This window comes from uncultured Endozoicomonas sp., from assembly GCF_947495845.1.
Lineage (GTDB): Bacteria > Pseudomonadota > Gammaproteobacteria > Pseudomonadales > Endozoicomonadaceae > Endozoicomonas.
On sequence record NZ_CANMAO010000031.1, the window covers coordinates 1 to 45,315 of the forward strand.

At 47.3% G+C, this 45,315-nt stretch carries 41 protein-coding genes and 1 tRNA gene; 17 read left to right on the forward strand and 25 right to left on the reverse strand.

From position 1 onward, the window contains the following. Window positions 1-119: 119 nt before the first annotated feature. The 4 genes from Q1B11_RS16570 to Q1B11_RS16585 all read right to left on the reverse strand — a co-directional run bounded on the left by Q1B11_RS16570 (window position 120) and on the right by Q1B11_RS16585 (window position 1,517). A tRNA-Leu gene (locus tag Q1B11_RS16570) sits at window positions 120-206 on the reverse strand. 143 nt (window positions 207-349) lie between these two features. Further along, window positions 350-709 carry a helicase gene (locus Q1B11_RS16575; RefSeq protein ID WP_299734449.1) on the reverse strand — a complete coding sequence of 120 codons (360 nt, stop codon included), beginning with the start codon at window positions 707-709 and terminating at the stop codon, window positions 350-352. Window positions 710-870: 161 nt separating this feature from the next. Next, a complete protein-coding gene (locus Q1B11_RS16580; protein WP_299734451.1) occupies window positions 871-1,146 on the reverse strand; it encodes an HU family DNA-binding protein in 276 nt (91 codons plus the stop codon). Between the two features lie 200 nt (window positions 1,147-1,346). Further along, window positions 1,347-1,517 (reverse strand): rubredoxin, encoded by a 171-nt coding sequence (locus Q1B11_RS16585; protein ID WP_067518393.1) that lies wholly within the window; start codon window positions 1,515-1,517, stop codon window positions 1,347-1,349. A gap of 134 nt (window positions 1,518-1,651) precedes the next feature. Between Q1B11_RS16585 and Q1B11_RS16590 the strand changes: the two genes are divergently transcribed. From Q1B11_RS16590 to Q1B11_RS16610, 5 genes are all read left to right on the forward strand, one after another. Then, window positions 1,652-3,322, forward strand: coding sequence for an ABC transporter ATP-binding protein (locus tag Q1B11_RS16590; RefSeq protein WP_299734453.1), 1,671 nt, complete (start codon window positions 1,652-1,654; stop codon window positions 3,320-3,322). Beyond that, window positions 3,319-4,425, forward strand: coding sequence for an ABC transporter permease (locus tag Q1B11_RS16595; RefSeq protein ID WP_299734455.1), 1,107 nt, complete (start codon window positions 3,319-3,321; stop codon window positions 4,423-4,425). Before Q1B11_RS16590 ends, Q1B11_RS16595 begins: the two co-directional genes overlap by 4 nt. Then, window positions 4,425-5,351, forward strand: a complete 927-nt coding sequence (locus Q1B11_RS16600) for an ABC transporter permease (protein WP_299734457.1) — start codon at window positions 4,425-4,427, stop codon at window positions 5,349-5,351. Before Q1B11_RS16595 ends, Q1B11_RS16600 begins: the two co-directional genes overlap by 1 nt. Before the next feature lie 39 nt (window positions 5,352-5,390). Continuing rightward, on the forward strand, window positions 5,391-6,476 hold the full coding sequence (locus Q1B11_RS16605) for a BMP family ABC transporter substrate-binding protein (RefSeq protein ID WP_299734459.1): 1,086 nt from the start codon (window positions 5,391-5,393) through the stop codon (window positions 6,474-6,476). A gap of 66 nt (window positions 6,477-6,542) precedes the next feature. Further along, a complete protein-coding gene (locus Q1B11_RS16610; protein ID WP_299734460.1) occupies window positions 6,543-7,067 on the forward strand; it encodes a chorismate lyase in 525 nt (174 codons plus the stop codon). Here the strand turns inward: Q1B11_RS16610 and Q1B11_RS16615 are convergent. Further along, window positions 7,060-7,839 (reverse strand): DUF3050 domain-containing protein, encoded by a 780-nt coding sequence (locus Q1B11_RS16615; RefSeq protein ID WP_299734462.1) that lies wholly within the window; start codon window positions 7,837-7,839, stop codon window positions 7,060-7,062. The genes Q1B11_RS16610 and Q1B11_RS16615 overlap by 8 nt on opposite strands. Window positions 7,840-8,012: 173 nt before the next feature. Between Q1B11_RS16615 and ubiA the strand changes: the two genes are divergently transcribed. The 3 genes from ubiA (at window position 8,013) to phoR (ending at window position 11,330) form a co-directional block, all read left to right on the forward strand. Further along, a complete protein-coding gene (ubiA, locus tag Q1B11_RS16620) occupies window positions 8,013-8,921 on the forward strand; it encodes a 4-hydroxybenzoate octaprenyltransferase (RefSeq protein WP_299734464.1) in 909 nt (302 codons plus the stop codon). Window positions 8,922-9,275: 354 nt separating this feature from the next. Continuing rightward, the gene (gene phoB / locus Q1B11_RS16625; protein WP_067517363.1) at window positions 9,276-9,968 is read left to right on the forward strand and encodes a phosphate regulon transcriptional regulator PhoB; all 693 of its coding nucleotides are present in this window, start codon (window positions 9,276-9,278) and stop codon (window positions 9,966-9,968) included. A 33-nt stretch (window positions 9,969-10,001) separates the two neighbouring features. Next, complete coding sequence (gene phoR, locus Q1B11_RS16630) at window positions 10,002-11,330, forward strand: phosphate regulon sensor histidine kinase PhoR (RefSeq protein WP_299734468.1); 1,329 nt, start codon at window positions 10,002-10,004, stop codon at window positions 11,328-11,330. Between the two features lie 64 nt (window positions 11,331-11,394). Here the strand turns inward: phoR and Q1B11_RS16635 are convergent, their stop codons facing one another. From Q1B11_RS16635 to Q1B11_RS16670, 8 genes are all read right to left on the reverse strand, one after another. Further along, window positions 11,395-11,838: an H-NS family nucleoid-associated regulatory protein gene (locus Q1B11_RS16635; RefSeq protein WP_299734470.1), complete on the reverse strand. Its 444-nt coding sequence runs from the start codon at window positions 11,836-11,838 to the stop codon at window positions 11,395-11,397. Between the two features lie 434 nt (window positions 11,839-12,272). Continuing rightward, complete coding sequence (locus Q1B11_RS16640) at window positions 12,273-13,781, reverse strand: SpoVR family protein (RefSeq protein ID WP_067583773.1); 1,509 nt, start codon at window positions 13,779-13,781, stop codon at window positions 12,273-12,275. Beyond that, complete coding sequence (locus tag Q1B11_RS16645) at window positions 13,778-15,058, reverse strand: YeaH/YhbH family protein (protein WP_299734474.1); 1,281 nt, start codon at window positions 15,056-15,058, stop codon at window positions 13,778-13,780. The genes Q1B11_RS16640 and Q1B11_RS16645 overlap by 4 nt, the downstream gene beginning before the upstream one ends. Before the next feature lie 75 nt (window positions 15,059-15,133). Next, window positions 15,134-17,056 (reverse strand): PrkA family serine protein kinase, encoded by a 1,923-nt coding sequence (locus tag Q1B11_RS16650; RefSeq protein ID WP_299734476.1) that lies wholly within the window; start codon window positions 17,054-17,056, stop codon window positions 15,134-15,136. A 319-nt stretch (window positions 17,057-17,375) separates the two neighbouring features. Beyond that, on the reverse strand, window positions 17,376-18,464 hold the full coding sequence (locus Q1B11_RS16655; protein WP_299734478.1) for a dihydrolipoamide acetyltransferase family protein: 1,089 nt from the start codon (window positions 18,462-18,464) through the stop codon (window positions 17,376-17,378). Between the two features lie 22 nt (window positions 18,465-18,486). After that, entirely contained in the window at window positions 18,487-19,467 is a 981-nt protein-coding gene (locus tag Q1B11_RS16660; RefSeq protein WP_299734480.1) for an alpha-ketoacid dehydrogenase subunit beta, read from the reverse strand. Further along, window positions 19,460-20,569, reverse strand: coding sequence for a pyruvate dehydrogenase (acetyl-transferring) E1 component subunit alpha (gene pdhA / locus Q1B11_RS16665; protein ID WP_299734482.1), 1,110 nt, complete (start codon window positions 20,567-20,569; stop codon window positions 19,460-19,462). The genes Q1B11_RS16660 and pdhA overlap by 8 nt, the downstream gene beginning before the upstream one ends. 20 nt (window positions 20,570-20,589) lie before the next feature. After that, window positions 20,590-21,636 (reverse strand): Glu/Leu/Phe/Val dehydrogenase dimerization domain-containing protein, encoded by a 1,047-nt coding sequence (locus Q1B11_RS16670; protein WP_299734484.1) that lies wholly within the window; start codon window positions 21,634-21,636, stop codon window positions 20,590-20,592. A gap of 392 nt (window positions 21,637-22,028) precedes the next feature. Here Q1B11_RS16670 and Q1B11_RS16675 point away from each other — a divergent pair, with 392 nt between their 5' ends. Next, window positions 22,029-22,412 (forward strand): PilZ domain-containing protein, encoded by a 384-nt coding sequence (locus Q1B11_RS16675; RefSeq protein WP_299734486.1) that lies wholly within the window; start codon window positions 22,029-22,031, stop codon window positions 22,410-22,412. Window positions 22,413-22,431: 19 nt separating this feature from the next. Here Q1B11_RS16675 and lrp read toward each other — a convergent pair whose 3' ends face one another. After that, a complete protein-coding gene (gene lrp / locus Q1B11_RS16680) occupies window positions 22,432-22,920 on the reverse strand; it encodes a leucine-responsive transcriptional regulator Lrp (RefSeq protein ID WP_067517382.1) in 489 nt (162 codons plus the stop codon). 542 nt (window positions 22,921-23,462) lie between these two features. Here lrp and potA point away from each other — a divergent pair. From potA to Q1B11_RS16695, 3 genes are all read left to right on the forward strand, one after another. Then, the gene (potA, locus tag Q1B11_RS16685; RefSeq protein WP_216636513.1) at window positions 23,463-24,626 is read left to right on the forward strand and encodes a polyamine ABC transporter ATP-binding protein; all 1,164 of its coding nucleotides are present in this window, start codon (window positions 23,463-23,465) and stop codon (window positions 24,624-24,626) included. A gap of 219 nt (window positions 24,627-24,845) precedes the next feature. Further along, window positions 24,846-25,724 (forward strand): ABC transporter permease subunit, encoded by an 879-nt coding sequence (locus tag Q1B11_RS16690; protein WP_299734520.1) that lies wholly within the window; start codon window positions 24,846-24,848, stop codon window positions 25,722-25,724. Window positions 25,725-25,801: 77 nt separating this feature from the next. Beyond that, window positions 25,802-26,605, forward strand: coding sequence for an ABC transporter permease subunit (locus tag Q1B11_RS16695; RefSeq protein WP_299734522.1), 804 nt, complete (start codon window positions 25,802-25,804; stop codon window positions 26,603-26,605). Window positions 26,606-26,653: 48 nt separating this feature from the next. Here the strand turns inward: Q1B11_RS16695 and alr are convergent, their stop codons facing one another. The 7 genes from alr to Q1B11_RS16730 all read right to left on the reverse strand — a co-directional run bounded on the left by alr (window position 26,654) and on the right by Q1B11_RS16730 (window position 33,404). Then, window positions 26,654-27,805 carry an alanine racemase gene (gene alr / locus Q1B11_RS16700; RefSeq protein ID WP_299734491.1) on the reverse strand — a complete coding sequence of 384 codons (1,152 nt, stop codon included), beginning with the start codon at window positions 27,803-27,805 and terminating at the stop codon, window positions 26,654-26,656. Between the two features lie 208 nt (window positions 27,806-28,013). After that, on the reverse strand, window positions 28,014-29,000 hold the full coding sequence (locus tag Q1B11_RS16705) for a TIGR01620 family protein (RefSeq protein WP_299734493.1): 987 nt from the start codon (window positions 28,998-29,000) through the stop codon (window positions 28,014-28,016). Beyond that, window positions 29,000-30,445: a YcjX family protein gene (locus Q1B11_RS16710; protein WP_299734494.1), complete on the reverse strand. Its 1,446-nt coding sequence runs from the start codon at window positions 30,443-30,445 to the stop codon at window positions 29,000-29,002. Before Q1B11_RS16710 ends, Q1B11_RS16705 begins: the two co-directional genes overlap by 1 nt. Then, a complete protein-coding gene (locus Q1B11_RS16715) occupies window positions 30,442-31,233 on the reverse strand; it encodes a hypothetical protein (protein ID WP_299734496.1) in 792 nt (263 codons plus the stop codon). The genes Q1B11_RS16710 and Q1B11_RS16715 overlap by 4 nt, the downstream gene beginning before the upstream one ends. 186 nt (window positions 31,234-31,419) lie before the next feature. After that, complete coding sequence (locus Q1B11_RS16720; protein WP_299734498.1) at window positions 31,420-31,971, reverse strand: YSC84-related protein; 552 nt, start codon at window positions 31,969-31,971, stop codon at window positions 31,420-31,422. 82 nt (window positions 31,972-32,053) lie between these two features. Next, window positions 32,054-33,001 (reverse strand): SIS domain-containing protein, encoded by a 948-nt coding sequence (locus tag Q1B11_RS16725; protein ID WP_299734499.1) that lies wholly within the window; start codon window positions 32,999-33,001, stop codon window positions 32,054-32,056. A gap of 88 nt (window positions 33,002-33,089) precedes the next feature. Beyond that, window positions 33,090-33,404: a Rieske (2Fe-2S) protein gene (locus Q1B11_RS16730; RefSeq protein WP_299734501.1), complete on the reverse strand. Its 315-nt coding sequence runs from the start codon at window positions 33,402-33,404 to the stop codon at window positions 33,090-33,092. A 69-nt stretch (window positions 33,405-33,473) separates the two neighbouring features. Here Q1B11_RS16730 and Q1B11_RS16735 point away from each other — a divergent pair, with 69 nt between their 5' ends. Then, on the forward strand, window positions 33,474-34,181 hold the full coding sequence (locus Q1B11_RS16735; RefSeq protein WP_299734503.1) for a hypothetical protein: 708 nt from the start codon (window positions 33,474-33,476) through the stop codon (window positions 34,179-34,181). Between the two features lie 4 nt (window positions 34,182-34,185). Here the strand turns inward: Q1B11_RS16735 and Q1B11_RS16740 are convergent, their stop codons facing one another. Continuing rightward, entirely contained in the window at window positions 34,186-34,368 is a 183-nt protein-coding gene (locus Q1B11_RS16740) for a type II toxin-antitoxin system RelB/DinJ family antitoxin (RefSeq protein WP_067583802.1), read from the reverse strand. 265 nt (window positions 34,369-34,633) lie between these two features. On the opposite strand from Q1B11_RS16740, the gene Q1B11_RS16745 reads away from it, so the two are divergent. Both Q1B11_RS16745 and ispG read left to right on the forward strand, forming a co-directional pair. After that, on the forward strand, window positions 34,634-36,661 hold the full coding sequence (locus tag Q1B11_RS16745; RefSeq protein ID WP_299734507.1) for a transglycosylase SLT domain-containing protein: 2,028 nt from the start codon (window positions 34,634-34,636) through the stop codon (window positions 36,659-36,661). Between the two features lie 139 nt (window positions 36,662-36,800). Continuing rightward, a complete protein-coding gene (ispG, locus tag Q1B11_RS16750) occupies window positions 36,801-38,036 on the forward strand; it encodes a flavodoxin-dependent (E)-4-hydroxy-3-methylbut-2-enyl-diphosphate synthase (protein ID WP_299734509.1) in 1,236 nt (411 codons plus the stop codon). A gap of 75 nt (window positions 38,037-38,111) precedes the next feature. Here ispG and Q1B11_RS16755 read toward each other — a convergent pair whose 3' ends face one another. Further along, window positions 38,112-39,362, reverse strand: a complete 1,251-nt coding sequence (locus tag Q1B11_RS16755; protein ID WP_299734511.1) for a hypothetical protein — start codon at window positions 39,360-39,362, stop codon at window positions 38,112-38,114. Window positions 39,363-39,928: 566 nt separating this feature from the next. Between Q1B11_RS16755 and Q1B11_RS16760 the strand changes: the two genes are divergently transcribed. After that, entirely contained in the window at window positions 39,929-41,182 is a 1,254-nt protein-coding gene (locus Q1B11_RS16760) for an MFS transporter (RefSeq protein WP_299734513.1), read from the forward strand. On the opposite strand, the gene Q1B11_RS16765 is transcribed toward Q1B11_RS16760, so the two are convergent. Beyond that, window positions 41,179-43,500, reverse strand: a complete 2,322-nt coding sequence (locus tag Q1B11_RS16765) for a penicillin acylase family protein (protein WP_299734515.1) — start codon at window positions 43,498-43,500, stop codon at window positions 41,179-41,181. The genes Q1B11_RS16760 and Q1B11_RS16765 overlap by 4 nt on opposite strands. Window positions 43,501-43,777: 277 nt before the next feature. Here Q1B11_RS16765 and Q1B11_RS16770 point away from each other — a divergent pair, with 277 nt between their 5' ends. Then, window positions 43,778-44,437, forward strand: a complete 660-nt coding sequence (locus Q1B11_RS16770) for a 7-cyano-7-deazaguanine/7-aminomethyl-7-deazaguanine transporter (RefSeq protein ID WP_299734516.1) — start codon at window positions 43,778-43,780, stop codon at window positions 44,435-44,437. 119 nt (window positions 44,438-44,556) lie between these two features. Here Q1B11_RS16770 and aroQ read toward each other — a convergent pair whose 3' ends face one another. Then, on the reverse strand, window positions 44,557-45,159 hold the full coding sequence (aroQ, locus tag Q1B11_RS16775) for a gamma subclass chorismate mutase AroQ (protein WP_299734518.1): 603 nt from the start codon (window positions 45,157-45,159) through the stop codon (window positions 44,557-44,559). Between the last annotated feature and the right edge of the window lie 156 nt (window positions 45,160-45,315).

Consider the following 45,315-nt stretch of genomic DNA (forward strand, 5'->3'; position numbering starts at 1 on the left):
GAGAAGACTCGAACTTCCACGCCCTTTCGGACACTAGCACCTGAAGCTAGCGCGTCTACCAATTCCGCCACCTGGGCAAAGCGTTATGTTTTGGACAATGTGCAAGGTAATCATTGATTTGGTGCCCAGGAGAAGACTCGAACTTCCACGCCCTTTCGGACACTAGCACCTGAAGCTAGCGCGTCTACCAATTCCGCCACCTGGGCCTTGCCACCGCCGTCCAACATCTCAGCGATGCGGCGCATAATAGAGATCAGCCTTCAGGCTGTCAACCAATAAAATACGATGATTTCATAACCAGATGACAGACAGGCAATCTCTTTACCCAACAATAGGTTATTAGGATTTGTTAACGTTTCATTGCCGCGGTCATGGATTGGAACCACATGATCTTACTGAGGTCTCCAGAAGCAACAATGTCTTTATCCTGCACACCTTTCATAAAGGCAACCTGAGATTTCTTTGCAGTCAGAATTTCAAAGCCTTTTTTGGCAGAGGAAAAGGACAGTTCAAAGGTTGGTTCTGAGGTCGTGCCGGATTTCGAATAGACCTTTTCATCTTTAACAACAAAGTGTCGGGCAACACCGTCTTTACTGCTCAATTGAAAAGTCAGGTTCTGATCTTTCAGGGCTTTCTGAAAAGCGGCGCTTTTTTTGCTGGCGCGCTTCATCATCTGACCAAGAATCCATAACAACATTCGGAACTTCACAGGATTCTCCTGCCATCGATTTACTTAAGGAAATAAGCAGGAAAACACTCCCCTTCCATTCTGCTCTTTTCAGAGCAAAACAGTGGGAAAATGTTTTCTGAAGAGAAATTTTCGAGGAATAACACCGCGACTCAAGGCTCTACTGCTTTGCCACTGAATAATCAGGCATTCACAGCATCTTTCAGCGCCTTGCCTGGTTTGAAGGCAACGGTTTTGCTGGCTTTAATCTGGATGGTTTCACCGGTTTGCGGGTTTTTGCCGGTTCGGGCAGCACGGCTGCGCTGCTCAAAAGTACCAAAGCCAACAAGGCTTACAGCATCGCCGTTTTTAGCTGCGCCGGTAATGGCATCAAGAATAGCGTTCAGTGCCAGAGTGGCCTTTTCTTTGCTGATATCCGCTTCGTCAGCAATCACGTTGACCAGGTCAGGTTTACGCATGGTAATTACACTCCATTTTTGTTTTTCTTGTTTTTTCCCTTAGGGCAAGGGAGTTCCCCTTTTCTGAGCAAGGACTACTTGGCTCTTCCTGCAGACTATTGGCTCACAGACAGCAACAGACTAAAACACCGATGCCCGTAGGGCAATAGCTCAAGCCCACAGTTTCCCGGTTTTTCATGAAAAAGCCGTGTATTTGTCATTCAGTCGGTTATTTCAATCATTTCAAAATCGCTTTTACCAACACCACAATCCGGACACAGCCAGTCTTCAGGCACTGCTTCCCATGGTGTGCCGGCAGGAATCCCATCCTCCGGCCAACCGCTGGATTCATCATAGATAAATCCACAAACCAAGCATCGCCATTTTTTCATTCTGAACTCCATTGTCACAAAATAGTAAACATAGCGATCTTCTGGCAAAATGCTGGATTCCAGCCTGACTCTCTTTCAGGTTGCTACAGTGATGAACGGATTCGTCAGCAATAATAATTACATCAGAGATCACGATGCCTGCAAGCCACGCAGCTGCTCCCGGAGCTTCACAGCCTACAGAGACACAACGCCGTTCTTCTGAAAATACGATTAAAAGCAATACAGTGTCACCTGATTCTTTTCGTATTCGTTGCCAGAACATTACCAAGGCGTACCCCGGTGTTGTCGCCAATGATCAGATAAGCCTTGCCATTCGCCCGGGAGAAATACACGCCCTGCTAGGTGAAAACGGCGCCGGCAAAAGCACCCTGATGAAAATACTCTATGGCGTAACGGCTCCGGATGCAGGCAATATTTGGTTCGATGATCAACCTATCGCCTTAAAATCCCCAGCCCAAGCCAGACGACTGGGGATCGGTATGGTCTTCCAGCATTTCTCACTGTTCGAAACCCTGACCGTCGTTGAAAACATTGCACTCTCTCTGGATAAACAGCAGGCAGGTAATCTCAAGAATCTTGCCAAGCGCATAGAAACCATTTCATCTCATTACGGCATGCCCGTGGATCCTCATCGTCACGTTCATAGCCTATCCACCGGCGAACGACAGCGGGTTGAGATTATTCGTTGTCTGGTTCAGGACATTAGCCTGCTGATTCTTGATGAGCCCACCTCAGTTCTGACCCCACAAGAGGTCAGCAACCTGTTCAAAACTCTCAAAAAGCTTGCGACAGAAGGCTGCAGCCTTCTATTTATCAGCCATAAGCTTCAGGAAGTGAAAGCGCTCTGCGATCAGGCAACGGTGTTACGCCAAGGTAAGATTGCCGGCACCTGCGATCCAAGAACCACCAGCACTGAAGCCATGGCCAGTATGATGGTTGGCAATCAAACGACGCTTGGCAAACGTTACCGTTTTTCCACAGGTACGAAGAAAACTCACTGTCTGGAGATTTGCGACCTTACAGAACTTTCTTCCAGTGAGTTTGGCACCACGTTAAAAGAAATCAATTTATCCATTCAACCCGGGGAGATCCTTGGTATTGCCGGTGTCGCCGGTAACGGGCAAAAAGAGTTGCTGCGCTTCCTCAGTGGCGAGGATCTCACCTCTTCCGCTGAAAGCATCAAACTCAAAGGTAAGAACATTGGGCAACTGACACCGGGTAAACGACGCAAACTGGGCGTTGCTGTTGTTCCGGAAGAGCGCCTTGGTCGTGGTGCTGTGCCGGATATGTCGTTATCTGAGAACGGATTACTGACAGGGTTTCTGCAAAACCTGATAGCTCGCGGTTTTCTGCAACGGGGGCGAATTCACGGGTATGCGAACCGTGTTATTGATCAGTTCCGCGTTAAAGCCAATGGTCATGGCGCGGATGCCAAAAGTCTTTCCGGTGGTAATCTTCAAAAGTTCATTATTGGTCGGGAAATTATTCAGAACCCTGAGCTACTGATCTGCGCCAGCCCCACCTGGGGTGTGGATGTTGGAGCGGCCAATATTATTCATGAAGCGTTGATTGATCTTCGGGATAAAGGCGCTGCCATTATTGTCATCTCCGAAGATCTTGATGAGCTCTTTCAGATTTCTGACCGCATTGGTGCCTTGTGCCATGGCAACCTGTCTCCGATCAAACCGCTGCAACACACCTCTATCAACGAAGTAGGTCAATGGATGGCCGGTGTTTTTGACACTGAATTTCAGGATGAACAACTTCATTCAGAAACACCGGTTAAGGAGTACGAACTCTCATGAGAATAGCCATTGAGCGTCGTCCTTACGATTCCAACCTGATGAAATATCTGTCACCAGTGCTGGCCATTGTCCTGACCTTAATCAGCGGCGGACTGATTTTTATGATTCAGGGTCAAGATCCCTGGGCAGGTTTATATACGTTTTTTATTCTGCCAGTGTCGGACAGTTATGGCTGGTCTGAGCTTGGGGTAAAGGCGGCACCCGTCTTGTTATGCGCTATGGGGCTGTCGGTTTGTTATCGAGCCAACATCTGGAATATTGGCGCTGAAGGTCAGCTTTTGATGGGCGCCTTAATCGGCAGCTGGGCCGCACTCAGCTGGATGGACTCATCCAGTTCATGGGTTCTGCCCGCCGTTTTGGCTTGCGGTGCCATTGGTGGTTTGCTGTGGGCGCTGATTCCTGCCGTACTGAAAAATCATTTTAATACCAATGAAATCCTCACCAGCATCATGCTGAATTACATTGCCTTGAACCTTTTACTGTTAGCGGTTCACGGGCCTTTGAAAGATCCCCATGGTTTTAATTTCCCGGAATCAGCACTGTTCACTGATGCCGTCACACTGCCCATTATTATGGAAGGCACCCGGCTGCACCTTGGCCTGATATTAGGGCTGTTTGCGGTAGCAACGCTCTGGGTCGTCATGGCCAGAACGTTTCTTGGCTTTCAACTTAAGGTCATTGGATTAGACGCAAGCGCTGGCCATTTTGCCGGTTACCAACAACGGCGTCTGGTTTACTTCAGCCTTCTATTGTGCGGCGCTCTGGCAGGCCTGGCAGGTATTTCAGAAGTGACGGGGCCAATTGGACAACTCGTGCCGTCTGTTTCACCGGGATACGGTTATGCCGCCATTATTGTTGCCTTTCTTGGCCGGCTTCACCCTGTTGGTATTTTGCTGGCCAGCCTCTTGATGGCGCTTGTCTATATGGGCGGAGAAATGGGGCAAATTGACCTCGGCCTGCCACTGGCTCTTGGCAGCCTGTTTCAGGGCATGCTGCTGTTTTATTTGCTGGCCTGTGATTTCCTGATCAGTTATCGCCTGCGCATACAGCCTTCCGTTAAACCAATGGCCTTCCCAGACACCAGCACAGGAGTCAGCCAGTAATGGATATTGAACTGTTGACCAATATTCTCTTTGCCATGGTCCGCACCGGAACCCCTCTTTTATTGGTTGCCCTCGGGGAGTTAGTCTGCGAGAAAAGTGGCGTTCTGAATCTTGGGCAAGAAGGCATGATGCTCATGGGTGCCGTGGTTGGTTTTATTGCTGCATTGACCACAGGCAATTTGATGCTCGGTGTGATGATGGGGATTATGGCCGGTATGGCCATGGCCTGCCTGTTTGGCGTATTGGCAATCCAACTCCGTGCTAATCAAGTCGCCACCGGGCTGGCACTGACCATTTTTGGTGCAGGATTGAGCGCCTATATTGGTACCGATTATGTTGGCCAGGGGCTGAGTGGATTTCAGCCTTTTATTGTTCCGCTACTGTCGGATATTCCTGTTTTGGGGAAAGTCCTGTTTAGTCAGGATGCGCTGGTCTACCTGTCGTTTATTATTTGCATAGTACTTTGGTTGTTCTTCAAATTCAGCCGACCTGGCCTAATGATTAAAGCCATTGGCGAAAGCCCTTATTCAGCCACTGCCGTTGGTTTGCCCGTCATTCCGGCTCGATGGATAGCCCTGTTATTTGGCGGCGCCATGGCGGGCATGGGTGGTGCTTATCTTTCTCTGGCCTACACCCCTTTATGGGCAGAAGGCATGACTGCTGGCCGTGGCTGGATTGGCCTGGCTTTGGTGGTGTTTGCCAGCTGGAAAGTAGAACGAGTATTGCTGGGTGCCTGGCTGTTCGGACTGGCAAGCATTATGCATCTGGTTTTGCAGGGAATGGGCGCCTCCATCTCTTCAAATCTGTTGGCCACACTGCCTTATCTGGCCACTATTGTTGTACTGGTGTTGTTGTCCAGTAACCAGTCGCGGAGTCGTATGTTGGCTCCGATGTCGCTGGGAAAGCCGTATCATCCTGCGGGATAAAAAAGAATAAACACAATAAATAAAAAAGGAGCTGAACTGATGAAATCCTTTATCAAAAAAGCCATCGTCTCGGTGGCAACTGCTGGATTGGTGGCTTTATCCACCTTGTCTGCCGCTGTGGAAAAGCCACTGAAAATTGGCTTCGTTTACGTCGGCCCGGTAAGCGACGCTGGCTGGACTTTTGGCCACGACGAAGGTCGTCTGGAGATGTTAGAAAAGCTGGGCAACAACGTTGAAACCACTTATGTTGAAAGTGTTTCCGAAGGCGCCGATGCTGAGCGTGTTATCCGCAAACTGGCGCAACAGGGTCACGATCTGATCTTCACCACCTCTTTTGGTTACATGAACCCAACCCTGAAAGTGGCCAAACAGTTCCCTGACGTTAAGTTCCAACACGCGACGGGTTACAAGCGTGGCAAAAACGTGGGCACTTACTCTGCTCGTTTTTATGAAGGTCGTTACCTGACGGGTGTGATCGCCGGTCACATGACGGAATCTAATGTCATTGGTTATGTCGGTTCTTTCCCGATTCCCGAAGTAGTTCAGGGTATCAATGCCTTTACCCTTGGTCTGCGCAGTGTTAATCCTGATGCGACGGTGAAGGTTGTGTGGATCAACAGCTGGTACGACCCGGCCAAAGAGCGCGAAGCTGCTGAATCTCTGATCGCTCAGGGTGCTGATATCATCAACCAGCACACCGACTCTCCGGCACCGGTTCAGGCTGCACAGGATAAGGGCGTTTATGCTTTCGGTTATGACACTGATATGTCCAGCTTCGGCCCTGATGCGCACCTGACTGGCAGCATGGTTCACTGGGGTGGTTTCTACTCCGATACGGCCAAAGCGGTGCTGGAAAAGCAGTGGAAGGCGGAAGATGTATGGGGCGGTTTTGCTGCCGGCATGGTAGAGATGGCACCTTACAACAAAGCCATTCCTGAAGACGTGGTCGCCCAGGTTGAAGCGCTGAAACAACAAATCGCCGATGGAACCTTTGCCATTTTTGAAGGTCCGATCAAAGCACAGGATGCTTCGATCAAAGTCTCTGAGGGTACAAAACTCAATGATGGTGATATTCTGTCTATGAATTGGTATGTGGAGGGTGTTGAGGGAACATTGCCTAATTAATCTCCCCTCCTGCTTTTTGACAGAACCTGAAGCTGGGTTTCCAGCTTCAGGCAGGATGTACTGCTGATGCCCCTGAGACACATAAAAGAATGGCAACCTGCCCTGCAGGCTGAAGGAATTCCCGAAACTCTGCGGGAAATGATTCTGGATAACCACTCCCTTACCCAGCGGCTGAAGCAGTTACATCATCAGGAATTTTTTGTGCGGGTGCTCTGCCATGAATGGCAGGAACCGATCTCTGAAGAAAAAGCTTTTTTGCACTGCGATGACCAGCGCGCCAGCATTCGAGAAGTGCTGCTGTTTGGCTCAGGCAAACCTGTGGTATTTGCTCGAAGTGTATTACCGGAATCCAGCCTGATGGGAGACAATGCCGAGCTGCTCAACCTTGGTGATAAACCTCTCGGCGAATACATTTTCAGCCAACCTGATCTGCGCCGGGGTCCAATCGAAGTGGCGCCCTTGCCTGCCCGCCAGTTCAATCAACGAATAAATTTCACATTTGATAAAGAAACCGCCTGGGCCCGACGGTCTCTGTTTTATTTGAGAGAAAAACCCATTCTGGTATGCGAAGTGTTTTTGCCTGTTAAGTAGCTTCTTCTTGAATTTCGGTTGCAAGGACACTCAGCTCTTTCTCCAATCCGTCCCAGAATTTGATGCGCGATTGAATCGCCTGCTTTGCTTTGGATAATGCGGCCTGCTCCGCTTGATCATCACCATTAATACACTGCTTTAGCAGGCTTTCAGCGGCAGGGCCATGCTCATCACCATCCAGGGCAATATGTCGTTTCAGATAATAGGTCATGGCTGGTACGGCCTTTTCGTCCACATCCCATTGATCCAGTAACGCCGTAAACATTTCAGGAATGGCGTCCTCCCGGCCAAACAGAAAATAGCTGGCCACCTCCGGTAGCGATCCATGTTGTGCCACGTTCATGGTATCCGTTACAAAGGCCTGCACGTACTCCGGCACATTCGCCGCCCGCATTGCCAATTTGCATGAAGTACCTACCTTTACGGCATAGAGCACACTCTCTATTTTGCTGGTGTCTGCAGAGACTTCCCGCATGGCAGCAAGGTACATTTCCAGATGACTCATGGGGATTCCGTTCTGGTCTTTATCCGTTTCTTCATACAGAATGATCTCGTTGATAAAACGGGCTGAACGGGCGTCCGCTTGTGGTGTCCAGGGCAACTGCATTGCGGTGAATTCCAGCTGCAATCTTTTTGCCAACGACATAAAATCCCACACAGCAAACACATGAGCTTCCATAAACTTTGCCAGCGTTTCCATATTATGGATTTTCTGGTAAACAGCATGATTGAACAGTTGATGACGAAGCGGGCGTAACGGTTGATCAAACATGGTAGCCTCCTGCTTTGGCTTTACTGGTGCTGAGCTTGTTCGGGAGCATTGCTCAGAATTTAAGCTGTCAACTGAATGGAAGGGCAGCCATAAATATTATTCATCGGCTGAAAGATTGAGCCTATTATCAGAACTGGATTACGTTCTGATTCTAAGAATACAGATAAATACAGATGAAATTATTACAGCTCATAACAGGCTCCAATAAGAAAATTACAGAACTGCTTGATCAACACCTGCCACGCTGGAAAGACTTTGTTCAGCTGGCGCGCATTGATCGGCCCATTGGTGTTTTCCTGTTGATGTGGCCAACTCTCTGGGCACTGTGGTTGGCTGCGGATGGGATTCCCAGTACTCACAATTTACTGGTCTTCGTAGCGGGGGTTATTCTTACCCGCAGCGCAGGTTGTGTGATCAACGATTATGCTGATCGTAATGTCGATGGACACGTTAAAAGAACTCGTGAACGCCCCTTAGTCACCGGCAGGATTCAACCAAAAGAAGCGCTGATTTATGCGGCAGTATTATTCCTGCTCGCATTCCTTTTAGTGCTTACAACGAATTCACTGACTATTTCATTGTCGTTTGTCGCCTTGCTTTTTGCTGCCGCATATCCATTCGCCAAACGTTACACCTATCTGCCCCAGGTTGTTCTGGGCATAGCTTTTGGCTGTTCAATTCCCATGGCATTTACTGCAGAAGCTGGAGAGCTTACGACGCAAGCCTGGTTATTATTTACCGCGAATCTGATGTGGACTGTCGCTTATGACACACAGTACGCCATGGTAGATAGAGACGACGATATAAAAGTAGGCATTAAATCCACAGCAATCCTGTTTGGTGAAATGGATAATGTCATCATTGGTTTTTTCCAACTCACGGCTCTGATTGCGCTGATCATGGTTGGTCGACAACTGGAATTGAGCTGGCCGTTTTACATCAGCCTGACTGCCGCTGCCGCCGGTTTCTTCTGGCAGCAACGACAGACACGAAACCGCGAGCGAATGCGTTGTTTCAAGGCTTTTCTTTCTAATCATTGGATTGGGGCTATTATTTTTTTGGGAATAGCCACATCTCTTTAACTTCACATCTCTTTAAATTCAGATCAGGGTCATCACCCGATGACCTTGCCGTATTTCCGCTACCGTCATCTTTCTGTAACATTCACCCGTTGTAATACCTGAGTAGGAGGCTGTCCGAGAATAGGTTGCCCTACGCGGCAACTGCTCCTGCGTTGCTCTAGCTCCTGCATCCATGCAGTCGTGCGGTGGCAGTAAATTGGTCTAATAATTCCGTTTTGTTCAGCAAATAGCACCACTATTCACTTCACAAAACGGATTTTTTATCCTCAATTTTCTACCATCCTCGCTACGGGCGCTATTCTCGGTCAGCCTCCTAGTGGTATTGAATAACAGATTCAACCTCGGGGTATTTTCATGTCCGGTAAAACAATTTTAATCGTCGATGATGAAGCACCCATCCGTGAAATGGTGGCTATGGCTCTGGAAATGGCAGGCTATCATTGCATTGAAGCGGCTGATGCGAAACAGGCACACTCACTGGTGGTCGATCACAAGCCAGACCTTATCCTGCTTGACTGGATGCTGCCGGACATCTCTGGCATTGAGCTTGCCCGACGCCTGAAACGAGATCAAATGACGGCAGAAATTCCGATCATCATGCTGACCGCGAAAGGCGAAGAGGACCATAAAATTCAGGGTCTTGAAACCGGAGCGGATGATTACATCACCAAACCGTTTTCTCCCCGTGAGCTGGCAGCCCGGCTAAAAGCCGTACTTCGCAGAACTCAGGGTATGGATGAACAAACGCCTATCGTCGTAAAAGGTCTTGAACTGGATCCAGTCAGTCACCGTGTCAGTATTGATGGAGACCCTGCAGAAATGGGCCCAACTGAATACCGATTACTGCAATTCTTTCTCACACATCAAGAGCGAGCATACTCTCGAGGACAGTTGCTTGATCAAGTCTGGGGTGGCAATGTGTATGTTGAAGAAAGAACCGTGGATGTTCATATCCGCCGTCTAAGAAAAGCGCTGGGCAGTGACTATGAAAACTTCATTCAGACAGTCCGGGGAACGGGTTACCGATTCTCTATCAAAGCGGCATGATGCTAATATTTCTGCCTGTTAACGGAATTACCTGTGAAAACATCGATTCGCTCCTGGTTTACCGGCCGTATGATTACGGTTCTAACGGTAGGATTGATTGCCGGATGGCTGGCCGACCGGGTTTTTCTCGGGCTTTTTCTTGCCGTTCTTTTTTACCTGGCCTGGAGTCATTATCAACTCAGCAGGTTACTCAACTGGCTGAACGAAGCGTCACATAAAGAACTGGACCCTCCAGAAAGTTCGGGTATCTGGGGTGATATTTTTGACGGCATTTATCGTATACAACGAAAACATAGTCGCTCCAAACAACGCCTGACTAATGTTATTGAACGCATTCAGGAGTCTACCGCAGCCTTGAATGACGGCATTATTATGGCCGATAAAAATGGCGGGCTGGAATGGTGGAACCGTGCCGCTGGAGAGCACCTTGGATTGCAAATGCCTGACGATCAGGGGCAACCCTTGACCAACCTGGTCAGAAATCCAAAGTTTGCCGCTTATATGGAAAACAGTCGCGGTAAAGAGCCGATCAAAATTGACTCTCCTGCCCACACCAATCGTCAGCTGCAAATCGCCATTACCGTTTATGGTCAGGGCAATCGACTGCTCTTGGTAAGAGATGTCACCCGCCTACATCAGCTCGAAATTATGCGCACCGACTTTGTGGCCAATGTTTCCCATGAGTTAAGAACGCCGTTAACCGTCATATCCGGTTATCTGGAAACAATGATGGACAGCGCCGATCAAAACACCAACATCCCTCCTGTATTTAATCGGGCCCTTGGGCAAATGCAGGAACAAGCTACCCGAATGCAACGACTGATTGAAGATTTACTGCTGCTCTCCCGACTTGAAGCAACCGAACCTGAAAGACTAAACCGGTCGGTATCACTGAAACCTTTATTAAAAGGGATAGTCGACGATGCACGTGCATTAAGTGGTGATAATCAACATCAGGTCAAACTGAAGTGCGAGGATGACGCGTTTTTATCTGGCGATACCATGGAGCTTCGAAGTGCGTTCTCCAACCTGATATACAATGCTATTCGCTATACTCCGGCCGGTGGAAAAGTGACCGTAAAGTGGCATCAGAATGAAGAGGGTGGTCATTTGATAGTAGAAGACAATGGTATTGGTATTGACCCACTGTACATCCCAAGGCTGACAGAACGATTCTACCGGGTCGATAAAAGCCGCAGTAATGTAACGGGTGGCACCGGGTTGGGGCTTGCTATTGTAAAGCATGTTTTATTAAGGCATGACGGGCGAATCACCATCAGCAGCCACCCAGGCAAAGGCAGTCGGTTTACCTGTCACTTCCCACCAGCAAGAGTCATTCAACCGGAAGTTACCACAGAATAAACACGTTTTTCATACAACAAAAAAAGAGGCTAACAGCCCCTTTTTTAAATGGTAAAATCGAAACTTATCCTTCGATTTCAACCAGTGCGCAGTCAAGACGCTTCTTACCAGTACGTTCCAGATATGCCTGGAAGTCGCTTGGCAGACGGCCAGTAGTAGCACCATCCCACTTCACGCTTTCACCAGATTCAGTCTGGTATTCGAAGGTGTACTTCTGAATGTTTCTTTTACGACGCTTTGGCGCATCATCGCTAAGATCCAGATCACCCAGACCCAGATCGTTCATGGAAACGCCACGATCAGCCATGATCTGCTTGATCGCTTCAACGCTTTCCTGTTTCTTCTGACGCTTTTCTTCTTCTTTAGCGCGCACTTCCTGCTTTTCAGTCAGGACATCATTCAGTCTGGAAATAACACGTTCCAGATCTTCAGCGTGCACATCTTTGAATAGAGCACGCATACGAGTTTTACTGCTCAGGCGATGTAGAACTTCATCAAAAATATTCATTGAATATACGACTCCTTGGTCTTGATAGGACTTCCCGAAAAGGAAAATACCCATCGATTTTCAAGTTGATACTTTGTTGGCTGCGTTTATGCCCTCGGGTGCTTGTTCACCCCGATCACCTATTACTCATAGACGCGTGGGATTTACTCGATTGCCGCCGCGTATCGGCTTGAATTTCTTTGGGCAAAATACAATTAACTCGACGTCTTTATACAGCAAGATTTTTTTAGATGGAAGTACCATTATATGGATAAAATAAATAAAGTGAATAATAGACAGCAGAAAATTTTCAATTAAACATGAAAGGTAATGTACAAAAAGGACGATAAATCGTCACTTTTTAAAGACACCAGTGATTATTCTACTCGCGACTATGACAAAAGCGGATCACCGATTTAGAAAAGAAAACGACTGTTCATTAATAGCAACACCCATCACTTTTTCTTTCGCTTTTTATTTTCACTGCACTCCCAGCTTTGGGTGACCACACCGCCTTCACAAGATTCAATTTCTACATCAAACTGCCAGATCCGGTGAATATGTTTTAATAGCTCATCCGTTTCTTTACCAAGCGGTCTCCCCTGATGTTGATAGTGTCGAAGTGTCAGTTTCCTATCTCCCCGGATATCCACGTTATACACTTGAATATTAGGCTCGCGGTTACCTAAATTGTATTGCGACGCCAAAGACTCCCGAATCGCTTTATACCCCAAATCATCATGAATACTATCAACTTCAAGATAGGATTTTGACTCATCATCAAGCACCGTAAAGAGCCTTAAATCTCTCATCACTTTGGGTGATAGGAACTGCAGAATAAAGCTCTCATCCTTAAAGTTTTTCATGGCGAAATGAACAGTCTGCAACCAATCACTGCCTGCGATATCGGGAAACCACTCACGATCCTCGCTGGTCGGATTGTCACATATACGACGAATATCCATAAAAATACTAAAACCAAGAGTGTATGGATTAATGCCACTGTAATAAGGGCTGTCAAATTCTGGCTGCAGAATCACACTGGAATGGGCATGAAGAAATTCCAGCATAAACCCATCAGAGACTTTACCTTCATTGTAAAGTTCATGAATCAGGTGGTAGTGCCAGAAGCACGCCCAGCCTTCATTCATGACCTGAGTCTGCCGTTGTGGATAGTAATATTGAGCAATCTTTCTTGAGATTCTCATCAACTCACGCTGCCATGTCTCCAGTAGCGGCGCATTTTTTTCAAAGAAATACAGCAGATTTTCTTCAGGATCCGGTGGGAAGCGAGTTTCTTTTTCTTCCTCCGCTTTTTCAGTTTTAGGAATGGTTGTCCAGATGTCGTTTAATGTCCGCTGAATATATTCCGCACGCTCATCTTGTCGTGCTTTTTCCTGCTCCGCAGAAAGTGGCCGGGGTCGCTTGTATCGATTCACACCCTGATTCATCAATGCATGGCAGGCATCGATAATGTCTTCTACCGCTTCTACTCCGTATTTTTCTTCACACTGTGTAATGTAATTTTTGGCAAACAGTAAGTAATCAATAATCGACTCTGCATCCGTCCAGGTTCGGAACAGGTAATTGCCTTTAAAGAAAGAGTTATGTCCGTAGCTGGCATGCGCCAATACCAATGCCTGCATGGTAATCGTGTTTTCTTCCATCAAATAGGCAATACACGGATTGGAATTAATCACGATCTCATAGGCCAATCCCATCCGGCCACGCTGGTAGTTTTGCTGAGTATGCAAAAAATGCTTGCCGAAGCTCCAATGGTTATACATCAATGGCATACCCGTTGATGCGTAGGCATCCATCATTTGTTCAGAGCTGATAATTTCAATTTGATTCGGGTAGGTATCCAGTTGAAAGCGATCTGCCAGCCGAGCCAGCTCACGGTCATATTCCTGAATCAGCTCAAAAGTCCACTCAGGTCCCGTTGAAATTAATTGATCGCTCATGCATTTTCCTTTTTCTCAAACAGCTTCCTGAATACCGGGTAGATATCACTGGGGGCTTTTATTTGTTGCATGGCAAAGTGATCCGGAAACTTACCCGCAATCCCTTCATATTCACGCCATAAATTCTGATGAGCGCGGTCGGTAATTTCGACATAACAGTAATATTGAACCTTCTGCATAATCTCTTCTGACAGAATTTTTGTGCAAACGCTGGAGTCGCCTTCCCAGTTATCACCATCGGATGCCTGGGCGACATAAATATTCCAATCGGCCGGATTGAATCGCTTATTGATAACATCTCGAGTCATTTCCAGAGCACTGGAGACAATGGTTCCGCCGGTTTCTCTGGAATAAAAAAAGTCATCTTCATCCACTTCTTTCGCAGCCGTGTGATGGCGAATAAACACCACTTCGATCTCTTTATAATTTCTCTGGAGGAACAGGTAGAGAAGAATAAAGAACCGCTTAGCCATGTCTTTTATGTCTTGGGTCATGGAACCAGAGACGTCCATCACGCAAAAAATCACGGCTTTGTTGCTGGGTGAAGGGACTTTGACCATGTTGTTATACTTCAGGTCAAAATCATCAATGAAGGGCAGTTTTTTCAGTTTTTCATTCAGTTCTCGAATCCGCTCCTTTAACGCCAGCACCTTTTCCTGATCTGTCACTTCAGGGCTGACTTCCATTTCGCGTAGCTCTTTTTTCAGCGCTCGAATTTCACGACGATTGCCGCCGGAAAGTGCAATTCTTCGAGCATGAGCAGACTTCAATGAGCGGATAATATTTAACCGATCAGGAGAACCAGCCGTGGTATAACCCGCCTGACGGATTTTGAAATCCATCATATCTTCTAACTGTTTTCTCTCGAGGTTTGGCAGTTCAAGATTGTCGAACATGTGCTCCAAAAATTCATCGTGGTTGATCTGGAAACTGAATTCATCCATACCATCGCCACTGTTTCCGGCCTGTCCTTTACCAGAACCGGAACCACCTCCACCGCCTGGAGGTCGTTTAATACGATCCCCTGCCGTAAATTCTTTATTGCCTGGATGAACCTGTTTGTAATGACCACCCTGGCCATGACGGAACGTTGGCTCAGACAAGTCTTTATTCGGGATAGTGACTTCACTGCCGGACACAACATCGGTGATTGATCGTTTATTCACCGCGTCCGATACTGCTTTTTTAATGTGCTTTTTGTAGCGCTCCAAAAACCGCTGACGATTGACGGTACTTTTATTTTTACCGTTCAACCGTCGATCGATAATCATGCTCATGTACACATTCCTTGTGTATGCTGACTGTCGGCAACCCCGTCAGGATTACCGACCTACGACAACCTCTTACTATTTTTACTGTGATTTACGAACGCGGATATACCATTCTGCCAGCAGCCGCACCTGCTTCTCGGTATAACCTCTTTCCACCATTCGCTTCACAAATTCATTGTGCTTACGCTGATCTTCATTGCTGCCTTTGGCATTGAACGAAATGACTGGCAGTAAGTCTTCGGTATTCGAAAACATTTTCTTTTCAATCACCGAGCGCATTTTTTCATAGCTGAGCCAGCTTGGATTTCTACCTTCGTGGTTCGCTCTGGCTCTCAATACAAAATTCACCACTTCATTACGGAAATCTTTAGGATTAGCAATGCTGGCGGCTTTCTCGATTTTCTCCAACTCATCGTTGATGGCGGATCGATCGAGGATATCGCCCGTTTCAGGATCGCGATATTCCTGATCCTGAATCCAGAAATCTGCGTAGGTGATGTATCGGTCAAAAATATTTTGCCCGTACTCAGAGTAAGACTCCAGATAGGCCGTTTGAATTTCTTTACCAAGAGACTCAATGTATTTTGGCGCCAGGAACTCTTTCACAAACCTGAGATAACGCTCGTGCACTTCTTTGGGGAACTGCTGCTGTTCAATCTGTTGCTCTAGCACATACAGCATATGCACGGGATTAGCGGCTATTTCGGTTGGGTCGAAGTTAAATACTTTGGAGAGAATCTTAAACGCAAAACGAGTGGATAAACCCTCCATGCCTTCATCAACACCAGCCGCATCTCTGTACTCTTGAAGCGGCTTGGCATTCGGGTCGGTGTCCTTCAGGTTCTCACCGTCGTATACCCGCATCTTGGAGTAGACATTGGAGTTTTCCGGCTCTTTCACTCTGGAGAGAACCGTAAATTTAGCCAACATTTTTAAGGTATCTGGCGCACAAGGTGCGGACTTCAATGAGCTGTTCGACAACAGCTTTTCGTAAATCAGAATTTCTTCAGTCACCCGGGTGCAATACGGCACTTTGACAATATTCACCCGGTCAATAAAGGCTTCATTAGTCTTATTGTTTTTAAAGGTCTGCCATTCTGATTCGTTCGAGTGCGCAAGAATAACACCGTTGAAAGGAATAGCGCCCATACCCTCAGTACTGTTGTAATTGCCTTCTTGAGTGGCCGTCAAAAGAGGGTGGAGTACCTTAACTGGCGCTTTAAACATCTCCACGAATTCCATCATGCCCTGGTTAGCGCGACAGAGTGCACCGGAGAAGCTGTAAGCATCGGGGTCGTCTTGAGAATATTCTTCCAGCTGACGTATATCCACTTTACCCACCAGGCTGGAAATATCCTGATTATTTTCATCGCCGGGTTCCGTTTTAGCGATGGCGACCTGATTCAGAATACTGGGATGCAGTTTCACTACCTTGAACTTGCTGATGTCACCACCAAACTCATTCAGTCGTTTGACGGCCCAGGGTGACATGATACCGCCAAGGTAACGATTAGGAATGCCATACTCTTTTTCGAGAATATCGCTGTCTTCAGATGGGTCAAAAAGATTCAGTGGTGATTCAAAAACAGGGGAACCCTTGATCGCATAAAAAGGCACTTTTTCCATTAATGCCTTCAACCGTTCCGCCAATGATGACTTACCGCCACCCACCGGCCCTAACAAATAAAGAATCTGCTTTTTCTCCTCAAGCCCTTGAGCAGAATGCATGAAATAAGAAACAATCTGTTCTATAGCCTCTTCCATGCCATAGAACTCTTTAAACGCAGGGTATCGTTTAATCAGTTTGTTGGAGAATATACGACTGAGTCTCGTATCCCTGGAGGTGTCCACCATTTCTGGTTCGCCAATCGCCATCAACATACGTTCTGCGCCGGTCGCGTAGGCAGAAGAGTCTTCTCTACATAGAGAAAGGTACTCTTCGATCGTTAACTCTTCCTGTTGTGTTTCCTGATACCGTTGCTGATAGTTATTAAAGATATCCATGCCGTCACCAATCCCTGTCATTAGCTGAGTCTATTCACCAGTAGCCGAACTGAAAGTCACCTCTTTCATAAATGGCTATCGGCAAAGTCAGAACTTTGACCACATTTTTTTATATTTTCTGGCTCCGAGGGGTTGATGACAGAAATTCAGGTGACAACATTACTGAAAAATTGGTCATCACTCATTAGTGCCACACAAAAACAGAGACAAAAAGCGATAGAAAAATATGATGTGAAGAGACAGCACCGAGACCATCGGGAAATTCCTTTTCCCGATCACACGATTCTTCAGTTCATCATTTTATAATGTGGATTTTTGGCTACTTCTGCAACTGCTTAATCATACAATGGAGAAAGCGGGTTGCTTCACCGCCGGTGGCTGCACGATGATCAAACGACAGTGACAGAGGAAGCATTCGATGACTTTCCGGCTTGCCATTCACACTGACAATTTCTTCCCTTAAACGACCCACACCAACAATACTGACCATGGGAGGCACTACAATCGGTGTTGCATACTTGCCAGCAAACACACCAAAGTTACTCAAAGTAATGGTTGCGCCCTGCAGCTCTGAATTCGGTAGGCTTCTTTCTTCCACACCCTTTCTTAATTCTTTGATTGCTGAACGAATCTGGGTCTTTTTTATATTCCCGGCATCACGAATGACCGGAACAAACAATCCTTCCTTACTGTCCACAGCCAACCCAAGATCAACCTGATCATGCAACTGACGACTCATGGTTGCACCATCAAACCAGGCATTCAATGCAGGCTCTTCTTTGCAGGCATGCGCTAAAGCCTGAATAAGACGCACCGTAATATCTTCACCAGATTTCCAGTGATCAATATCCACATCATCAAACAACGTAACCGGCACAACAGAGGCATGGGATTCCGCCATTGAGCGCGCCATGTGTTTACGGACGCCTTGTAATGGCTCAGGGTTTTGCAATGGATATGACTTTTCAACAGGCGCATTTTTACGTTGTCTGGCAGCAGAGCCAAGATCAACATGAAATTGCTTTGCCAATGAATCCAGGCTTTTTATATTCCGCGATGAGAGCGACGATGACGCTGAATCAGGCTCAGGGGCACCGACAATAAACGACTCTTCATTAGAGGTTTCTGCCTCATTAGCCACCAATTTACCAACAACGGTACCGCTGTCTTCCTGATCAGAAACAAACTCCACCAGCGGCGCGCCCGTTAGCACTGTATCGCCAGCTTGACCACACAAACGGGCAATAACTCCGGAGCAAGGTGCAGGAACATCCACAACAGCTTTCGCTGTTTCCACAGACACCATCAAATCGTCTTCGCGGATACTGTCACCTTCTTTGATATGCCATTCGACAATATCCGCTTCGGGAATCCCTTCACCAAGGTCGGGCAAATTAAAAAAACGCATGACTTTACCTTTGTTCTCGTTATTAGTTAGCCAGTGTCTTAATGGAAGCTCTGACAATATCGTCGGTATGGGGTAAATAGTGATCCTCCATCCGATAGTAAGGCATTGTCGTATCAAACCCGGTTACTCGCTCCACCGGTGATTTCAGGTCATCAAAAGCACGTTCCATCAACCCTGCAGAGATTTCTGCCCCCACACCAAAGCTGCGACAAGCTTCATGAACAATTACACATCGTCCTGTCTTTCTTACTGAAGCCAGAATTGTCTCCATATCGAGAGGCTTAATGGTGGCAACATCAATCACCTCGGCAGAAATGCCATGTCCTTCCAATAAGCTGGCAGCCTCCATAGTTTCATTGATAGAAGCTCCCCAACTCACCAGCGTAACGTCCTGCCCGACTTTCAACGTAAAGCAGGTGTCTAAAGGCAATGGTTCACTATTTTCATCGATGGCTTTCTTACTCGCCCGGTATATGCGCTTGGGCTCAAGAAAAATAACGGGATCTGGCTCGTTAATCGCCGCGCGCAACAAGCCATAGGCTCTGACAGGGGATGAAGGAATCACCACTCTTAAGCCGGGTATATGAGCAAACAATGCTTCAGTACTTTCTGAATGGTGTTCCGGTGCATGAATACCGCCCCCGAATGGTGCGCGTAGAACTAAAGGACAGGATAAACGTCCACGGGTTCGGTTTCTCATCCGGGCTGCATGACAGATCAACTGCTCCATAGCAGGAAAGATAAAACCCATAAACTGTATTTCAGCAACTGGTTTTAACCCTTGAGCGGCCATGCCAACACTGATACCCGCAATCAGGGTTTCCGCCAGCGGTGTATCAATAACACGCTTCAAGCCGTATTTATCTCTAAGCCCCTGAGTTGCCCGAAATACACCACCATTAACGCCTATATCCTCCCCTAGCAGAACTACGTTCGGATCAGCAGCCATCGCATGATCCATTGCTAGATTCACTGCCTCAACCATTGTCAGATCTTTACTCATGGGCAGCACCTCCCTGACGCATCTGATGTCTTAACAATGCCTCTTCTTTCTGTTGGACTAACTGCGCAGGCATATTGGCGTAGTGATAATCAAAAAGATCTTCTATCTTGGGCAACGGTGTATTGAGATAGTTTTTTACGGATGCCTCAATCACACGATCAGCCTCTGCTTTCAAAGCCTGCTCTTTCTGCTCATCCCACAACCCTCGATGGTGAAGAAACTGTCGCAGTCGTTTAACTGGCTCCTTCTGCCACGCCTCTTCCAATTCAGAACTGTTGCGATAGCGACTGGCATCGTCAGCAGTTGTGTGATCACACAGGCGGTAGGTAATTGCTTCGATGACGGTTGCACCTTTACCCTGACGGGCTCTCTCGATGGCTTCGCTGATCACTTCGTGCAGGGCAATGACGTCATTACCGTCCACCTGAAACGATGGCAGTCCGGCTGCGTTACCTTTCTGACAAAGCGTAGGCGCACCAGATTGAATCTTGCGTGGAACCGAAATAGCCCACTGGTTATTGTTGATAATGTAAACGACGGGGAGCTGCCATGTTCCTGCCAAGTTCAACGCTTCGCCAAAATCACCTTTTGATGTAGCGCCATCCCCAAGGGCGCACAGCGCAACCTGCATAGGCTCACCCGCTTCATGGCGAATTTTTATTGCGGTTGCGATACCCGCCGCATGACCCGCCTGTGTCGCTATGGGTACACAATTTGGCAGGTCCTTTCCCCAGGCATCACTAGCACTGCCCCGCTCATCGCCGCCCCAGTAAAGAAGAACATCGCTAAGAGGAATCCCTCTTTTCATCAAACCAGGAAGGTCCCGATAGTAAGGAATCAGTACATCGTCTTTTTTCAAAAGTGCGGCACATACGGTACTGATGGCTTCCTGACCAAGGCAGGAAGGATAAGTCCCCATTTTACCGGTTCGTTGTAAGGCAACTGCCTTTTGATCGCCACAGCGGGCAACCACCATCGATTGGTAGTAGTCGATTAGCGTTTCAGTATTAAAAGTCCAGGATGGCAGGTTTTTCATGACTTCACCTTCCGCATCCAGATATTGTTCCATCGCTGGCTGGTTCTGTTCCGATCGAGTCATCATTCTTTCCCTATGCAAAAGACTTAAGCTGATAGCTTTGTCTGTTCGTGTCCGTAGACCATGGCTTCTGCCATTTGATCCGCAATCACACTGGCAGGAAGGCCGGTTTGATTCTGCCTGCTGAAAATCTGCAGCAACGTGTCGCTTATGTTTTGCAGTTTTCTCTGCATCTCACTGTCTGAGTGGCGCAGATAATTCATGGCAACAAAAATCAAACCACCGGAATTAATCAGGTAATCCGGCGCATAGAGAATGTTTCGATTGAAAAGGGAGTAGCCATCCTGCTCAGTCAATAATTGATTGTTGGCTGAACCGGCAATGGCAGCACAGTTGAGCTGATCGATGGTTTCACTGTTCAGGATGCCGCCCAGTCCACAGGGGCTGAATACGTCACAGGGTGCGCTGTAGATGTCCTCTGGTGCGATAACTCTGGCACCAAACGCTTTCCGACATTGTTCAACCCGTTGATGATCAATATCTGTGACCGTTAACAGTGCGCCATCGTTGTGTAATCGCCGGCAAAGTGCATAACCTACATTTCCCAAACCCTGCACTGCCACGCGCACACCTTTCAGCGATTCAGGTAAATCAGGATGCGCCTTCAGGCTGGCAAGAATGCCGTAATACACGCCTTCGGCAGTATAAGGTGCCGGGCTGCCACAACTGGATGTGCAGGTAACGTGAGCAGATTGCGAAGCGATGGTGTCCATATCCATCACCGTTGTGCCGCTGTCCATGGCCGTGGCATAACGACCACCTAACTCATTCAAAAATCGACCGAATGCCTGAAACAGTGCTTTGCGATCATATTCTCCTTCTGGCTCCATGATCACGGCTTTGCCACCACCAAGGTCTAACCCCGCAAGGGCTGCCTTGTAGCTCATGCCACGGGCTAACCGTATTGCATCGGTAATGGCTTCTTCTGAAGAGGCGTAGGGAATAATTCGACACCCTCCCAAGGCAGGGCCCCGGCGGGTACTGTGAATAGCAATGACGGATTGGAGGCCGGATGCTTCATCGTATCGACAATGAAGATCATCAAGGTGCGCCTCGGTAATCTGTCTGAACATGACGGGATCCTCCGTATGTTGCAGAGCAGCAGGCTCTGGTTCAAAGCTTGTTTATCGGCGGATTTCCGGTGAGAAAAAGTCGATAACAAGGCCATTTATTATTGTTTTAGCGCTGAGCTTTGCTCACGATCAGAGAGCAATACGCAGTTGAACATCAGGCGTTTTGTTATGTTGCCTTATACGATTACAGAAGAAATCTGAATCGGTTGTCAATACCAGAGAAATTAAGAGTCTCTTCCCAAAACCCTATAACATCTTGTTTTTGCTGATAATGATTCGTCACACATCTCAATTGTAAAGAATGGTAGTTCCATGAATGTCGATCAACAGATGCATTTTAAAAACAAAAAATGCTAACTTAGGGCTTCCTGCCAGTTTTGTAAGGAGGCTAAATGTCGGAATTTATACAAGAAAAACGCCAATATCCGAGAAAATCACTGGAAAAAACCGCTGAGGTTCTGGATAACGACACCGGGCTCTCCCTCGGTATTCTCGAAGATGTATCCAAGGGCGGTTTCAGTATTCTCACGGACCAAGGCATGCGCCCATCTGAAACCAGAAATGTCACGCTGGTGCTACCAGGCCCTCAGGGCAGCCCACACAAAGTCTCTCTGACGGCTGAATGCATATGGTGCCAGACCATTACTGAGCGTGCAGACTTTGCCGCCGGTTTTGCGCTGAGAAGCATTGAAGATCAAGATGAAGTGGCGCTGAACTATTACATCAGAGACTATCAAGTCGCAGGCCAGAAGGCAGGTGAGCTGGAGGAAAGCTAGCTCACCCTGATACTACCCTTCAGTCTGAAATGGGCAGGTTAAGTGTTTCCTTGAGCTCTTCCATTACGATGTAACTCTTGGATTCCCGAACACCTGGCAGCTTCAGCAGAATATCCCCAAGCAGCTCACGGTAGGAGGCCATTTCAGAAATACGGGCCTTAACCAGATAATCAAAATGGCCAGATACCAGATGGCACTCCAAGACGTTAGGCAACTTAATCACCGCTTTACGGAAGTCATCAAAAATATCTGCGGACTTGCTATATAGGCTGATTTCCACAAAAACCAGAAGCCCAGCTTGAAGATATTTGGGGTTCAACCGGGCGGCATAACCCTGAATAATCCCTTCTCGCTCAAGGCGTTTAACACGCTCCATGCAGGGCGTTGTGCTCAAACCAACTTTGTCTGCCAGCTCAACATATGAAATTCGCCCCTGTTCTTGCAGAGTGCGAAGAATGTTACGATCAATACGATCTAACTGACGGATGACTTCTTTTCGGCTTCTCATGATCTCAGTCGTTTGCTGAAAGTACGCATTTAGGGAGATATCCTTCGGCCATTATCTCTGATCCTTGTATACCCTTCGCCTTTCAAGTTGCTACTTTGTTGGCTGCATTCGCTCATCCCGATCACCTACTCTTTGTAGGCTCACGGGTTTCGCTTATTTGCCGCCGCGTAGCAACTCGAAATCCTTTGGGTATAGGAATCAATAGGCAAATACCCTTCGGGTCACGCAGATTAGGGTAGGAATTGAAAATCTGCAAGTGAGCATTACTATTACCCTTTATCAGGGTTTATCGCAAAATCATTTTCAAGCACCCCTTTTTTATGGACAATGCCCTCCGCTTTTTACTTCCCTGAAGGTATGAAGGCTCTTTTCATAAGCAACCTGCACTATTCCAAAACACGGAGATACAGGCAGTTATCCGTTTCTGACGATAAACTTATGACACCTGAGCCTATTGAAGCTTAAGCTACCGAAGTTTGTCTTCGGATCATTTTATGCAGGTTCAAACCTGTTTTTTCATCCCGGGCTGGAGAAATTATTAGATGAATACTGCATCTGTCTCCCCGAAAAACACCGCATCAGCGCACTCTTCTATACAGCAGAAAAGCCGTGCCAGCGATGAAGTTCTGGTCAGAATTGATCAGATCACCAAGAAGTTTGATGACACGATTGCTGTTGATAATGTCAGCCTGAATATTCAAAAGGGTGAGATTTTTGCGCTGCTGGGTGGATCAGGATCAGGTAAATCCACTCTATTGAGAATGCTGGCGGGTTTTGAGACACCATCAGAAGGCAATATTTATCTGGATGGCCAGAACATCACCCATCTGCCGCCTTATCTGCGCCCGATTAATATGATGTTTCAGTCGTATGCACTGTTCCCCCATATGACCGTGGAGCAGAACGTTGCCTTCGGCTTGAAACAAGATCGCCTGCCCAAAGACATTATTGCCCAGCGGGTGCAGGAAATGCTGAAACTGGTGCATATGGAAAAATATGCCCGTCGAAAACCACATCAATTGTCCGGTGGTCAGCGTCAGCGTGTTGCTCTGGCTCGCAGCCTTGCCAAGCGGCCAAAACTGCTACTGCTGGATGAGCCCATGGGCGCTCTGGATAAAAAACTCCGCAGTCGTATGCAGCTGGAAGTGGTGGATATCATCGAAGAAGTAGGCGTCACCTGCATTATGGTGACCCACGATCAGGAAGAAGCCATGACTATGGCGGAACGCATCGGAATTATGGATGCGGGTTGGATTGTTCAGGTAGGCACGCCTATCGATATTTATGAAAATCCCAACAGCCGTATGACCGCTGAGTTCATTGGCTCCGTGAATATGTTTGAAGGTGAGATTATTGAGGAAGAGGCGGGTTACGTCATCATTAACTCCCCCCAGATTGATCAGCCCATCTACATTGGTCACGGCATTATGGCGCCGCTGGAAGATCGTAAAGTCTGGATCGCCGTTCGCCCGGAAAAAACCATGGTGACCCGTGAAGAGCCAGAAGGTAACTACAACTGGAGCCGCGGCCTGGTACACGATATTGCGTACCTTGGTGGACACTCGGTTTATCATATACGACTACCATCCGGCATGATGGTGCAGTCCAACATGGCCAACGTTATCCGTACTGCCGACAATCCAACCTGGGGCGATGAAGTATTCATCAGCTGGGACGATGACAGCGGCGTAGTACTGAACAGCTGACTAATAGAAGCTACTCTAAATACTATTTATCGTTCGGACTACAGCTCGGATATGTACCCCTGCTGAAGATCATTTATTTTTTGTTGTACGTCTGCGGCTGAATACATTTCCACTTCTGCCGCTGATATCGATATTGTGGAAACTGCCATGTCCAATGCTCAAGCAAAAGGTTCAGCCACGTTGAAGTGGGGACCAGAGAGGCTACACGCCTTAAAGGAAATGTGGGGACGCCGCCTGGTACTGGGCGTCCCCTATCTCTGGTTGTTGCTGTTTTTTCTTGTTCCGTTTCTGATTGTGGTCAAGATCAGTTTCTCGTCTGCAGAAATTGCTATACCACCGTACTCGCCCGTTATTGAATATCTGGACGAGGTGTTAACCATTAACCTCAACCTCGGCAATTACTTTTTCCTTGCTGATGATGAGATGTACCTGCAAGCCTATTTGACCTCGATCAAGCTGGCTGCCATTGCTACTTTCTTCTGTCTGATGCTGGGTTACCCGATGGCCTACGCCATGGCCAAAGCACCCGGAAGAAAACAAAGCTTCCTGCTCATGCTGGTGTTACTGCCATCGTGGACATCCTTCCTGATCCGAATCTATGCCTGGATGGGAATACTGAAAAATAACGGCCTGCTGAACAATCTGCTGATGTGGCTCGGGTTGATTGATCAACCGATGCAAATATTAAACACGAACATTGCCGTGTATATCGGTATCGTTTATGCCTACCTGCCGTTTATGGTGTTGCCGATCTATGCCAACCTGACACAACTGGATAAATCGTTGCATGAGGCAGCAAATGATCTGGGCTGTCGCCCTTGGGAAACCTTTTTCCGCGTAACACTGCCACTGTCCAAAAGCGGTATTATCGCCGGCTGCATGCTGGTATTCATCCCATCTGTAGGCGAATACGTTATTCCTGAATTACTGGGAGGACCAGAAAGCCTGATGATTGGTAAGGTGCTCTGGCAGGAGTTCTTTAATAACCGTGACTGGCCGCTGGCTGGCTCTCTGGCCATGATCATGCTGCTGATTCTTTGCCTGCCCATCGCCTTCTTTAACCGCCAGCAGGCAAAACAGATGGAGGCTGGTCATTGATGAGTGCTGCCATTCAAAAAAGTGCTGAACAGACGTCGTCCATCAGGCGATTCAAAAAGCCTGGATTTTCCACCGTCATGCTGATTATTGGGCTGATTTTTCTATATCTGCCCATGTTTATTCTGGTGTTCTATTCGTTCAACGCTTCACGACTCGTGACCGTCTGGGCGGGATTTTCTACCAAGTGGTATGTGGAATTGTTTCAGGATGAACAATTGATGGGTGCCGTGTGGACGAGCCTGAGAATTGCTTTCTACAACGCCACCATGGCAGTCATACTCGGTACGGTTTCTGCCTTTGTGCTGGACCGTTTTGGAAAATTTCGTGGCAGAACCATGTTTAACAGCATGCTGACCGCGCCGCTGGTGATGCCAGACGTCATTACTGGTCTATCCCTGCTGCTGTTGTTTGTCACCATGGCGGATCTGATTGGCTGGCCTATGGAACGAGGGATGCTAACCATCTGGATTGCCCACGTGACCTTCTCAACAGCTTATGTGGCGGTGGTTATCGGTGCACGGTTAAGGGAAGTGGATCGCTCTATCGAAGAAGCTGCTTTAGATTTGGGCGCTACGCCACTAAGAACCTTCTTCCTGATTACCATTCCAACCATCGCACCTGCACTTGCGGCTGGTTGGTTGCTGGCATTTACCCTGTCGCTGGATGATCTGGTTATCGCCAGTTTTGTTTCCGGGCCGGGCTCCACTACTCTACCGATGGTGGTATTTTCATCGGTTCGACTGGGTATTTCACCCAAGATCAACGCCATGGCGACCCTGATTATTGTGGTGGTATCACTGGCGGCACTGCTGGGATGGTGGTTTATGCGTCGAGCCGAGCGGGAGAGAAAAACAAATCTCGAACAGTTTAACAGCCATTAAATCTGTAAAGCGCCCGATCGGGCGCTGCTTATCTCATTGCGATAAGCATCAGGAGTCGACAGAAGGCTCAAACAACAACGTGGAAGTTTCAGCAGCATTTTTGGAAGTATTTTCATAAACATCTTCAGAAACATAGTGCACTGGCACACGATTCAAGTTGCACAGTAGCTGATAAGGTATTGTGCTAGCGCCTTCCGCAACCTCATTGATCGACAACCCCTTTCCCCATAGGACAGCACGATCGCCAACCTTAACACCTGGGATACCGGTTAAATCAACCGTCAACATATCCATCGAAACACGCCCCACCAGCGGTACTTTATGACCATTGATAAGAACCGGTGTGCCGTTCGCTGCATGCCGTGGGTAACCGTCCGCATAACCCATAGCAACCACACCCAAACGCGTGGGACGACTGGCTATCCACTGACTGCCGTAGCCCACGGAGCTGCCTGCTGGAACCTCTTTGATACTGATAATTGCGGAACTGAGCTCCATCACCGGTTTTAGCTCTGGTAATACGTTGCAGCTTTCTGGAAAAGGAGAAACACCGTAAAGCAGCAGACCTAGTCGATTCCATTGCCCTCGGGCTTCCGACAAAGCGACCAGTGCCGCAGAGTTACACAAACTACGATCGCCAGGTAACCCCATGGTGTGTTCATTGAAGGTTTCAAGCTGACGACGGGCGTGGGCATTTTCTACTTCATCCGCACAGGCAAAGTGCGTCATCAGCACAATATCACAAACACTCTGATGACTATTCACCTGCTCCCAGACACTTCGATAGACTTCCGGGGCAAAGCCTACGCGCCCCATGCCCGAATCCATCTTCAACCAGACACGAATCGGGTTTTTGAAGTTATACGACAGAAGGGCATCTACCTGATATTGGTGGTGAATCACTATATCCAACTGATACTCATCAATATTATTCAGCTCTACTGCATCATAAAAACCTTCCAGCAGCAGTACTGGCTGACGAATACCAGCGGCTCGCAACTCAAGAGCCTCTTCAATACAGGCGACAGCAAAACCACTGGCAATATCTGCAAGCGCAGTTGCACAGGCGATCGCTCCGTGACCATAGGCATCCGCCTTGACCACAGCAATCGCCTGACCATTACCAGACAGCTGTTGGGCAACTCGATAGTTATGACGAAGTGCGTCAAGATCTATCGTTGCATTTGCTGGTCGTCCCATGTTGTTTGAGATTCCCCCCCGGGAACAATTTTCACAGCTGACATCCTATCAATTAATAACCATCAGCTCTTTATGTGTTTATCGAAATTATATAGATGCATAAATAATACCCTTTAGTCGTATTTATCCATAGATCTCATAGCATCTTATTCTTATATAACGACAAATTGTCTTACGAAGGATTCAGCAAGGGAGGAAGCACCAGTGCCTACACACTGGTTTTTTTGAAGCGGGCTTCTAATGTGGAGAGAATACTCTTCGCCAGACGACGAATACCGGGTTTCTGTTCTTCCTTGAACGGCAATGGACGACACAATGACAACGCTCTAAGACCAATTCTGGCAGTATAGATGCCAACACCAAGGCCGCTGGCCACCTGACCACTGACCAGCCCCAGCAATCGGTTAGAGGTAAAATCAGCCAGCTGATCCGACAACAAATCCGTTGCACCGGCCAGTGCCATTTGCCGGAGCACCATTCTGATCAGATGAAGCCTCGCAGGCAGAGATGGGCGGATTCCGTAAATCTGGCATATCTCATCCAGCATTCTGATACTGCGCCATAAAGCCAGCAGCATATCCAGCGCAGCAAAGGGGCTGAGTGCCACCATCAAAGCCACCTGCTGACTATGATTTGAAATCAGATTAAGCGCTTGTTGATCCAATTTCTGAAAAAAATGATTATCCAGGTGTGCCAGCATCTCACGATCATCATTGTAATCAGGCATTGTCGCCAACGCTTGCTCCAAAACAACTTGCTGAGGCTTATTCTGGTAAAGCTTTTGAAGCTCTGCAGACCATGCCGTTTTTAACCGTTGTGAACGTTGGGTTCGAACCTGTTCCGATACATCCTGCAGCTTTGCTATATTTTTGAAATCCCGCTGGTACAGGAAAAACTCGATCACCGCCTTGCCGGTAACAATACTCAGGATGAATAACAACGCCAAAGCAAGCACCGCTGGAAACCAGTGAAACGAATAGAGAAACTGAACCAGCTCAATACTCTGCCAAGTGACCAACACAACAACCAGAGCAAGCACACCCATAACCGCTCTTTTCAAAAGACGAAGTGAGCGGGTAGCCAGTTCCGGGAATACTTCTATTGGCTCAGGTAGCGTAGCACTGATCGAATCTGGTGTTTCAATAGGGGATTCCGTTGATATCGGAATAAACCAGGGGTCTTTCTCTTCGCTCATTAAAAACGATCTCCCAACAAGTCATTGAGAATGCTGTCCAGACGAATATGAGGCAGTCGGCCACCCGCCGTTAACTGCATTCCCTGAGGCGGTAATAAACGACGAAGTTTCCAGCTTTTCATTGCTTCCCAATCATCAGGCTCGGGCAGCTTTTCCGGAATTTCAGGATGCAGTAACATCCCCGGACCATCATTCGTTATTCCCTGCAACGCTTGCCGCCCTTGATACTCGACACAGGTGGATGATCGAACGGCAGCAACGGCCTCACAGCGCATATCAATGGCATTAAACGTCGCTCGCCGTTTTGCATCTTGAACCAGATTGGCCGTCAGGCTGCGAATCGCTTCATGTTGATCCGACAGAACCTGATCAATTTTGGTGGCGGCAAACACAACCCGATCAATTTTTGGGCTGATGAGTCTGGTCAAAAAACCATTATGCCCATAGTCAAAGCTCTGCAATGCCTGCGCCAGAGCGTACCTCAAATCATCAAAAACTGGCTGCCCTGAACTCAAAGTGCGTACAGCGTCAATCAGCACCAGCTGACGATCCACCTTCTGGAAAGTATGTCGGTAAAAAGGCTTTATAGAATTCTTTTGATAGTTTTGGTAATGCCTTTCGCAGACTTTTACCAAGGCATCATCCGGTGCCGATGCTATCTGCTCAGCACTCAATGAATGAAGTGCTGGAAGTGGAATAAACGGCAGTGTTTGTTCTGTTTCTTCCGGGGTCAGGTGCAACCAGCGCCCCGGCTGAATCATGGAAAAACCAGCCTGCTGGCATTGCTGCAGATACGTCACATAGGTTTGCCATATACACTGTAGTGTTGCTGAAGCGATTGGCTGTAGAGGATCGATCTCATGGAGTTTGGCAATCAACTCCGACGCCAGTGATTTACGAATACCATCATCAAGCAAGCTGAAACATTGACGACTCCAGGTTTGGTAATCCATCTCCAGCATGGGTAAATCCAGCAGCCATTCACCGGGATAATCTCTCAATTCCAGTAATAATCGTCCAATCTCGGGCTTTCGTCGTTTGAGTAAGCCGGGCCGGGCAAGATATTTGATTTCCAGCACACAACCCGACTCCTGTCGCGTTGCTTCAGGCCAGCCACCTTTGGTTAGCGCTTCAATACCCTGTTGATAAGGGAATAACGGCAAACCATTCAACGAAGACATTTGAACACCTAACAGGCGCTCCTGAATAGCAGGAGGAAAGGCAGCCAGCTGTGCCTCAGAAAAGTGTTGCAGCTGATGGATAAGACTGGTGATCAGCGTCGTTTTTCCACTGCCGCTAAAACCGGTGACCCCCAGAGTAATGCGCTTATTGAGCAGACGCTCTAAATTGCCCTCTACTGATTCTGTCGCCGATCTGGCAAGATCACGAGCCTTTCCCTGGCTTTGTTTCAGAGTTGTCTTGATCTTGCCTTTTATGGAACTCATCTCAGTTGCCATTTCTCCGACGATGCCAGATAACCATTGGCGTATACCGTAATATCTATTTCCAGTGTACGCCCTTTCAGAGAAATATGGCGAACCACTTCATTGAGCACACCGCCCGGGCTGTATTCAACTTCGGGCTCCGAGTCATCTTCCCGATCACTCTTTTCACGTTTTTTGCGCTTTTTTTCTTCCACTGGCAGAGTGGTTACTTCATCTACTGGTTGAATAGAAGGCAATAAGTTTTCAATCATGTCTGGAAAGATTGGCAGAATAGCTGGCTTATCTTCCGGCTTTTCAGGCTCTGGTGGTTTTGGTTTGCGCACAAAGTAGCGCTGTAAAAAAACCAGCTCATTGGCCGTGATATTCATCACTTCGATATTGCCATCGGGGCCACGACTGTCCATCCGGAGGAAACTATCTGATTGATACAGCCTGAAGCCTTCGTTGTAACTAGCTCTTCTCTGCGGATCGTACACTTCAGCTCTGAACGTCATTTCACGACGATGGTCGCCTTCGATCTCCAACGCCAGCTCGGTGTTCCTGATGACCTGCCTTGCATTGGCTTCACTACCCACGCAGACGATTCGTGACGCTGAACCTTGCCAATCCCGATCAATTTTTTTGAGAAAAGCTTGAAGATGTTTACGCTCGCTGCCAGAAAGTGGTTGCGCAGCCTGATAATCAAAAACATTGCCACCAGCGATCACGGTTGGAGATTCGCTGTAGCATTCAACGGCGGCGCTATAGCTGGAAAAGAATGCCGCAAACAGCACTGAAAGGGCAGGCAATACGGATTGCCTGCAAGATACTAAAAACGACTTCCTCACAACTGCCCCCCAGGCAATCGAAAACTGACTTCCTGCAGGCAGGAAACGACTGTGGGAGTCTACTTGGTGGGGCAGATTCGATCAAACCAAAACAGAGTTTACGTGAGGGATCTTGAGGGTTCCTGATGGTCAGGAACCTTTATCAAATTACTTTTCTATTTCACTGATCTTTGAGCCTTCCAGCGTCAGGTTATACATCAAACCTTTGCTGTCCAGAATAAAACCAATAATCGGTGCTTTTGCCGTTTCCGTGGTGATGGAGCCGCCAGCACCAAACTCGGCAATGGCAACACTGCCATCAACACCCGCTTCCCACCCCTGACTGTTCAGGAATTTGTTCAACGCAGAAGATGTCATAAACATGATGACCTGGGAACGAGCCTGAGCACCCAGCTGGAAGCCTATAGATGCAGAAATAGTTCGGTAGTAGGCATCGATACGATGACCAACCAACATGGCACCTTCACCGTACTCACCACCAATACCAATGCCACCTTTCACCACATTCGGAAATACCAGAATGCCCCGTGCCTTTTTGCCCAGCTCTCTGGCGGCAGGCCTTTCTTTGTAAAGTTTACTCAGTGTTGCCTTAACATTGGCATCTAACTCCTGTTTGGATGCGGCCTCTGCATGCAACACCGGTAACATCATTGTGACGGCAAAAAATAATGCCAATAGTACTCGGGCTTGAATCTGCATGTTTGACTTACCTGCTGAATTTTCCCAGTAAAGGATAGCATTATCAGCAGGCAAGAAACCTGAAGGCAATCGTTGGTTAAAGCTAAACCGCCTTTGTTAAATCCCCAATCGTCAGCAAACCAACCAGCTTCTGATCCTGGTCTTTAACCAGAAGTGTGTGCAGACCATGTTCTTTCATCATCAGGCGAGCCTCATCAGCGCTGACTTTTTCCTGCACACAAATTGGTGCACCGTTCATAATGGTTCGGGCGCTAATGCCTTGCAAACTCTCAACACCGGCAAGGTTTCTGCGTAAATCGCCATCGGTGATAATGCCGCACAATAATTCGCCATCCATAACCAGACACAAATTGGTGCGGTGAGAGGTCATCGTTTGCATAACTTCACGCAGGCTGGCATCTAGAGATACCGTCGCCAGTTCACTCCGTTGCATCACATCACGCACCCAGACCATTTTCTGATCACTCTGCTGCGCTTCAGGCGAACTAAACATACGACGACGAATCAACGTTTCCGCCAATAAGTCACCAATCGCCAAAAGAACCGTTGTGTACGTGGTTGGCGCCTGCTCCCGATGTTCCCGACTTTCCACCACACTGGCATCCAGCACGATATCAGCCTGCTCTGCCACAGGGCCAGCAGGATCACCGGTGATGGCGATCACTTTATTCCCCATTGCACGAATGGCAGGATAGAGGCGAAGCAACTCTTCTGTTTTGCCGCTGTAAGAGAGCATGATGATCACATCACCGGGCCCGATCATGCTGAGATTTTCTTCCCAGGTTTCTGCAGCGTTTAGAATGTGGGTGGACACGCCGGTCGCATAAAGTGTGGCTGCCATTTTCTGGCCCACCAGCCCGGACTGCTTCATACCAAACATGATGGCGCGCCCACGACACTCGGCAAGTACTTCAAGCGCAGCGTTAAAGCTGCCGTTAATCCTGCTTTCCAGTGCTTTCAGAGCTTCGATCTGACCGGCAACGCTGTTGCGCATGACGTCGGCAATCAATTGATTCTGGTCCAGGTTCATGGTCCGTCTCTTTTTAATCATTTCTACCAGTTTTACATATTGTGCCTGATAGATTATTGATCAAGAGCATGGATAGGGTTTATGAGCTTCAAGGAAGATAAACAACCCCATCCCGCACTTCGCACTCAACACTGGTAAGCTGATCCCCCGGGCAAGGGCCTGCGATGCACTCCCCCGTTTCAATCAAAAACTGTGCGCCGTGGGTTGCACACTGAATCAGCCTTTTTTCGGAATCCAGAAACTGATCCGGCTGCCATTCAAGATTGATCCCAAAATGAGGGCAACTGTTTACATAGACAAAGACTTGCTGCCCTTGTCGTACAGCGAAAAGATGCCCCCGTTCATTATGGAAGCCTTTACTGCCAGGATCGTCTAAATCATTCACTGCACACAAACGAATCATTCCCTTCCCCCTGAAAGTTGGGTCAAAAAGTCGATAACCAATAATACCATTGCCAGAGTTGAGTTCACGATGCAGTCAATCGACCTGTTATCCAGCAAGGACATTATCAAAACGGTTTCCCAAATCGATGACCTTCAAAATATCTGGGAACAAAGAAATGACAAGCTGCCTTTCTATACCCTTGGTGCAGCCAGCTACCTTGATAGTTCCAAATCTTATAATAAACGCTATTACAAAAAAGCAGACCGCCTGAACCCGATTCTGGCAAATCAGTTTTCCTGGCTCTACGAAAAAGTCCTCAGTGCACTGACAGAAGCAACAGGTTTAACGTGTCAGTTAGCCGAGCATCAGGCATTACCAGGGTTTCATATCTTTCTGGCACACAAAAAGTTTCTCTCTCCTGTTGCCAGTCGTCATGTGGATAGACAACACATAAAGCTGAACTGGACCAATAATGAACAAGTAGACCTGGAGAAAAATACGCTGTCATTCACTCTGCCATTGGAGCTACCTTCCTGTGGAAGTGGCCTGAACACCTGGCCTGAAAGCTATGACGATTTAATGAAAAAACCGCTCTGGTACAGTTCATTTGGGTTCACCAACGTCAACAGTCAATGCGAGTACATCGATTACCATGTGGGTAAAATGATTATCCACTCCGGACAATTGCTTCACCAGATTGCACCACTCAAGAAATATCACCCAGAAGACCGACGCATTACGCTGCAAGGCCATGCTATTTTGAGTAACAACGGTACCTATCTACTCTACTGGTGAGCGTTTAGTCAGTATCAATCTCTTCTGGCAAGCGAACCTCAAAGGGCATACCCCGCTGCAATACAATCTGGCTGAAGTAGAGATTGATTGCCTGAGACGTGGTCAGCCCAAGCTTGCGCAGAATATCTTCTGCCTGCTCTTTTAACGCTTCATCTATTCTTGCTCTGACGGTGGTTTCTTTCGCCATGAATCACATCTCCCGCGTACGCTTTTTAGATCAACCACTATTGGTAAAACTTTTTATGATGTAAAGGTATAAGAATTCATAATTTTTTCTCACTTGGCCAAGCGCCCGTCCCTCAATGGCTCAAGCGCATTTATGTCCACTCAGGGTTCATCGGTCTGTGAATCTGCCGATTGACTGATAATGCCCTGCCAAATATAAGATAGGTAGTTAAGCAGGAAGCTAACTCAATTTTGAAATGGATTTTCGGAGTTCGAAGCCTGATATTATGCTGAATTTTCTATTCAGAGGACTGGTTAGCTTTTGGCTAATCACCTCGATTTTTGTCGTACCGACAAGTGTTGCTAACGAGCTGGACAAACAGCGCTCCCTATTCACTGCCGTCGAAAGGGCTTTGAAGAAAGGAGACACTCGTCCCTACTGGAAGCATAAGACAGAGCTCAGCAGTTACCCTCTGGCGCCTTACCTTGAGTACCTTAATCTTTCTGGCAATTTAAGAAACCTGAGTCAGAGAGAGCTGGATCGATTTTCCAATAAACACCCAGACCTGCCACAAACCGATCAACTACATAGACAATGGCTGCGTCACCTGGCAACCACAAAACAGTGGAAGTCCTATCTTGAGGCTTACCACCACGACGATGGTGGTCGTTATCAGTGCTACAAAGGCATTGCTCTGAAAGAACTGGGCCTCCGTGAAAAGGCATGGCAGGAAGCAAAATCTCTATGGCTAACGGGAAAGTCCCAACATAAAAGTTGCGACCCTCTGTTTAAAAGCTGGAAATCCGCTGGTGAGCTGACACAAAGCCTGATCACCGCCCGGTTCTGGATGGCTGTAGAGCAGAATAATTTATCCCTTGCCCGCTACCTGGATAATAAAATCACAGACGCTGTATTCAAACCATCCACAGCGCTATTCTGGAAAATCGATAAAAACCCAAGAGTGCTCGCATCTCATTTCTTTATTGGTGAACTGGAACATCAGCGCATCATCATGCTTCACGGGATGAAAAAACTGATCTCAAGGGACTACAACCTCGCCATCAAAACGTGGCTCACCCTTCGCGAGCAACATCCATTTACTCTGGAAGAAGCTGCGCGGGTAGATCAGCGCATTGCCCTGAAGGCCACGAAGAATTTCCGTGCAGATGCCGAAGCCATCAGTGCGAAAATTGACCCGGATTTTCAATACCATGAAGTGACCGAATGGCGCATCCGCAATGCCCTGGCTAATCAGGATTGGACGGAAGTCATTAAGCTGATTGAAAAATTGCCCCCTGCCATAAAAAATGAAAGCCGCTGGCGCTACTGGATAGAAGTGGCGCAATTGCAATTTTTGGAAGATATCAGAAAAGGTAAAAGTGCTATCTCAACCGTCAGTAGCACTGATAAATTAAAGACACCCGCCTTAAATGCATTGAGTTCAGAGCGCAGCTTTTATTCATTTTTGGTGGCAGATTTAAAAGGAGTCCCCTTCCAACTTAATCATCAATCCAATGAAATACGCCCTCAGGACATACAAAAGCTAAAACAATTCTATCCGGGTCTCAAGCGCATCAGAGAGTGGACTTACCATAAACGGTTTTACTCTGCGCAATCGGAGTTAAACCGAATCACCCCGGGATTAACAGACAATCAGAAAGCCATGATTCCTTATCTGGCACAACAGTGGCAATGGCATTTTCAGGCAATTATGTCCGCAGCCAGAGCAAAACTCTGGGACGATTTGGATCTTCGTTTCCCTGCGCCAGAATCCAACCTGTTCAACCATCATGCCAGTAAAAATGATCTGGATTACCCATGGGTGGTGGCCATTGCCCGCCAAGAAAGCGCTTTTCATCCCCGGGCTCGTTCCCATGCCGGTGCTATGGGGCTGATGCAGCTCATGCCAGCCACTGCAAAACAGGCGGCAAAGCAAGCGGGCATTACTTACAGAAAAAACACTGAGCTCTACAAACCTGAAATGAACATTGCCCTGGGAACGACTCACCTTGGCTGGCTGTCGAAGCGGTTTGATAACAGTCGGATACTCGCTACTGCGGCATATAATGCAGGGAGCACCGCGGTTAACCGCTGGCTTAGACAGAGAGGGCATTTGCCAATGGATATCTGGATTGAAACCATTCCTTACGATGAAACCCGTAAGTATGTGCAGAATGTCATGGCTTTTCGGGTGATATACAGTCAGATGGGCAATCAGCCTGTACGAATGTTCTCATCAACAGAGGTTTCTTCCTTGAGTCTAAACCTTAATGCATCGCCCTTTATTGCTCAGCGTGATCAGCAGAAACCGTGATAAGTCTGCACCTTTATAATCTATGGGTATAAAATGGTTCGGTTAATATCGCAGGACAAAAGAAACCATTCTGATACACTGCGAAGCCCTTTACCCATGCTGTTTTGGCTATTCATTTAATCACGGGAGAACAAGGTTTATGGACAGACGTCGTAAGACCCACGCTGTTCAGGTTGGTCATATCACCATCGGCGGTGACGCACCCGTTGTTGTTCAATCCATGACTGACACTGACACAGCGGATGTCCAAAAAACTATTGATCAGATCAAGCTTCTGGCTGATGCCGGCTCTGAGATGGTGCGTATCACGGTCAACAGTGAAGAGGCCGCTGCGGCTATTCCCGCTATTTATGAAGGATTGGCCAAACTCAACTGTAATGTACCGATTGTTGGAGACTTCCACTACAACGGCCATCTTCTCCTGACCAAGTACGATGAAGCCGCCCGACTGCTGCACAAATATCGCATTAACCCCGGCAATGTAGGTTTTGGCAACAAAAAAGACGATCGCTTTAACGCCATGATTGATGTGGCTATCAAATACAACAAACCGGTTCGAATCGGCGTTAACTGGGGCAGCCTTGATAAAGAGCTTTCCACCAAGATGATGGATGATAACGCCAAGTCAGCCAACCCAAAACCTTCGGAAGAAATCCTTCAGGAAGCACTGGTCGTTTCTGCGCTCCAGAGTGCGGATGCCGCCGTGGCTCGTGGTTTAGGCGCTGACAAGATTGTTATTTCCTGCAAAGTTTCAAGGGTTCAGGGGCTGATCCGCGTTTATCAGATGCTGGCAGATCGTTGCGAATACGCACTGCACCTTGGTTTGACTGAAGCTGGCATGGGCAGTAAAGGCATTGTGGCTTCCAGTGTTGCCATGGGCATTCTGCTTCAGCAGGGTATCGGTAACACGATTCGCACCTCCTTAACGCCTGAGCCAAATGCCAGTCGTGATAAAGAAGTCATCGTTTCTCAGCAAATCCTTCAGGCGCTGGATGTACGAAGCTTTTCCCCAGAAGTCACGGCTTGTCCTGGCTGTGGTCGAACAACCAGCACCTTCTTCCGGGTGCTCACCGATGAAGTAGACACCTTCCTACGCAGCAAAATGGTGAGCTGGCGCTCTCAATATGTAGGCGTTGAGAACATGAAGGTTGCGGTTATGGGTTGTATCGTCAACGGCCCTGGCGAAAGCAAACACGCCAATATTGGTATCAGCTTGCCGGGGACAGGTGAAGCACCATCAGCACCGGTGTTTATTGACGGTGAAAAGTTCACTACCCTCAAAGGCGAACATATTGCTGATGAGTATAAGCAGCTGATCGAAGACTATGTTCAGAAAACCTATGCCTCACGAAAAGAGCTGATTGCCAGCCATTGATCCTGAGTTTACATATTTTTTGCTATCGTTGTTCGCTGCCTCTTACAAACGGGGCGGTGAAATTAAAAAGCAAGGTCAGACCGGACTGTCATTCTGACCCAGCCCTCCTGTTTCCTCGCCTGGGACGGCAATACTGCTTTGATGAGTACGATCATAAGCAACGGCAAGAATTGCCTGCATAACAACACTTGATGGAGTAATAGTCACGCTGTGCTTGTTACCGCTTTTATCAATTTTGTAGCTGATTTCTGTTTCTTCATTCATTGCCGTTAGCAAATGACGCGCAAACTGAAGTGTGTCTTTTTGCCGGTCATTAAACTCCTTTTGATTGAGAGACAACGACAACACACCACGTTTATTACGACACTGGCAACCTAGAAAACCAAGAATGGAAATACCTGCAACCGATGTAAAGATCATAGAAATCATCAACAACGCTTTTAAATCATTTTTTGATCCCTCCAACGTTGTTCTGACAAAGTCTGACAAATTTTCAGCGTCGTCAGTGGTATTTTTCACCATCGACTCCATACGATCAGCCTTGGTCATTAACTTACCGATAGTGATAAAAACACTACCAGTCACATTTTCAACCAGATCTTCCATAACCCCAACTCGGCCGGAGATACTATCGATAACACCTTTGGCATGGTCAGTGACGTTGGAAACCTTCTTTTCAATGTTATCAACTGGCTGCTGAAATGCGTCTAACAATGCAACTGTTATGTTGTCTACGTACGGATCCAGGTTGCCAGCTATACTGCTTCCGAGTTTCTCCTCATCTACGGAACCAAACCACCCTCGTTTCGTTCTTGAATGAGGCTCATCAGAAGCCTCATACTGGAATATTTCACCGCTTTCTTTAGACTTGCCCTGTTCATCAAGCTTTATAGCTAACTGTTTCGCCTGCTCGGCAAGCTGGCTTGAATAGAACATAGTACTTTTATTATTTGCCAAATCGTCCAGCAAGCTTTTGCAACGCGCTAACTCAGGTGCAGTATGATTTTTTGGAGACCTATTAAGGTTCGACGCAGATTGGTTCTGCTCAACTGTAGCGTTGAAAGCGTGTTGAACTCTACTGGTACTAGCTGCGGCATGATTATCGTTGGGTGCACCCAGCTTTGGCACTCTATGACCTGATACTTTTTTGCCAGCGTATGATTCTATAGTTTTATTTCTCGCTCCATCAGGCCTTGGTATCTGCGTCTTCTGCGTCCACTTTTTTTTAGCCGGACTTCTTCTCTGTAACTCTTTATTTTTGAATGTTGGATGCTCAGATTTTTTCTTATAACGTGAAGTGGATGAACCAGCACTGATATGTTCCACCGATCTACCTTTATAAGTAGCATTTTGCCGTGGCTCATTCATAACGGTTAACACTGAAAGCAGTGTATTAACAGGAGCCATATTAGTAGTAGTTGAATTCCACATGTTAGCCTTTTTCTACATTTTATAAATTAGTCGATCGATCAGAATAGATGTAGTTTTTCAGTTTCTTCCACAATACTGATAAATATTTTATTAATGAACATTTATACCTTCCATTGATCAATTGTCAGCAGTTGCCCAAGAACGGCTTTCATCTAAGTCGCGGGCCACTTGGAATCGAACATTTCTGGCTAATTGGACAGTTGCGATACAAAGCACAGGGGTAGGATCCTACTCTCATGACATCGTATAGCCATGGTGAATGGCGTAATTGGACATTTAAAGATCCTATTATCTATTATCTAACTCATTTATGACTGACCGGTTAAAAGAATAGACCATTATTCTTTTATGCTATTATATTTTCTCAAGGAATTAGTAGTTATGGGTGATTAACATTTTCCTACCATGTATAGATTTCAGTTTTCAGCCACCTTGATTACCCATAATAATGGGACATCTTTATGTACTTAGCTTGCCGTCTAAGGTTGGTAACGACTCTCAGCGCAACCTTGGAATTTTACGATTTCACCCTGCTTATTTTTCTAGCCAGCGCTATATCAAACAATTTTTTCCCTTCGGCTTCCAGCATGGGCAACATCATGCCGGTGCTGATTGTCTTTTTTGCCGGCTATATCGCTCGTTTTGTTGGCGGTTTTATTTACAGCCACTTCGGCGATCGTTATGGGCGAAAGCCTTATTACATGAATTCCATGGTACTCATGTCTTTGAGTACTTTGGGCATAGCTCTACTACCTGGGTTTGATACGCTGGGCGATTTGGCACCGATCCTCTTATTCTGTCTTCGGGTGCTTCAAGGAGCCTCACTTGGGGGCGAGATACCAGGCTCTGTTGTTTACGCATCAGAGTTTTCTCAGAATAATCGCCGGGGGCTCGTCACAGGTTTGATCATCTTTGGCGTCACGTTCGGCAACATCCTTGCCAGCGGTGTGGTTTGGTTGATCCATCAGCAATTTGGTGAGGCTGCAGTCAATGACTGGGCATGGAGATTACCTTTTGCTGCGGGCTCAATGATAGGCTTACTCAGCCTATGGCTAAGATACAAACTGACAGAAACACCCGTCTTTGAGTCCCTGCAACAAAAACCTAAAACGGTCGTCCCTATTATTACGCTCATCAAACATTATCGACTGCAACTGGCTCAAGGTGTGAGCCTGGCTGCGGTTCCCGCTGTTACCGTATCTGTACTCTTCTTTATGCCAAGATACCTCAAGGAATATGCCCCACAACCATTCTCATGGGCATCCATCAGTTTCTTCCTGTTTTCAGCGCTGGCTATCAGTTGTTTTATCTTCGCGGTGATCTCTGACTGGACTGGTCGCATTCCAATGATACGACTTGGTGCTGTACTCATGACACTGGTTGCACCCATATCCATATATTTCTTTTCGCAAGGCAGTATTCCAACAGCCTTGGCGTTTATACCGCTGGTGATTTCGCTGGCTATGGTGAATGGCGTATACGAAGCCTCTATGGTGGAGCTTTTTCCAACCGACGCTCGCTTCAGTGGCGTGGCGTTCAGCCACAATCTGGCGTTTTGTCTGTTTGGAGGAGCCACTCCCCTCGCGCTTGAATGGCTCTGCTCTCATGGTTGGCTGTTAGCACCGGGCATTTTGCCGGCAGTCGCCAGTTTTATTCTACTGGCACTGTCTTTTAATTGGCGAGACCGCTATCAAGACCAGCTTGCTGAAGTTTAAGGCTTCAGCATTAACGTATGACTCACCTTTCCAGGTAAGAAAGGGCTCTGCTTGCCATCAACCCAATCCATATAACCAGTCCGGAAGAAAGGCGATAATGGATGCCCACTTTGGCCTCCCGGCATATGAAAAATAGCGTCACTCTCACGTCCGGGAGCCACCACCATTCTTTCAGAAGCTCCTTGACTGGCACGCTGCGCTCTTGGCATCCAGACATCGCCGTTTAATGGAACCGCTGGCATATTTAACAGCTTGCCGAATACAGGAATAGCGTTACTTAGTGGATGACGGATATCAGCGGTATTTCTCTCACCCCAGGTTGACGTTGCCAACTTTTCAATACCGCCTAAATCTGCGATGACTTCGTCCACCGTTTCTATCAATAACTCATCCCAATTTTCATATTCAGGGCTCAACCAGTTCATGGGCCTTTCATCAAGAAGACGCCAAATCATTTCTGTTTCATGGTTCAGCTTTTGCATATAGCCGTCATTCACATTGCTTTTTGCTTCAGGTGACAATGCTAAAAAGTAACGACCCAACGCAGACACTATCTTCAGCTTTAAAGCATCATTGAATTCCCGCACCAACCGGTAACCCACATCATCAACCGATGCTTTGCCTGACCAGTTATCCACATAATCATAAAACCGCTGGCGAGCCAGATGCCCTTCTTTAACAACGGGTGTCAGAGTTTCCAAAATTAAACGACGCCAGTTATCCATGTAAACCGCCCTGTGATCCAGAGCGATATCGAGCATGGCTTGCTCATCAGCACTATCTAGCGCCAGCAGCGCATCGCGGATCTGCATTTGCCGTGGGCCAAGAGCGTAACCGCCATTGCCTATTTTGTTATAATCCTCACCGCTGATGATGCGGGCATTGGCCGTCCAAACCTGATGACTTCCGGGATTGTATACCTTTGGATATTCCTCAGGAGCCAACCAGCCAAGCCAATTTTCATCTGCCTTCTGCCAGGGCAGTGGATATGTAGAGTCAATGCCTGAGCGATTAGGTATCTGCCCTGCCACTGTCCAGCCAATGTTGCCATGGCGATCACCAGCGGTGAAATTCTGAGGAGGTATACCGCTACTATTGGCAACAGCCATGCCTTCTTCAACATTCTCTACCAATTCCAGATTGACCAGGTTTACATTGGTCGCCTCAGGCGAATGCGCAGTCCAGCGCAGAGCGTATTGAGTATTATCATAGGCAGAGTCAATCACTGGCCCCCAATGAGTACCGGTATAGTTAACCTTGACTGAATCCTGACCTTTGACGTTTATTGTCTCCGTCCAATTCTCTAGTGGTTTACTCCCCTCATTGGTCATGTATTGATTATTAAGGATTTCCAGCTCCACAAGATCAACCCAGTCACCGGCCGTGTTGGTAAAGCCCCAGGCAACATGGCTATTACTGCCAACCACCACTAAGGGGGTTCCGGGCAACGTAACACCAGTGACGTTTATTTTTTCCTGGGGATTATTCGGGTGTGGGTAGTTGAGTGAAGCTCGATACCAGATGGTAGGCACCCGGTGACTTAAATGCATGTCATCCTGCACAATCGCACCGCCGTGGGCGGTCAATGCTCCGGACACCGCCCAGTTATTACTACCAATCATTTGATCTTCAATGAGTGTACCACTGAGATTGCTGTACAAGCTGGTGTCATTATTTCGAAGATTAACCAGTTCTGGCCCGGGGGTTGGAACATCCGGCAGAACGCCCGGTTGCATAGGTGAATCCCATCGAGTTTTCAGTGGTGAGAGAAAATCAATAACCACTGGTGAGGTTACACGACTGAGATAGCCTTTAAGGTTATCCAGCTTCACCTCATTGTCGTTTAGGTCCATATACATACTGAATACCGTCAGGAAGGTATCTTCAGGCTTCCATAGCTCAGGCTCTACACCAAGCAGCAAGTATTCAAACGGTTTTTGTCCGAGGTCATTGATGCCTTGATTAACTCCACGGGCATAAGCATTCAATAGTGCCTTGTGCTCCGCCGTTGCCTGCTCGACCGACTTTCGGGCAACTTGGCGAAATCGATGCTTCCGCTGTCGTTTATCATGTTCCAGAGCCATTCCGCCGACCAGTTCAGACAACTCACCTGCCGAATTCCTTCGATTCAAATCCATCTGAAAAAAGCGATCCTGGGCGTGTAGATAACCGATAGCAAAGGCCACATCTCTTCGGTTACTGCCTGAAATCAGTGGCGTGCCCTGATCATCACGATCAATAAAGACGGCAGCGGCTAAGCCTGGAACTTTCACTTCACCATCAAGCAGAGGCAAGCTCTGATACAAAAGAACAAACACGGTTAGAATACTAATGAAAGCGAGGGCTATCAGAAAAAAGAATCCCCTCCGGAACCAGACTAACATTGAACCACTCCATTATCGTTATTGTACTGACGGCTAAATATCATCCACTCAGTCTCCATCGAAAGCATACTTCAGGCAACATTCAATTTTAACCGATACCCTGTGAGTATTTTTCATTTTGCCCTGATGACCAACAATCAGTAGAATGTTGCGCTGTTTTAAGGCGTCCAGGATGCCCGAGTTCCCTCACCTCTATCAAAAAGGATTTGTAATGCTAACCAGCACTCGCAATCTGAACATTTTATTTTTACTGTCGTTATTCCACGTTATTACGATTACTGCCAGTAACTATCTCGTACAAATTCCATTTCAGTTCCTTGGAATGCACACCACTTGGGGCGCGTTTACCTTCCCGTTTATCTTCCTGGCGACAGATTTGACGGTTCGCATTTATGGTTCTGAGCAAGCTCGGCGGATTATTTTCCTTTCTATGTTCCCCGGACTGCTGATCTCTTATGTGGTTTCCGTTCTGTTTGTTGAAGGCAGTTTTATGGGGCTGGGAAGTCTTGCAGAGTTTAATGTGTTTGTTGCCCGCATAGCAGTGGCCAGTTTTGCCGCTTACCTCATTGGGCAGGTGATGGACATAACAGTCTTTAACCGCCTGCGTCAAAATGCCGTTTGGTGGGTGGCGCCCGCCTGCTCTACCGTTGCCGGTAACTTTATCGATACGTTGAGCTTCTTCAGCTTGGCTTTTGCAGGTTCAGCTGACCCGTTTATGGCTGAGCATTGGATGGAAATTGCGTTGGTTGACTATGGCTATAAGTTAGCAATCAGTATGCTGTTCTTCCTGCCAATGTACGGTCTTTTGCTGAACTTTTTGGTCAATAAACTGAAAATGCCCATTAATATGTCAGCCCAACAAACTGCTTAATTTAAAAAGCCCCTGTAAAGGGGCTTTTTAATACTGAATCCCTGCTAACTTTTATCACCATTAGCTGTTTGACAACTCTACGTTAATTCTGGCGCTTTCTTCAACGCAAAACCTTATGTCTATCTCAACCTTACTTTCTCAAGGCTGTTAAATAGTATGGCCTTATCTTTATCCGTAATGTGCTCAATATTGATAGCTTTGAAGAACTCATGCTGAAGATGACCATCAATTGTTTGCCCTGAATCCAGATATGATTTTAGCTTCGTCAATATTTCTTTATCTATCTTCAGTAATTCTGGCCTGATCTTAAGATCCAGATCCATAGCGGTAAGGTGAGAAGGTTTATCGACCTGCCAGTCAGCCAGATAACGGTATTGAATGGCCTTTGCTACATCCATTTGAGCCTGAACGAAAAAAGACAATGACTCGGCATTTAACCCTAATTGTTTGGCCTCTGTTTTTGCCTTCTTTAATACTTTCAGCTCCCTATCATAATTTGCAATGGGACTATGCGTGGACGCCTTTGATAGAGCGACGTATTGCATATAAGCAAGCCTTTGATTGATAAGCTCGAAAATGCCACTAGCCACTGGGTCTGCTCTCGTCCATGTTGCTGCAAGAAGAACCAGAATGAGCGGTAGAAAATATGTCATAGCCCTCTTCAACCAAGCGCTCTGGTGCTTCGTGGGTTTGATATTTTCTTTATCTGCTGAACTGAACATTAGTTAATATATGTCCGATGCTTGGATTTTTTGATGCATAGCAAAAACCCCGAACACGAAGTGCTCGGGGTTTTCACAACCTTGAGCGAACTCAAGGGTAATTTAGTGCCTGGCGATGACCTACTCTCACATGGGGAAGCCCCACACTACCATCGG

What these genes read in the sequence shown, in the direction of transcription:
- Q1B11_RS16580 (WP_299734451.1), bottom strand. Translation starts at nt 1,146, where the DNA reads ATGCGTAAACCTGACCTGGTCAACGTGATTGCTGACGAAGCGGATATC.
- Q1B11_RS16585 (WP_067518393.1), bottom strand. Translation starts at nt 1,517, where the DNA reads ATGAAAAAATGGCGATGCTTGGTTTGTGGATTTATCTATGATGAATCC.
- Q1B11_RS16590 (WP_299734453.1), top strand. Translation starts at nt 1,652, where the DNA reads ATGCCTGCAAGCCACGCAGCTGCTCCCGGAGCTTCACAGCCTACAGAG.
- Q1B11_RS16595 (WP_299734455.1), top strand. Translation starts at nt 3,319, where the DNA reads ATGAGAATAGCCATTGAGCGTCGTCCTTACGATTCCAACCTGATGAAA.
- Q1B11_RS16600 (WP_299734457.1), top strand. Translation starts at nt 4,425, where the DNA reads ATGGATATTGAACTGTTGACCAATATTCTCTTTGCCATGGTCCGCACC.
- Q1B11_RS16605 (WP_299734459.1), top strand. Translation starts at nt 5,391, where the DNA reads ATGAAATCCTTTATCAAAAAAGCCATCGTCTCGGTGGCAACTGCTGGA.
- Q1B11_RS16610 (WP_299734460.1), top strand. Translation starts at nt 6,543, where the DNA reads ATGCCCCTGAGACACATAAAAGAATGGCAACCTGCCCTGCAGGCTGAA.
- Q1B11_RS16615 (WP_299734462.1), bottom strand. Translation starts at nt 7,839, where the DNA reads ATGTTTGATCAACCGTTACGCCCGCTTCGTCATCAACTGTTCAATCAT.
- ubiA (WP_299734464.1), top strand. Translation starts at nt 8,013, where the DNA reads ATGAAATTATTACAGCTCATAACAGGCTCCAATAAGAAAATTACAGAA.
- phoB (WP_067517363.1), top strand. Translation starts at nt 9,276, where the DNA reads ATGTCCGGTAAAACAATTTTAATCGTCGATGATGAAGCACCCATCCGT.
- Q1B11_RS16635 (WP_299734470.1), bottom strand. Translation starts at nt 11,838, where the DNA reads ATGAATATTTTTGATGAAGTTCTACATCGCCTGAGCAGTAAAACTCGT.
- Q1B11_RS16640 (WP_067583773.1), bottom strand. Translation starts at nt 13,781, where the DNA reads ATGAGCGATCAATTAATTTCAACGGGACCTGAGTGGACTTTTGAGCTG.
- Q1B11_RS16645 (WP_299734474.1), bottom strand. Translation starts at nt 15,058, where the DNA reads ATGAGCATGATTATCGATCGACGGTTGAACGGTAAAAATAAAAGTACC.
- Q1B11_RS16650 (WP_299734476.1), bottom strand. Translation starts at nt 17,056, where the DNA reads ATGGATATCTTTAATAACTATCAGCAACGGTATCAGGAAACACAACAG.
- Q1B11_RS16655 (WP_299734478.1), bottom strand. Translation starts at nt 18,464, where the DNA reads ATGCGTTTTTTTAATTTGCCCGACCTTGGTGAAGGGATTCCCGAAGCG.
- Q1B11_RS16660 (WP_299734480.1), bottom strand. Translation starts at nt 19,467, where the DNA reads ATGAGTAAAGATCTGACAATGGTTGAGGCAGTGAATCTAGCAATGGAT.
- pdhA (WP_299734482.1), bottom strand. Translation starts at nt 20,569, where the DNA reads ATGATGACTCGATCGGAACAGAACCAGCCAGCGATGGAACAATATCTG.
- Q1B11_RS16670 (WP_299734484.1), bottom strand. Translation starts at nt 21,636, where the DNA reads ATGTTCAGACAGATTACCGAGGCGCACCTTGATGATCTTCATTGTCGA.
- Q1B11_RS16675 (WP_299734486.1), top strand. Translation starts at nt 22,029, where the DNA reads ATGTCGGAATTTATACAAGAAAAACGCCAATATCCGAGAAAATCACTG.
- lrp (WP_067517382.1), bottom strand. Translation starts at nt 22,920, where the DNA reads ATGAGAAGCCGAAAAGAAGTCATCCGTCAGTTAGATCGTATTGATCGT.
- potA (WP_216636513.1), top strand. Translation starts at nt 23,463, where the DNA reads ATGAATACTGCATCTGTCTCCCCGAAAAACACCGCATCAGCGCACTCT.
- Q1B11_RS16690 (WP_299734520.1), top strand. Translation starts at nt 24,846, where the DNA reads ATGTGGGGACGCCGCCTGGTACTGGGCGTCCCCTATCTCTGGTTGTTG.
- Q1B11_RS16695 (WP_299734522.1), top strand. Translation starts at nt 25,802, where the DNA reads ATGCTGATTATTGGGCTGATTTTTCTATATCTGCCCATGTTTATTCTG.
- alr (WP_299734491.1), bottom strand. Translation starts at nt 27,805, where the DNA reads ATGGGACGACCAGCAAATGCAACGATAGATCTTGACGCACTTCGTCAT.
- Q1B11_RS16705 (WP_299734493.1), bottom strand. Translation starts at nt 29,000, where the DNA reads ATGAGCGAAGAGAAAGACCCCTGGTTTATTCCGATATCAACGGAATCC.
- Q1B11_RS16710 (WP_299734494.1), bottom strand. Translation starts at nt 30,445, where the DNA reads ATGAGTTCCATAAAAGGCAAGATCAAGACAACTCTGAAACAAAGCCAG.
- Q1B11_RS16720 (WP_299734498.1), bottom strand. Translation starts at nt 31,971, where the DNA reads ATGCAGATTCAAGCCCGAGTACTATTGGCATTATTTTTTGCCGTCACA.
- Q1B11_RS16725 (WP_299734499.1), bottom strand. Translation starts at nt 33,001, where the DNA reads ATGAACCTGGACCAGAATCAATTGATTGCCGACGTCATGCGCAACAGC.
- Q1B11_RS16730 (WP_299734501.1), bottom strand. Translation starts at nt 33,404, where the DNA reads ATGATTCGTTTGTGTGCAGTGAATGATTTAGACGATCCTGGCAGTAAA.
- Q1B11_RS16735 (WP_299734503.1), top strand. Translation starts at nt 33,474, where the DNA reads ATGCAGTCAATCGACCTGTTATCCAGCAAGGACATTATCAAAACGGTT.
- Q1B11_RS16740 (WP_067583802.1), bottom strand. Translation starts at nt 34,368, where the DNA reads ATGGCGAAAGAAACCACCGTCAGAGCAAGAATAGATGAAGCGTTAAAA.
- Q1B11_RS16745 (WP_299734507.1), top strand. Translation starts at nt 34,634, where the DNA reads ATGCTGAATTTTCTATTCAGAGGACTGGTTAGCTTTTGGCTAATCACC.
- ispG (WP_299734509.1), top strand. Translation starts at nt 36,801, where the DNA reads ATGGACAGACGTCGTAAGACCCACGCTGTTCAGGTTGGTCATATCACC.
- Q1B11_RS16760 (WP_299734513.1), top strand. Translation starts at nt 39,929, where the DNA reads ATGTACTTAGCTTGCCGTCTAAGGTTGGTAACGACTCTCAGCGCAACC.
- Q1B11_RS16770 (WP_299734516.1), top strand. Translation starts at nt 43,778, where the DNA reads ATGCTAACCAGCACTCGCAATCTGAACATTTTATTTTTACTGTCGTTA.
- aroQ (WP_299734518.1), bottom strand. Translation starts at nt 45,159, where the DNA reads ATGTTCAGTTCAGCAGATAAAGAAAATATCAAACCCACGAAGCACCAG.